We start from the raw sequence: 57,671 nt of genomic DNA, 5'->3' as shown, positions 1-57,671 counted from the left end.
GGCCTGATAAGCAACGCGCCATCAGGCACAATACAACGTCTTGCCGGATGACGGCGTAAACCGCCTTATCCGGCCTACAGATTGGCTTAAATATCGATATTCGCCGCTTTCAGGGCGTTTTCTTCGATAAATGCACGACGCGGTTCAACAGCATCACCCATCAGGGTGGTGAAAAGTTGGTCAGCCGCAATCGCATCCTTCACAGTAACGCGCAGCATACGGCGGCTTTCCGGATCCATGGTGGTTTCCCACAGCTGTTCCGGGTTCATCTCACCCAGACCTTTATAGCGCTGAATAGCGAGGCCGCGACGGGACTCTTTCACCAGCCAGTCCAGTGCCTGCTCGAAGCTGGCCACCGGCTGACGACGCTCGCCACGTTCGATAAACGCATCGTCTTCGATCAGGCCACGCAGTTTCTCACCCAGCGTGCAGATACGGCGATATTCGCCGCCGGTCACAAACTCGTGGTCCAGTGCGTAATCGGTATCCACGCCGTGCGTACGCACGCGAATAATCGGTTCGAACAGCCCTTGTTCAGTGTTTTCCTGAATGTCGAACTTCCACAGGCTACCGTGCTGTTCATTTTCATTCAGTTCCGTCACCAGCGCATTAACCCAACGGGTAACGGTCTGCTCGCTCGCCAAGTCGGCTTCTGTCAACGTTGGCTGATAAACCAACTCTTTCAGCAGCGTTTTCGGGAAGCGGCGTTCCATACGGCCGATCATTTTCTGCGTCGCATTGTACTCAGAAACCAGTTTTTCTAACGACTCACCGGAAAGGGCCGGCGCATTGGCGTTGGTATGCAGCGTTGCACCATCCAGAGCGATGGAGATCTGGTACTGATCCATCGCTTCATCGTCTTTAATATACTGTTCCTGCTTGCCTTTTTTCACTTTGTACAGCGGCGGCTGCGCAATGTAGACGTGACCGCGTTCCACGATTTCTGGCATCTGGCGATAGAAGAAGGTCAACAGCAGCGTACGGATATGCGAGCCGTCGACATCCGCATCGGTCATGATAATGATGCTGTGATAACGCAGTTTATCCGGGTTGTACTCGTCCCGGCCAATACCACAGCCCAGCGCGGTGATCAGCGTCGCCACTTCCTGGGAAGAGAGCATCTTGTCGAAACGCGCTTTCTCAACGTTGAGGATTTTACCCTTCAGCGGGAGGATCGCCTGATTCTTACGGTTACGGCCCTGCTTCGCAGAACCGCCCGCAGAGTCCCCTTCCACAAGGTACAGTTCAGACAGTGCCGGGTCACGTTCCTGACAGTCAGCCAGTTTGCCCGGCAGACCTGCTAAGTCCAGCGCGCCTTTACGACGGGTCATTTCACGGGCACGACGAGCCGCTTCACGCGCACGCGCAGCGTCAATAATTTTGCCGACAACGATTTTGGCGTCAGACGGGTTCTCAAGCAGGTATTCGCTCAGCAGTTCGTTCATCTGCTGTTCTACCGCCGATTTCACCTCTGAAGAAACCAGTTTGTCTTTGGTCTGAGAGGAGAATTTCGGATCCGGTACTTTTACCGATACGACGGCAATCAGGCCTTCACGGGCGTCGTCACCGGTGGCGCTAACTTTCGCTTTTTTGCTGTAACCTTCTTTGTCCATGTAGGCATTCAGAGTACGGGTCATCGCCGCACGGAAGCCTGCAAGGTGAGTACCGCCGTCACGCTGCGGAATATTGTTGGTAAAGCAGTAGATATTTTCCTGGAAGCCATCGTTCCACTGCAGCGCAACTTCAACGCCAATACCGTCTTTTTCGGTGGAGAAATAGAAGATATTTGGGTGGATCGGCGTTTTATTTTTGTTGAGATACTCAACAAATGCCTTAATACCACCTTCGTAATGGAAATGGTCTTCTTTGCCGTCGCGCTTGTCGCGCAGGCGGATGGATACGCCGGAGTTCAGGAAGGACAGCTCGCGCAGACGCTTCGCCAGAATGTCGTATTCGAACTCAACGACATTAGTGAAGGTTTCGTGGCTTGGCCAGAAACGAACCTGGGTACCCGTCAATTCTGTTTCACCGGTTACCGCCAGCGGTGCTTGTGGCACACCGTGCACGTAAGTTTGCTGATGCACTTTGCCTTCACGACGAATCACCAGCTCCAGTTTTTGCGACAGGGCGTTAACGACGGATACACCTACGCCGTGCAGACCACCAGACACTTTATAAGAGTTATCATCGAACTTACCGCCTGCATGCAGAACGGTCATGATAACTTCTGCCGCCGAAACGCCCTCTTCCGGGTGGATACCGGTTGGGATACCACGGCCATCATCGGTAACGGACACGGAGTTGTCAGCGTGAATCGTCACAACGATATCTTTACAGTGACCCGCGAGCGCTTCGTCGATAGCGTTATCTACCACCTCGAATACCATGTGGTGCAGACCGGTGCCGTCATCCGTGTCGCCGATATACATACCCGGGCGCTTACGCACCGCATCCAGCCCTTTCAGGACTTTGATACTGGAGGAGTCATAAGAATTCGACATCAACGTTTCTCGCTCATTTTATCTTGGGTTAATCCGTTATTTTACCCTTTTCCACGGTAAACATCTTCGAATTTTCATCGGACATGTCTATAACGTGTTCAGCGCTGATTGCGCTGACAAAGACCTGAGATTGCGTGGCTTTTAAGCGGCTGGCCAGCAGCCCGCGACGCGCATCATCCAGTTCAGAGGCAAAATCATCTATCAGGTACAGGCAGCGCCGTCCGCTTTCACGGGTCAGGAACTCCCCTTGCGCCAGTCGTAAGGCGCACATTAGCAGTTTTAACTGCCCACGCGACAACGTGTCTTCCACCGGCGCACCGTCGGCGCGAATGCGGAAATCCGCCTTGTGCGGGCCGTGCGCGGTGTAGGTCAACATGCGGTCGCGTTCAAAACTGCGTTCCAGCACCTCAGCATAATCTGTCTCCTTCTCCCAGCCACGCTGGAAAGAGAACGAGAGAGAGAATTCGGGAAGAAACTGCTGGCAGGTATCTGCCATATCCTGCGCGATACCCGCGCTGTACTCCGCGCGCCAGGTGCTGATTTGTTCCGCCAGCGGGATAAGTTCTCTATCCCACGGGCGCAGTTGCTCATAACGACTCACCTGGCGCAGTGCCGCATTGCGCTGCTTGAGCAGTCGCTTCAGGTTGCTCCAGGCGGTGAAAAATCCGGCTTCATTGTGAAAGCATCCCCAGTCAAGGAATGCTCTTCTGTATTTGGGGCCGCCGTTGAGTAAAGTAAACCCTTCAGGCGTTATCAGCTGCATCGGCATCAGGTGCGCCAGTTCTGCGACCTTATGCCCGTCAGTGCCATCAATGCGTACTTTACTGTCGCCCTGTTTGTCTTTCGTCAGACCAATCGAGGTCTCGCGTTCCTCACCCTGTAAACGCCCGTGGAGGACAAACGATTCCTGCTCGTGGCGAATCACACGGCCAATCTGCAAACTGCGAAACGCCCGGCCATGGCCGAGTGTATAGATGGCTTCCAGCACACTGGTTTTGCCGCTGCCGTTCGCGCCAACCAGGAAGTTAAAGCCGGGAGATAAAGCGAGATCCGCGTTTTCGATATTGCGGAAGTCTTTGATTAGTAGTCGGGATAGCGACATATCAACTCATAACCAGGGCGTTATCGTCGCAGTTAGTCTGGTTACGGCCAGCGCACAGCAACCGGAGCGTACTGAAGTACGTGAGGATTGCGAGCACTGCCCGGAGCCAGAATAACAAGTAAGATAGCCCGATATTCTTTACAAGCGCATAGGCATGACGACATAGGCTGCGGATTGTGACGCTGCATCTTCAATCTGTACGCTGGATACGGAATCGGTCAGCATAATGCGCACATTTTCGCACTTCAGCGCATTAAGTACGTCCAGCACGTAGCTGACGTTAAAACCGATTTCCAGTTCAGTGCCCGGATAGGTGACGTCGAGGATCTCTTCCGCCTCTTCCTGTTCCGGGTTGTTGGCCGTGATTTTGAGCTGATTTTCACTGACATACAGACGCACGCCGCGGAATTTCTCGTTAGAAAGAATTGCCGCTCGGGCAAACGCCTGTTTGAGAATATCGCAGCCCGCCTCCAGATGTTTGTCCGGGTTCTTCGGCAGTACACGACGGTAATCCGGGAAGCGGCCATCCACCAGTTTGGAGGTAAAGATGAAATCGCCCACGTGTGCGCGAATGTTATTGCTGCCGATCTGCACACGCAGCGGGTTGTCGCCACCGTCGAGCATACGCATCAATTCAATCACACCTTTACGCGGTACGATCACCGAATGGTTAGGCAGAGACTGACCAACCGGCATAGAACAAACAGCCAGACGGTGACCATCGGTCGCCACGGTACGCAGCTCTTCGCCTTCAGTTTCAAACAACATACCGTTTAAGTAATAACGCACGTCCTGATGCGCCATTGAGAACTGCGTGGCTTCAATCAGACGCTTCATCGTTGCCTGCGGCAAGGTGAATTCGACTTCGCTCTGCCAGTCATCCAGATTCGGAAAGTCAGCAGCAGGTAATGTGGACAGCGAGAAACGGCTGCGGCCAGAACGCACCAGCATACGGTCGCCTTCCAGTTGAACGGCAATTTCCGCACCTTCCGGCAACCCACGACAAATGTCGAAGAATTTACGCGCCGGAACGGTGGTTGCACCAGGCTCATGAGCCTGGATCAGCGCCACGCGTGCCACCATCTCCATTTCGAGATCGGTACCGGTCAGAGAAAGCGTTCCATCCGCAACCTGTAGCAACAGGTTTCCGAGGATCGGCAGTGTAGGACGACCACCCAGCGGGCCGCTGACCTGCTGAAGCGGTTTTAATAAATGTTCACGTTCAACGGTAAATTTCATAGCGTCACGAAGATAATGTTCTGATTAAATTGGAGAAATCTTCTTTAATATCATGGCTTTCTTCACGCAACTGCTCAATCTTGCGACAGGCATGAAGCACGGTAGTATGGTCACGCCCACCAAACGCATCGCCAATTTCCGGCAGACTGTGGTTAGTGAGCTCTTTTGCCAGCGCCATCGCCATCTGGCGCGGACGAGCTACCGAGCGAGATCGACGCTTAGAAAGCAGATCCGCAATTTTGATTTTGTAATACTCCGCCACCGTCTTTTGAATATTGTCGATGGTGACCAGTTTTTCCTGCAATGCCAGCAAATCGCGCAGCGCTTCACGCACGAAATCGATAGTAATCGCCCGGCCAGTAAAGTTAGCGTTGGCGATCACGCGGTTCAGTGCGCCTTCCAGTTCACGCACGTTAGAGCGTAGGCGCTTGGCAATAAAGAACGCCACCTCACCCGGCAGACGAATGTCGTTTTCATCTGCTTTTTTCATCAGGATCGCTACGCGCGTCTCCAGTTCAGGCGGTTCGATCGCGACGGTCAGCCCCCAGCCGAAGCGGGATTTCAGACGATCTTCAACGCCGTTGATCTCCTTCGGATAGCGATCCGATGTCAGGATGATCTGCTGATTACCTTCCAGCAGGGCATTAAAGGTGTGGAAAAATTCTTCCTGCGAACGTTCTTTATTGGCAAAGAATTGAATATCGTCAATCAGCAACGCATCAACGGAACGGTAATAGCGTTTAAACTCTTCGATCGCATTGTTTTGCAGGGCTTTAACCATGTCCTGCACAAAACGCTCGGAGTGCATATATACCACTTTTGCGTTCGGCTTACGCGCCATAATACCGTTACCTACAGCGTGCAGCAGGTGGGTTTTACCCAGACCTGTACCACCATAAAGGAATAACGGATTGTAGGCGCCGCCAGGATTGTCCGCCACCTGACGTGCCGCCGCGCGCGCCAGTTGGTTAGATTTACCTTCAACGAAGTTATCAAACGTATGTTTGACGTTGACGTTAGAGCGATAGGTAGGTTCTGCCGGGGCTGGTACGTTATCCCAGCCGGGACGCGCCGCCGGAGCGACTCGTTGCGGTTGCACTTGTTGAGCCACATGCGCAGGTGTAACGATGTTATTCACCGGCGTCTTCAGCGTTTGCGTGACAGGTTTAGTGCCAACCTCAAAACGCAGCTGTGGGGCATCTGCTCCGCAGAAACTATTCAGCAATCCATTAATATTATTGAGGTATTTATCCCTTACCCAATCGAGCACAAAACGGTTTGGCGCATACAAAGCCAGCGTGTTATCGCTCAGTTCCGCCTGCAACGGGCGTATCCACATACTGAATTCTGTGGCTGGTAACTCATCCTGCAATCGGGCAAGACACTGCTGCCAAAGCGAAAGTGACACGGCGGACTCCACTCGAACAAAAGTCGATAAATGACAAAGGCTGAAACATTCATGATTGTTGACGCACATCGACAAGACCCTATGCAAAGGGTGACGTGCGAATTGCTATCTGCAATTTTTACCCGATCAGGATCCAATGAAACGATCAGGACCGCGGATCATAGCGTAAACTGAGAAAGAGATCTTCTGTTTCTCACAGATTCTTCCCGATTTATCCACAGGATGATCCAGAATCGGCTAAGTGTAAACGATCCTGGAGAAGTGCTGCAGGTTTTCGCGCGCATATTGAAAAAATTAATGAGTAAAGATGCTTTACTGCTTAAACGATCTAATAAAGATCCCGAGCGATCCTTGCGCTTTATCCACCAGCCCGTATAATTCTTACCCCCAGCGAGTAACGGTCGCCTTACGGCGTCAACGCTGCCTGTTTTTTACACAAAACCACGTGAAAAAAAACGGGATATAAGGAAAGAGAATTGACTCCGGAGTGTACAATTATTACAATCCGGCCTCTTTAATCACCCACACTGTGGCGTAAGTCGTTCGAAATTCGTTCGGGTATACGCAAAAGTCAGTGAATTTATTCAAGTTTAGGTAGAAATCGCCATGAAACGCACTTTTCAACCGTCTGTACTGAAGCGCAACCGTTCTCACGGCTTCCGTGCTCGTATGGCAAATAAAAATGGTCGTCAGGTTCTGGCACGTCGTCGTGCTAAAGGCCGTTCTCGTCTGACCGTTTCTAAGTAATAAAAGCTAGCCCCTGAGTGGTTAAGCTCGCATTTCCCAGGGAGTTACGTTTGTTAACTCCCACTCATTTCACATTCGTCTTCCAGCAGCCACAACGGGCTGGCACGCCGCAAATCACCATCCTCGGCCGCCTGAATTCGCTGGGGCATCCCCGTATCGGTCTTACAGTCGCCAAGAAAAATGTTAAACGTGCGCATGAACGTAATCGGATTAAACGTCTGACGCGTGAAAGCTTTCGTTTACGTCAGCACGAGCTTCCAGCAATGGATTTCGTGGTGGTGGCGAAAAAAGGGGTTGCCGACCTCGATAACCGTGCTCTCTCGGAAGCGTTGGAAAAATTATGGCGTCGCCATTGTCGCCTGGCTCGCGGGTCCTGATAGCCCTCATTCGGGTCTATCAACGCCTTATCAGTCCGCTGCTTGGGCCGCATTGCCGTTTCACTCCAACCTGTTCGAGCTACGGAATTGAGGCATTGCGCAGGTTTGGAGTGATAAAAGGCAGTTGGTTGACGGTGAAACGCGTATTAAAATGCCACCCTTTACACCCTGGTGGTGACGATCCCGTCCCGCCCGGACCATTTGATACCAGAGAACACTAACGATGGATTCGCAACGCAATCTTTTAGTCATCGCTTTGCTGTTCGTGTCTTTCATGATCTGGCAAGCTTGGGAGCAGGATAAAAATCCGCAACCTCAGGCCCAACAGACCACGCAGACAACGACCACCGCAGCGGGTAGCGCCGCCGACCAGGGCGTACCGGCCAGTGGCCAGGGGAAACTGATTACGGTTAAAACTGACGTGCTTGATCTGACCATCAACACCCGTGGTGGTGATGTGGAACAGGCTTCACTGCCAGCGTACCCGAAAGAACTGGGTTCAACCGAACCGTTCCAGTTACTGGAAACCACGCCACAGTTCATCTACCAGGCACAAAGTGGCCTGACAGGTCGTGACGGCCCGGATAACCCGGCTAACGGCCCGCGTCCGCTGTACAACGTCGAAAAAGACGCCTTTGTACTGGCTGATGGTCAGAACGAACTGCAGATCCCGATGACCTATACTGACGCAGCGGGTAACACATTCACGAAGACGTTTGTCCTCAAACGTGGTGAATATGCTGTCAACGTTAACTACAGCGTGCAGAACGCCGGCGAGAAACCGCTGGAAGTCTCCACCTTTGGTCAGTTGAAGCAATCCATCAATCTGCCCTCTCATCGCGACACCGGTAGCAGCAACTTTGCACTGCATACCTTCCGTGGCGCAGCGTACTCCACGCCTGATGAGAAGTATGAGAAATACAAATTCGACACCATTGCTGATAACGAAAACCTGAACGTCAATGCTAAAGACGGCTGGGTTGCAATGCTGCAACAGTATTTCGCAACGGCATGGGTTCCGCGTAACGACGGCACCAATAATTTCTACACCGCTAACCTGGGTAATGGCATTGCCGCTATCGGTTATAAATCTCAGCCGGTACTGGTACAGCCAGGTCAGACTGGCGCGATGACCAGCACCCTATGGGTCGGCCCGGAAATTCAGGATAAAATGGCGGCCGTTGCACCGCACCTGGATCTGACCGTGGATTACGGCTGGTTGTGGTTTATCTCTCAGCCGCTGTTCAAACTGCTGAAATGGATCCATAGCTTCCTGGGTAACTGGGGCTTCTCCATCATCGTTATCACCTTTATCGTTCGTGGCATCATGTACCCGCTGACCAAAGCGCAGTACACCTCCATGGCGAAGATGCGTATGCTGCAGCCGAAGATTCAGGCAATGCGTGAGCGTCTGGGCGATGACAAACAGCGTCAGAGCCAGGAAATGATGGCCCTGTACAAAGCTGAGAAGGTTAACCCGCTGGGTGGCTGCTTCCCGCTGATCATCCAGATGCCAATCTTCCTGGCGTTGTACTACATGCTGATGGGCTCCATTGAACTGCGCCATGCGCCGTTCGCACTGTGGATCCATGACCTGTCTGCACAGGACCCGTACTACATCCTGCCGATCCTGATGGGCGTGACGATGTTCTTCATCCAGAAGATGTCTCCGACCACCGTGACCGACCCGATGCAGCAGAAGATCATGACCTTTATGCCGGTCATTTTCACCGTGTTCTTCCTGTGGTTCCCATCAGGTCTGGTGCTGTACTATATCGTCAGCAACCTGGTAACCATTATTCAGCAACAGCTGATTTACCGTGGTCTGGAGAAACGTGGCCTGCATAGCCGCGAGAAGAAAAACTCCTGATTCGGTGTAGGCCGGATTAGGCGAAACCGCCATCCGGCAAACGGAACATAAAGCAAAGGGCGGTCATTAGACCGCCTTTTTTATTGCATGACAAAGAGACATATCATGAGCCATAACGACACCATCGTCGCTCAGGCAACCCCACCGGGACGTGGTGGTGTGGGTATTCTGCGCATCTCCGGCCTGAAAGCCCGCGAGGTCGCCGAAACCGTACTGGGTAAACTGCCAAAACCGCGTTATGCCGACTACCTGCCATTTAAAGACGCGGATGGCAGCGTGCTGGATCAGGGGATTGCGCTGTGGTTCCCTGGCCCGAACTCCTTTACCGGTGAAGACGTCTTAGAGCTTCAGGGTCACGGCGGTCCGGTCATTCTCGATCTGCTGCTTAAACGTATTCTGACCATTCCCGGCCTGCGCATTGCCAGACCGGGTGAGTTCTCCGAGCGCGCATTTCTTAACGATAAGCTCGATTTAGCCCAGGCTGAAGCAATTGCCGATCTGATCGACGCCAGCTCTGAGCAGGCGGCACGCTCGGCGCTAAATTCCTTACAGGGTGCGTTTTCTGCACGAGTCAATCATCTTGTGGAAGCACTCACTCACCTGCGCATCTATGTGGAGGCTGCGATCGATTTTCCTGATGAGGAAATTGACTTCCTGTCTGACGGCAAGATTGAAGCCCAGCTCAATAGCGTAATAGCCGATCTTGATGCCGTGCGTGCCGAAGCACGTCAGGGCAGCCTGCTACGCGAAGGCATGAAAGTGGTGATTGCCGGGCGTCCTAACGCCGGTAAGTCAAGTCTGTTGAACGCCCTCGCTGGCCGTGAAGCAGCTATTGTCACCGATATCGCCGGCACCACCCGCGACGTGCTGCGTGAGCATATCCATATCGACGGTATGCCGTTGCACATCATCGATACCGCCGGTCTGCGCGACGCCAGTGACGAAGTTGAACGCATTGGTATTGAACGCGCCTGGCAGGAGATCGAACAGGCTGACCGCGTACTGTTTATGGTTGATGGCACCACCACCGACGCGGTTGACCCCGCAGACATCTGGCCAGACTTTATTGCGCGTTTACCTGCAAAACTGCCGATTACCGTCGTGCGTAACAAAGCGGATATCACGGGTGAAACGCTGGGTCTCAGCGAAGTAAATGGCCACTCACTGGTTCGCCTCTCCGCGCGTACCGGCGAAGGTGTTGACGTATTGCGCAACCATCTCAAACAGAGCATGGGCTTTGAAACCAATATGGAAGGCGGCTTCCTGGCGCGTCGTCGTCATCTGCAGGCACTGGCAGAAGCAGCGGAACATCTTCAGCAGGGTAAAGCGCAGCTATTAGGAGCATGGGCCGGAGAGTTGTTAGCAGAGGAGTTGCGCCTTGCACAGCAAAACCTCAGTGAGATAACTGGAGAATTTACTTCCGACGATCTGCTGGGGCGGATTTTCTCCAGCTTCTGTATTGGTAAATAACGATGTGTTACCCGGTGGCACGATGCTTACCGGGCCTACAGGCCCCGTAGGCCGGATACGGCAACAGTGATTTCCCATAAGGAAATCACTGTTGTCCAAATGGCAACTCGCACAGACATTCCTCTCCCCGTATTCTTAGCGCCACTTTCCTCATGAGGTCGCTATGACACGCTTTCTAATCTGCAGTTTTGCCCTGGTTCTCCTTTATCCCGCCGGGATTGATATGTATCTGGTGGGATTGCCCCGTATTGCTGCCGATTTACAAGCCAGCGAGGCTCAGTTGCATATCGCGTTCTCGGTCTACCTGGCGGGGATGGCGACGGCAATGTTGTTCGCCGGTAAAATTGCTGACCAGTCGGGTCGTAAACCGGTCGCCATTGTCGGTGCGGTGATCTTTATTATCGCCTCGGCCTTATGTTCATTCGCCGAGAGCGGTACGCCGTTCCTGGTCGGCCGTTTTGTTCAGGGCATCGGGGCAGGTTGCTGCTACGTGGTGGCCTTCGCCATCCTGCGCGATACACTCGACGATCGCCGCCGTGCGAAGGTGCTGTCGCTGCTAAACGGTATCACTTGTATCGTGCCGGTACTGGCTCCGGTGATGGGGCATCTGATTATGCTCAAATACCCCTGGCAGAGCCTGTTCTACACGATGATGGGTATGGGTGTGGTCGTTTGCCTGCTATCAGTGTTTATCCTGCGAGAATCGCGCCCAACGACGCTCCCGGCATCTGTGCAAAAGAACCAAACCACCGAATCACTGGTAAACCGCTTTTTCCTTAGCCGCCTGGCAATTACCACCCTCAGCGTGTCGGTCATCCTGACCTTTGTGAATACCTCTCCGGTGCTGCTGATGGAAGTGATGGGTTTTGACCGCGGTGAGTACGCCACGACAATGGCGATGACCGCGGGTGTCAGTATGGCGGTCTCCTTCTCAACGCCATTCGCACTGAGCATTTTTAAACCCCGCATCCTGATGCTGACTTCACAGGTATTGTTCCTGGCAGCGGGCATCGTGTTAACCCTTGCCAGTACGCACGCTGTAACGTTGTTCGGGTTAACCTTAATCTGCGCCGGATTCTCAGTCGGTTTCGGCGTTGCCATGAGCCAGGCGCTGGGGCCATTCTCGCTGCGCGCAGGCGTCGCCAGCTCGGCATTAGGCATTGCCCAGGTTTGCGGTTCATCGTTATGGATTTGGTTGGCCGCCATCCTCGGTCTCGATGCGCTGAATATGCTGATCGGGATTCTGATTGGCTGTAGCATAGTGAGTATCATGCTGATTATCACTGTTGCACCAAACCGGTCCACGCCAACTCATGAAGAAATCCCTCAGCAGTCTCGATCTTAATTTGCTGCTCTGCCTGCAGTTGTTGATGCAGGAACGCAGTGTCACTAAAACCGCCAAACGGATGAACGTCACGCCGTCGGCGGTCAGCAAATCGCTGTCGAAGCTGAGGGCCTGGTTTGACGATCCGTTGTTTGTTAACACCCCGCTGGGGCTAACACCAACGCCGCTGATGCTCAACATGGAACAGAGCCTGGCGGAGTGGATGCAGATGGGCAATCAATTGCTCGATAAGCCACACCATGAAGCACCACGTGGGCTGAAGTTTGATTTGGTGGCTGAAACGCCGCTGGTGATGATCATGTTTAACGCGCTCTCCCAACAGATCTACCAGCGTTATCCACAGGCAACGATCAAAGTGCGCAACTGGGATTACGATTCGCTGGATGCCATTATCCGTGGCGAGGTCGATATCGGCTTTACCGGGCGTGAAAGTCACCCGCGCTCACGAGAATTGCTGAGTCTGCTACCGTTATCGATCGACCACGAGGTCCTGTTTTCCGATCTCCCCTGCGTCTGGTTACGTGAAGACCATCCGGCATTGCAGGAAGAGTGGAATCTGGAAACATTCCTGCGCTATCCCCATATCAGCATTAGCTGGGAGCAGAGCGACACCTGGGCACTGGACGATGTGCTTCAGGAGATGGGGCGTGCGCGTAACATCGCATTGTGTCTCCCGGGCTTTGAGCAATCGCTGTTTATGGCCGCGCAGCCCGATCACGCATTAATAGCCACCGCCCCGGTCTATTGTCAGCGTTACAACCAACTCCACCAGCTTCCGCTCGTGGCACGTCCAATGCCTTTTGATGCTGCGCAACTGGAAAAAATGCGCGTACCGTTCACCCTCCTTTGGCATAAACGCAACAGCCACAATCCTAAGATCGTATGGCTGAAAGAGACGATCAAGGCACTCTATCGCGAGATGTCATGAAGATCCTTTGCTATATTGTTGTTTTATTGACCTCCCTGGCTGTGGAAATGTAAATGTCGCGTAATGTATCCCGATTCCGTTTACTTTTTGGGCAGTAAAGCCTGCCTATAAGCTGCGTAAATGTTACTCTGATAATAATCACGGACCATTAATCACGGAGCGAAAAATGGCGACACATTTTGCCAGAGGGATTCTTACGGAGGGACACCTGGTTTCAGTTCGTCTCCCTACTCCATGTCATTTTGAAGCAAGAAATCTACCCACTCACCGCCGAACACGCTTTCTGGCCTCCCGAAGCCTTCTCGCTGAACTGATGTTTATGCTTTACGGCACCAGCACATTGCCTGAGATTGTTACCGAGGCGAAAGGGAAACCCATTTTTCGCGATAAAAACCTGCCTGGTTTTTCGATTTCCTATGCCGGGAATATCGTCGGCGTCGCGATTACTACAGAGGGTTCATGCGGCCTGGATATGGAGCTTCAGCGAGCAACCCGCGGGTTCCATACCCCGAATGCTACAGAAACCTACCGCTTTTCCAGCAACGAAAATCTGTGGATCAATAACCAAAACGACCCCAATGAAGCACGTGCTCAACTCATTACGTTACGCCAGAGCGTTCTCAAGCTCACTGGCGACGTGTGCAATGACGATCCACGTGAACTCCAGCTATTACCGGGTGCGGGCCGTCTGAGATGTGCTCACGTTACGCAGATAGAAGCCATTTGCGATGCCGAAGATGTGCTGGTGTGGTCGGTCGCGGTCACGCCAACCATTGAAAAACTCAAGGTTTGGGAGTTTGATGGTAAACAGGACTGGAAAAGCTTGCCTGATATCCAGACCCGCGCGAATGAGCCAACGGGTCGCCTGATCCGGTTTTCACAATTATCCGCAGCAAAAAGCCATACGCTTAACTGATTTAACCTTCATGATGAAACAGGAGTAACCATGTCTGAAACATTGAATGTTGTTACGTTACTGGGGAGCCTGCGCAAGGGTTCGTTTAATGGAATGGTTGCCCGTACGCTGCCAAAAATTGCCCCCGCGGGGATGGAAGTGAATGCGTTACCGTCGATTGGGGATATTCCTCTGTACGATGCCGACCTTCAGCAGGAAGAGGGGTTTCCGGCAAGTGTAGAAGCGCTGGCGGAACAAATCAGGAAGGCTGATGGCGTCGTTATCGTCACGCCGGAATACAACTATTCTGTTCCTGGCGGGCTGAAAAACGCCATCGACTGGCTGTCTCGTCTGCCCGATCAACCATTATCAGGCAAACCGGTGCTAATCCAGACCAGCTCAATGGGCGCCATTGGCGGCGCTCGCTGTCAGTATCATCTGCGCCAAATTCTGGTATTCCTCGATGCGATGGTGATGAACAAGCCAGAGTTTATGGGCGGCGTTATTCAGAATAAAGTAGACCCGCAGACCGGTGAAGTGATCGACCAAAGCACGCTGGACCATCTGACTGGCCAACTGACCGCGTTCGGTGATTATATTCAGCGCGTAAAAGCGTAAAAGAAAAAGCCCAGCGATATGCTGGGCTTGTTTTGCTATGGTCGAATAGACAGCGATTAATGCGCGTCGATAAACACAATCTTCAACACAAACAGCAGCGCAACAACGATGACGCACGGGCTGAGATCGCGGAAACGGCCAGTACCAATTTTCATCACGCAGTAGGAAATAAAGCCCAGCGCGATGCCTTCAGTGATGGAGAAGCTAAACGGCATCATCACAGCGGTAATAAACGCCGGAACAGCTTCAGTCAGATCATCCCACTTCACGCGCGACAGGCTGGACGTCATCAATACGCCCACGTAAATCAGCGCACCCGCTGCGGCATAGCCCGGCACCATTCCCGCCAACGGTGACAGGAAGATAACCAGCAGGAACAGCAGACCGACAACCACGGCTGTCAGACCTGTACGTCCACCGACAGAAACCCCGGAAGAGGATTCAATATATGCGGTAACGGAAGAAGTGCCGATAAACGCACCGGTAACAGACGACACGCTATCGACAAACAGAGCCTGCTTCATGCGCGGGAACTTGCCCTTGGCATCTGCCAAACCCGCTTTATCTGTGACGCCAATCAACGTACCGGAGGAGTCAAACAGGTTCACCAGCATGAACGAGAAAATAACGCCCGCCAGACCAATGTTAAATGAACCCGCCAGGTCAACATGACCAATAACAGACGTGACGCTCGGCGGCGCAGAAACGATACCGCTGTAATGAACATCACCCAACATCCATCCTAACAGCGTGGTCACAATAATGGAGATCAGCACTGCCGCGTGAATGTTGCGTGATGCCAGAATCGCGATGATAAAGAATCCCAGAATCCCCAACAGCACGCTATGGGAAGTCAGGTTACCGATGGAAACCAGCGTGTCTTTGTTCGCAACAATAACACCGGCATTTTTCAGCCCCATCATGCCGATGAACAGGCCGATACCGCTGGTGATGCCCACGCGCAGACTGACCGGGATATTCGCAATCATCCAGTAGCGTACGCGGAAAATCGTCAGCAGCAGCAGACCAATTGCGCCCCAGAAGATCGCGCCCATACCAATCTGCCATGACAGCCCCATCGCACCGACCACCACGAAGGCAAAGAATGCGTTCAGCCCCATGGCAGGTGCCAGTGCAACCGGCAGGTTGGCAAACAGCCCCATCAGGATGCTACCAAATGCAGCAATAAGACAGGTGGTAACAAAGACGGCGCTGGTGTCCATGCCAGCTACGCCAAGAATTTGCGGGTTAACAAAAACGATATACACCATCGTCAGGAAGGTGGTTAAACCGGCGATCACTTCGGTCCGTGCCGTCGTGCCATGCTCGCGCAGTTTGAACACGCGTTCCAGCATCCCCTGGCCAGAAGCCTGGGTTGTGTGTTGTTGACTCATTATCAATTTCCGAACAAGGAGGGAAAATTCGTCGCTATCCTATACCAAAATGCGACAATAGGGTTGGGTTATGAGCAACTTTTTTCATTGATTTTGCTTATACGGCAACGATTGCGTCCCCCCAATATGCATTACGAAAACGTTAAACTTGTTAAAATGGAAATGACATGTCCCAGATAGAAGCCGTATTTTTTGACTGTGACGGTACCCTTGTCGACAGTGAAGTAATTTGTTCTCGCGCGTATGTCAGCATGTTCCAGGCGTTCGGCATTACGCTCGATCTTGAAGAGACGTTTAAACGCTTCAAGGGGGTAAAGCTCTACGAAATCATCGACATTATTAACGAAGAACACGGTGTCGAACTGGCAAAAGCCGAGTTAGAACCGGTTTACCGTGCTGAGGTCGCACGTCTGTTCGATACCGAGCTGGAAGTCATTGCTGGTGCGAACACACTGCTGGACAGCATGGCTGTGCCAATGTGCGTGGTGTCTAACGGTCCGGTCAGCAAAATGCAGCATTCATTGGGTAAGCTGGGCATGTTGCATCATTTTCCTGATTTACTGTTCAGCGGTTATGATATTCAGCGCTGGAAGCCTGACCCGGCACTGATGTTCCATGCGGCGAAAGCGATGAACGTCAACGTTGAGAATTGTATCCTGGTCGATGACTCCAGTGCGGGTGCCCAGGCGGGGATTGCTGCAGGAATGGAGGTTTTTTACTTCTGCGCCGATCCGCACAACAAACCGATCGATCATCCTAAAGTGACGACCTTTACCGATTTGGCACAGTTGCCGGAATTGTGGAAGGCGCGGGGTTGGGATATTACGCGGTAATTTTTTGTAGGCCCGGTAAGCATGCGCCACCGGGCGAATGGCGCAGAATGCCGGATGCGGCTTAACGCCTTATCCGGCCTACAATAGCGACGCCGGGGGATCCCGGCGAACGCAACAAGCCGCTTATTCCTTCGGATCTTTACCCGCCAGCAGCTTATCCAGCTCATCCCCGCCCACGTGACGGAAATCTTGCCCCTTCACGAAGTAGAAAATGTATTCGCAGATATTCTGACAACGGTCACCGATACGCTCGATAGAACGCGCGCAAAACAGCGCGGTCAGCACGCTTGGAATGGTGCGCGGGTCTTCCATCATGTAGGTCATCAACTGGCGCACAATGCCTTCATATTCCTGGTCGACTTTCTTATCTTCACGGTAGATACGTACCGCTTCATCCAGATCCATACGCGCAAAGGCATCCAACACGTCGTGCAGCATCTGCACGGTGTGACGGCCCAGCGACTCCAGACTGACCAACAGCGGTTGATGCTGCTGGGAGAATTTCTCCAGCGCAGTACGGCAGATTTTATCCGCGACGTCACCAATACGCTCCAGCTCAGCGATGGTTTTGATGATCGCCATCACCAGGCGCAGGTCGCTCGCTGTCGGCTGACGTTTGGCGATGATACGCACGCAGGCTTCATCAATCGCCACTTCCATCATGTTGACGTTTTTATCGCCCTCAATGACGCGCTTCGCCAGATCGCTGTCCTGATTGTGCATGGCGGTAATCGCATCAGAAAGCTGCTGCTCAACCATGCCGCCCATAGTCATCACCTGGGTACGAATGCTCTCCAGTTCAGCGTTGAACTGACCGGAAATATGTTTATTAAGGTTAAGGTTATCCATCATTTCTCCAGATGCCCGGGCATATCAACCGTAGCGGCCAGTAATGTAGTCTTCTGTTTGTTTCTTCGCGGGTTTGGTGAACAGATCGTCCGTGTTGCTGAACTCAATCAACTCGCCCAGGTACATAAACGCCGTATGGTCAGAACAACGCGCAGCCTGCTGCATGTTGTGGGTGACGATAACGACGGTGTAATCCTCTTTCAGCTCAGTGATCAGCTCTTCAATACGCCCGGTGGAGATCGGGTCAAGCGCTGAACACGGTTCATCAAGCAGAAGCACTTCCGGGCGAATGGCGATACCACGCGCAATGCACAAACGCTGCTGCTGACCACCGGAGAGAGAGTATCCGCTCTGGTGTAATTTATCTTTGGTTTCATTCCACAATGCGGCTTTGGTCAACGCCCACTGCACGCGCTCGTCCATATCGGCACGGGAAAGCTTCTCAAACAGACGCACGCCAAACGCGATGTTGTCGTAGATAGACATCGGAAACGGCGTTGGCTTCTGGAAAACCATGCCGACTTTGGCACGCAGCAGCGCGATATCCTGGGTATTGGTGAGAATATTGTCACCATCCAACAGGATTTCACCTTCCGCACGCTGCTCCGGGTACAGTTCAAACATTTTGTTGAAGGTACGCAGCAGCGTTGATTTACCACAGCCTGACGGCCCGATAAACGCCGTTACCTGGTTCTTCGCAATATCCAGGTTGATGTTCTTCAGGGCATGGAATTTGCCATAGTAGAAGTTCAAATCACGAACCTGAATCTTACCTGGGGCAGTATCAACCATACTCATTTCAATCTCTTCCTCATCCGGCGCCGCATCAGCCACGCCGTAAAAATTAACCGTGTTTCTTCTTCGCGAAAATCACACGCGCCAGAATGTTCAGCAGCAGTACGCACAGGGTAATAATCAGTACCCCAGCCCAGGCCAGTTGCTGCCATTCAGCAAATGGGCTCATCGCAAACTTAAAGATAGTGACCGGCAGGTTGGCGATTGGCTGCATCATGTCAGTGCTCCAGAATTGGTTGGAGAGCGACGTAAACAGCAGCGGAGCCGTTTCACCAGCAATACGGGCAATTGCCAGCAGAATACCGGTAATAATGCCCGACACAGACGCCTTCAGGGTGATCGCGGAAATCATCTTCCACTTTGGTGTACCCAACGCATAGGCGGCTTCTCGCAGACTATCCGGCACCAGTTTGAGCATGTTCTCAGTGGTACGAATAACGATAGGTACCTGCAGCAGCGCCAGCGCAATCACGCCCGCCCAGCCGGAGAAGTGTTCCATTTTTGCCACCACGATGGTGTAAACGAACAGACCGACCACAATCGATGGTGCAGACAACAGGATATCGTTGATAAAGCGGATGACTTCAGCCAGCCAGGACTTACGTCCGTATTCCGCCAGGTAGATGCCCGCCATAATACCGAGCGGTGTACCAAACACGGTCGCCCACAGAATTAACAGTCCGCTACCGGCAAGCGCGTTCGCCAGACCACCACCCGCGGTGTTCGGCGGCGGGGTCATTTCGGTGAACAGTGCCAGCGACATACCGTCAATGCCACGGGTAATCGTGGACATCAGGATCCAGATAAGCCAGAACAGACCAAATGCCATCGTCGCCATCGAGAGCGTCAGCGCGATGCGGTTCTTCAGACGTCGACGCGCCTGCATTTTACGGCGTGATTCTGCCAGTGCGGCGGTGTTTTGCATTTCCAGCGTAGCCATTAGCGTGCCCCCTCGTTTTTCGCAAGGCGCATGATCATGAACTTAGACGCTGCCAGTACGATGAAGGTGATCACAAACAGGATCAGACCCAGTTCCATCAGTGCCGCAACATGCAGACCCGATTCCGCTTCAGCAAATTCGTTTGCCAGCGCAGAGGTGATACTGTTGCCCGGCATATACAGCGATGCGCTGTCGAGTTGGTAGGTGTTACCGATGATAAAGGTCACCGCCATGGTTTCGCCCAACGCGCGGCCAAGCCCCAGCATTACGCCGCCAATGACACCGTTTTTAGTGAACGGCAGAACGATACGCCAGATAACTTCCCAGGTAGTACAGCCAATACCGTAAGCTGACTCTTTCATCAGTACCGGCGTTTGCTCGAACACATCACGCATAACCGCCGCAATGTACGGGATGATCATGATGGCGAGGATCACACCAGCAGCCAGAATACCGATACCAAATGCAGGGCCAGCAAACAGTGCGCCAACAAACGGAATGTTGGAAAGAATATTACCGACCGGCTCCTGGAAATACGTCGCAAACAACGGGGCAAAGATAAACAGGCCCCACATGCCGTAAACGATACTCGGGATCGCCGCCAGCAGCTCAATAGCGATACCCAGCGGGCGTCTAAGCCAGCCAGGTGCAAGTTCCGTCAGGAACAAAGCAATGCCGAAACTCACCGGAACGGCGATCAGCAGTGCGATAAGTGAGGTGACCAACGTACCGTAAATCGGTACCAGTGCGCCGTAGATATCATTTGGCGCATCCCAGTCTTTGGTCCAAAGGAATGAGAAGCCAAATTTCTGGATGCTTGGCCAGGAGGAGATGATCAGAGAGACAATAATGCCACCCAACATCAATAGCACAATCAGCGCAGCCAGTTTTACCAGCGCGCTGAATATCATGTCACCCTTTTTACCCGGTGGGTTAAAAGCAGGCTTGGTTGCAGCCATAAATCACTCTTCTGTTTGAGACGTCTTACGAATATGCCCGGTGGCGCTGGCGCTTACCGGGCCTACAGGATGAACCGTAGGGCGGGAAAGCACCAGCGCCACCCGCCATCTTCGTCAAAAATATCCTGTTAGTACAGCGCTTTACCGCTGCTGTCTTTCACGTTGGTCTTCCATGCAGCACGAATCTGCTCAACCACGCTGTCCGGCAAGCTGGCGTAATCCAGGTCATTAGCCTGTTTGCCGCCATTTTTATATGCCCAGTCAAAGAATTTCAGCACTTCAACGCCTTGCTCTGGTTTCTTCTGCTCTTTATGAACCAGGATGAAGGTGGTGGAAGTGATTGGCCACGCATTGTCACCTTTCTGGTTCGTCAGATCCTGAGCGAAGGTTTTGCTCCAGTCAGCACCTTTAGCCGCATTGGCAAAGTTTTCTTCTGTCGGGCTTACCGGTTTGCCATCAGCAGAAACCAGTTTGGTGTATGCCAGGTTGTTCTGCTTAGCATAAGCATACTCAACGTAGCCGATAGAGCCTGGCAGACGCTGTACGAACGCAGCGATACCGTCGTTACCTTTACCGCCCAGACCGGTCGGCCAGTTCACGGTAGAGCCTGCGCCAATTTTAGATTTCCACTCTTCGTTCACTTTCGCCAGGTAGCTGGTGAAGACGAAGGAGGTACCGGAACCATCTGCACGACGCACAACGGCAATGTTCTGAGAAGGCAGCTTCAGACCCGGGTTCAGTTTGGTGATGGCTTCATCATCCCACTTCTTAATTTTGCCGAGGTAGATATCGCCCAAGGTTTTACCGTCAAGCACCAGCTCACCGGACTTCAGGCCAGGGATATTCACCGCCAGCACCACACCGCCGATCACTGTCGGGAACTGGAACAGGCCTTCCTGAGCCAACTTCTCGTCAGATAACGGCGCATCTGATGCACCGAAATCAACGGTATTTGCGGTAATTTGTTTTACACCACCGGAGGAGCCGATACCCTGGTAGTTTACTTTGCTACCGGTCTCTTTCTGATAAGTATCAGCCCATTTGGCATACACTGGCGCAGGAAAAGTTGCACCAGCACCTGTCAGGCTCGCTGCAGCAAAGGCAGAGAACGCGCTCATAGATAAGGTCGCGGCGACAACAGTTGCGACAGTGGTACGCATAACTTTCATAATGTCTCCTGCAAGATTTTCGTAAATCATTGTTTAGTGGCTACGATGAGCAAAATAGGACAAACAGGTGACAGTTAAATGTACGAAATATGACAGTTTTATGACAACGAAATAGATGATTGTAACCACATGAAAAATATAGCCATTAATTCACAAGGCGTTCATTTTTTATCATGTTTTTTTTGAGGAAGGTCAGGTTCCGAAGGGGAAATATGACAACGGCTGTCATAAACAGCCGCTGATGGGTTAGTTAGTGAATTCAATAGTCAGTGTTGCCGTTGCGGTAAATATGCCCGGTTTTGGTCGGGAGCCCGTCAGGCTGGCAGGCGCCGCCGAAAAGGTCACTGAACCATTTTTATGTCCTAACAGTGTGGTTCGGTCCATATCTGTTGGCAGCGATCCACCGTTAACATCAATAGCCACATTGTTTTTGTTGTAGATCTTAATCCCCACGTCTTCATTGCTGGTTGCCATTATTGAACTATCGCTGCCCAGCTCAGTGGCATTGAATGAAACATCTACACCCTGCGTTCTGTCGTCGCCCATGCCGGTGCACTCGACATCCACCATTTTAGTGATTTTGCGCGTGGTAATAGCCTGCCCGGCCACCTGAGAAAAATCAGACGCCGGGATGGCATCAAAATCCACGGTAATATCTTGTCCACCGTTGATCGTACAGGACTGCGGAGCCACCAAACTTCCTTTAATTCTGACCTTCGCGATAATATCGCCCCGCGACGAGGTACTGGAAAGCCCGGCATATAGCACAGCAATATCTGTTGAAGGAATGACCACTACACCAGTAATAGAGTGCTTCAGATGGAAGGAGAGTCGGGCGTCGGTGCCTGTATCGAGAGTGACGCTTTTCGCATTTGTACTCATCCCTTCACAGGTGTGCGAAGTTGTCGCCGCAACCTGATTAGAGACATTCTCAAAAGGCACGCCGGTATAACCCGCATTTATGATATAAATTTTTGTACCCACATCCAGATAATCATTAAGGGAGTAAAAAGATAACCCATTAGTCGTTTGGCTATAGACCATGCCAGGTGCAGGATCGGCGGTATAGTAAATTTCGTGATACGTCCCATCACGATGCGCCACATCGCAGGTACACTGGATATTATAACTTTCACTGGAAGTCGCATCGGCCACATTCATCAACGTCGTTCCCGCTACATTTTTATCCGCGGAGACTTGTGTCAGTGGGAAAGTCAGACTAAGTATATGCGTACCGGATGTTGTTTCACACGTTCCCGCAACAGCCGCATAGCCAGTCGACGTTCCCATCAAAAATAACGCCACACAGTAGGCGTAATACCCTGTTTTCATCATGATATCCTTCTCACTGGCAGGTTACTGGAACCTGAATTAGTCCATTCATTCCCTGTTGATCAACCTGGTATGCCGCATGACAGCGTTTTGCGCCCCCTTCTCCCCAGACCAACTGGAAGTCCCCTTTTTCCGGCATCCCGGCAAGGTATAACTCACCATTATCACCAACAATTCCAGTGACTACACCGGAGTCCAGTTGAGCCGTAGCAATGGCACCAAAAGGAACCGCTTTTCCGCCAGCCAGGCGCGCATCAAATAAAATTCGATAACCAACATGCGTCGTAAATGCAGCCTTCACAACGGCACCACGCGTTGGCACGACGTTAACTACGGTGTTATCCAACTCAACGTTAGCCTGTGAAAAATAATCACTGTCGATAGCGACACGGTTTTCATCATATGGCGTTAATTGCGTCTTCACGGTGTAGCCTTGCCAGTCCGTCGCCACACCTGTCGTATTCTCAACCTTCAGACCCTCCGCACCGGGAGCCTGTACCAGTGCTACCGTTTCACCCAGTTCTTGCGACAATGTAATGCCATCACCGTGGAGCATCACGCCACCTTTAACACCGTAGCTAAAGCGTTCAGTCTCCTGACTCCAGGCATAAGCACCATTAACCGAGCCATAAGTACCGTCATAGGCCAGACTCATATTGCCGTTGTAGCTGGAACCACTGTTGTCATAAGACTGTTGCAGATTCCAGGAGAGGTTGCGCCCTTCAAGTAACGAGCCGCCAAGACCGACACTGTGGGTGCTGTTACCATGATTATCCTGATTCAGGGAGTAATCCACATAGCTGCCGTCCATCCATCCTGACAACGGAACAGAGACGGTGAACATATAAATCTGTTCTTTGCTGGCGTTGCTGTTGTTGGTGTTTGTTGAAGTGGAATAATGGTCAAGTGAATCGGAATAATTCCATGAGATGCTCCATGAGACACGATGCCAGGTATTGCTGTATCCCATTTGCACAAGACGTTCGACCTCATCCGTTTGCCAGTACTGCTGCCGGCTAAGGGTGATATATACATTGCCGCCTTGCTGACCAAAATTTTGCGTCCACGTCCCTTCTACACGGCTGCGGCGGTTACCATAAACCCAAAAATCGCTGGCATCGTTTTGTCGCGATGCCCATTCGTTAAGCGTGTAGTATCCCTTTGTGGAATAGCGATATCCCACCAGCCGAAAGTTAGTATCTGTTTCATCAAAACGCTTGGAATAGAGAAAGCGATACGATTGCCCAGTTTCGTCATCACCAGCCGCAAAATATGCGTGCGCATGGGTAACATCAAACGAGAGTGCCCCCAACGCCCCTAAATCCTTGCCTACGCCAAGCGCCAGCGCACGATAATCATTCGCCAGTTGTGCACCACCATAAATAGTCATTCCCCACGGCAGACCGTGCAGAATCTGCCCCTGAGCGACATTCGGTGTAAAATGGTCCTCCGCACGCAGTTCACCAACGCTGAAATCCACATCTGTTTGCCCTTCACGCTTTAAGATCGCCAGAGAGGCATACGGCTGTGTAAAGTGCTGCTCACTGCCATCTTCTTCTTTAACCGTAACATCCAGATCGCCGCCCGTATTCGCCGTACTCAGATCGGTAATCTCAAAAGCACCCTGTGGCACAGCGGACTGATAAATGACATATCCGCTTTGTCGGATAATGACGGTCGCATTGCTTTTTGCGATACCGCGAACCGTAGGAGCAAAGCCGTTCATACTATCTGGCAGCATATCCGCATCGGTATATAGACGAATGCCGCGAATCTGGGCGCTGTCGAAAATATCACTGGCCGTCCAGGCATCACCCAGCATTATCTGGCTACGCAGTGCCGCTATATCGCGCTGGATATATGACGAAACCGAATGATAGCTGGCCTGGCCATCCGTCGTGTTGAGCGTGCTGTAGTTGCGCAAACGCCAGGCACCCAGATTGAGACCGTTTTGCAGGTTCAGGTAGTAATAGTCATCATCCTGATAATCAGATCGTAGTGTTTTACTCCCGGAGAAATCATAGTTCACCATTAGCGCGTTAATCCCCTCATCCCAACGAGAAGGGGGAATGTAATCTCGCGCGGCAAGATCGAGATAAAGCTGTGGAATATTGATACGCAGCGCTAACTTCTCGCCATCCAGCACCCATTGCGAACCGGGGATTAACGGTTCAGGATCCCGACACTGTTTCTCATCGATTTGAGTGAGTGATTTCAGCGCATCTACTTTTACCCCAAAAGCTCTCAGCGCCTCCTTTACATCAACAAAACAGGGATGAAGTGTCGCGCCTGCCGCATCCTGAACAAAAGATATCGTACGGCTTTCAAATAACCGGTCGTTGATAAATACATCCACCTTATACTCGCCGGGCGGTAACGCATTCTGGCGATCGAACTGGCGAATATCCACATTCATGGGGTGATCGATTTCAAGCAAGGCGGGGTTAAAAACGGTATCTTGTGCCATAACGATCTGAGAAAACCCCAAAGCGGCACAGCCAAAAAAGATATCGACATAACGAAGATGACACATTGGCGTTATCCTTCGTTATAGCTGTTGCTTTAACGGCGCACTTATCGCCCCGTAATCATTGATAAATCTCCAGGTCAACGTGCTCCCCGCTGTTCCTGAAGGCATCACCAGCGTTAATGTTGTAAAGGGTGGGATCATATTGAGAGGCACATCTTTTCCATTCACAAGCACGTCCATGATATTGACGTGAATCGCTGTTGGGTTTTTGACGATTAGCTTATTACCCTGGCGGCTGAATAGAATCTCTTTAGCCGCTCGTTCCGGGATTAAGTTGACTGACGCAGGGCGCCAGAACAGTTTAATTCGAGCTTTAATAGCAATTTCCAGCGTGCTACCCCCCTGGCTTTTATCACCAGCAGTGGGTGGAATACTCTTCACGTTTAACCAAAAAACGGATTCGCGATCGCCCGGTAACTCTCCCGGTGATTTGATAATGCGTAAAACTTTTTCCTGTCCAGGTTCCAGTCGGGAAACGGGAGGAATAGCGATAAAAGGTGGTTTTGTTTTGTCTTTTTTATCAAAAGGATCAACCCAGACCTGAAGCAGGTAAGGCGTTTTAGTTTCTTTATTAAATACGGAGAGAGTAACATCTGACTTATCGCCAGGATAAATCAACCGTGTTCCACCAACTACAATACCGGCATTTACCTGCGAGAGAAAGGTAACAGTCAGCAACGCCAAAAGGATACGCCAAAACATCTTTTCATCCTTAAAAAAGAGCCCGAAATATTAATGATTCCATTACTAATCAATTAACAGATAACGTAATAACACCATCACCATATAACAGGCTCTACTGCCTGATAATAAATACGTTCAGGATTATTTATTTTTGATATTCAACGGTAAACTGAGAGTCGGCATTCGCGGTTCCTGCCGTCACAGCATCAGCAACCTGAATATAACGAGCAATAAACTTTAACTCCACCTCACCTGACTGAATATTTGACCAGGATGAATCATTAAACAGTTTAACCTGAGAGTTATCGTCACGGTTATAAATACGAATCCCGACGCCAGTAGCAACCAGTGGATCAGCGGCATCCCCAGTATAGTCGCCAGGCGTGACATCCGTTAACGGGTTGCCAATAGCCAGATTGCCATCACCAACCTCTGTACCATCAAAGCGAACAGCTGCTTTCGTGTAAGTCTCAGGACATTTTTCCAGCTTGATGCTAAATGATGCTGGTGCAGCGGTACTATCCACACCAGAAAATGAGGTTTTATTAACTTTACCTAGCTCAACAACCTGATCTTTTGTATCGGTAGTCACCTCACAGGTACTGTCAACGATCTCACCGAGAAAATGTACAGTCCCATCCGCAGCCATTACCTGACCCGTAAATATTAATGAGGAGAGCAGTAAAGCACGAACGGTCAATTTTCCTTCCATTATAAACTCCATTATATAAACTTTAATATTCTATCAATTTAATAAATAGGATTAATATTACTCCAGTTAAAACAGGGAGATCATACTGCGGGGAAAATAGAGTTCACAAGTACAAATAAGCTTATTTAATTTATATTAAATAAAGTACCGGAAGGAATAATTGAATAATCTGATATATTTCCAATAACATAGCGACATCACATTATATATAAAACAAATGATAACACACGTCGCCATTCAGAATAACATTAACAAAGCATTTTTTCAGAATAAATTTATTCACAACAGATTTTATAGCTTACTATTTTTAACAAATACAACTGACAAACAACAAGTACTATTTATTCCACCAAAAAATGAACATTTAATGCGACTGTTCTGTTTTTAAACAAAAAAAGGGAGTTACCATTACGGCAACTCCCTTTAAGGTTTACAACAAAAATTTATTCAACAGTAACCGATTTTGCCAGGTTACGCGGCTGATCCACGTCAGTACCTTTAATCAGCGCGACGTGATACGCAAGCAACTGCAGCGGAACGGTATAGAAGATCGGTGCAATCACCTCTTCCACATGCGGCATCTCGATGATGTGCATATTTTCATTACTGATAAATCCTGCATCCTGATCAGCGAAGACGTACAACTGGCCGCCACGGGCACGCACTTCTTCAATGTTGGATTTCAGTTTTTCCAGCAACTCATTGTTCGGTGCAACCACGATAACCGGCATATCAGCGTCAATCAGCGCCAGCGGACCATGCTTCAGTTCACCAGCGGCATACGCTTCTGCGTGAATATAAGAAATCTCTTTCAGCTTCAGGGCGCCTTCCAGCGCAATAGGGTACTGATCACCACGACCAAGGAACAGTGCATGGTGTTTGTCAGAGAAGTCTTCCGCCAGTGCAGCAATACGTTTGTCCTGTGACAGCATCTGCTCAATACGGCTCGGCAGCGCCTGCAACCCGTGAACAATCTCTTGTTCAATAGACGCATCCAGCCCTTTCAGACGAGACAGCTTCGCCACCAGCATCAACAGAACTGTCAGCTGGGTGGTAAATGCTTTCGTTGAGGCCACGCCGATTTCGGTCCCGGCATTTGTCATCATCGCCAGGTCAGATTCACGAACCAGAGAAGAGCCAGGAACGTTACAGATTGCCAGCGACCCCAGATAGCCCAGCTCTTTAGATAAGCGCAGACCCGCCAGGGTATCCGCCGTTTCACCGGACTGAGACAGGGTAATCATCAGACTGTTACGACGCACAGCGGATTTGCGATAACGGAACTCAGAAGCAATTTCCACATCACAGGGAATGCCAGCCAGCGACTCAAACCAGTAACGGGATACCATGCCTGAGTTATATGACGTACCGCAGGCAATAATCTGGATATGCTCAACCTGAGACAGCAACGCGTTGGCATTAGGACCAAGCTCACTTAAATCCACTTCGCCATGACTGATACGCCCGGTCAGCGTATTTTTAATCGCGTTCGGTTGCTCATAGATCTCTTTCTGCATGTAGTGGCGATAAATACCTTTTTCGCCCGCGTCATATTGCAGATTAGATTCAATATCCTGACGTTTTACTTCAGCGCCAGTCTTGTCAAAAATAGAGACTGAACGACGCGTTACCTCGGCGATATCACCTTCTTCCAGGAAGATAAAGCGACGGGTTACCGGCAGCAGCGCCAGCTGGTCGGAAGCGATAAAGTTTTCACCCATGCCCAGACCGATAACCAGCGGGCTACCAGAACGCGCCGCCAGCAGTGTTTCAGGATTACGGGTATCCATAATCACCGTACCGTATGCGCCGCGCAATTGCGGAATAGTACGCAGTACCGCTTCACGCAGTGTACCGCCCTGTTCCAGCTCCCAGTGCACCAGGTGAGCAATCACTTCGGTGTCCGTTTCAGATACGAAGGTGTAACCACGCGCTTTCAACATTTCACGCAGCGGTTCATGGTTTTCGATGATGCCGTTATGCACCACCACAATGTGCTCAGAAACATGCGGATGCGCGTTCGCTTCTGAAGGTTCGCCATGTGTTGCCCAGCGGGTGTGGGCGATACCCGTACCACCGTGTAACGGATGTTCTTCCGCTGCAGCAGTCAGCATCTGAACTTTACCCAGACGACGCAGACGGGTCATGTTACCTTCAGCATCAACAACAGCCAGGCCGGCTGAGTCATAACCACGATATTCCAGACGACGTAAACCTTCGAGAAGGATTTCAGCTACATCACGCTGCGCGATAGCGCCAACAATTCCACACATATTTTTTGATTCCGAATTTAGGCATTGTGCCTGTCGTTGTCGGTCAACCTGTTTCCCCTTCGTCTTTCACTCCGTAGCTACGTTGGTTACGCTTGCTACAGCACGAAAAACTTTGGGTAATCCCCGTATTCCGGGTGCCCCGAGCCTTGTAGAGAGTGGGGTTATTTTTATAGGTACTGCTTTTAGAGTGGAGGATTATGTTATCCCCTCATCTCCTGTCTGCCTGATAGCGTAAGCACTTATTAACCTACAAAACGTCGCCGCACGTAGGCCGGATAAGGCAAAACCGCCATCAGGCAAAAATTATTACTTCTTCTTCACCGGGCGCTGCCAGCCCTGTTTATGGACCTGAGGTACACGGCTTAATACGAGTTCGTTATCAGCAATATTACGCGTCACTGTGGTTCCGGCAGCGATCGTCGCGCCTTTACCCACGGTGACGGGAGCCACCAGCTGAGTATCAGAACCGACAAAAACATCATCGCCAATAATGGTTTTAAACTTATTAGCGCCATCGTAGTTACAGGTAATCGTACCCGCGCCGATATTCACGTTATCGCCAATTTCAGCGTCGCCGAGATACGTCAGATGACCCGCTTTAGAACCTTTACCCAGACGCGCTTTTTTCATTTCGACGAAGTTACCCACGTGCGCACCTTCCAGCAGCTCAGCGCCTGGGCGCAGACGCGCAAAAGGCCCGATTGTACAGGCCGCTTCCAGATGGGCATCTTCCACCACGCTGTACGGGCTAAGCTCACAGCCATCGCCAATTACGCTGTTTTTGATAATGCAGCCAGTACCAATCTTGACGCGATCGCCAAGGGTTACGTTGCCTTCAATGATAACGTTAGTATCAATTTCAACATCGCGCCCGTGAATAAGCGAACCGCGAAGATCAAAACGTGCTGGATCGCGCAGCATAACGCCTGCTAACAGCAGTTTCTCTGCTTGTTCGGACTGATAGACACGTTCAAGACGGGATAACTGAAGACGGTTATTCACCCCTTCGGTTTCGCTAATACGTGCCGGATGTACCGCAGCAATTTCGCGACCTTCCTGGTACGCCATCGCAATGATATCGGTGATGTAATATTCACCCTGCACGTTGTTGTTGGTCAGTTTAGACAACCAGCGCTTCATATCAGCGCCATTGGCAATCAGGATGCCGGTGTTAATTTCCTGGATCTGGCGTTGCTCGTCGGTCGCATCTTTGTGCTCAACGATGCCAGTAACTTTGCCGTTATCACGCGTAATGCGCCCATAGCCGGTTGGGTCGTCCAGTTTTACGGTTAATAAGCCAATACCACCCTGAGGTTTAGCATCGCGCAGGCGGCGTAACGTTTCGGTGGAGATTAACGGCACATCGCCATAAAGCATTAAAATGTCTTCGTCATCACCAAAGAACGGTGCAGCCTGCTGCATTGCATGACCGGTTCCCAACTGCTCTGCCTGCAGAACCCAGTTCAGATTGCCATCTTTCAACGTCTGCTGAAGCAAATCACCACCATGCCCGTAGACCAGGTGTACATGAGTTGCGCCTAATTCATTAGCGGCATCAATAACATGCTGCACCATCGCTTTTCCTGCGAGAGTGTGCAGCACTTTAGGAAGATCGGAATACATACGTGTACCTTTGCCTGCGGCAAGGATCACGACGCTCATAGCATTATTCAACATACACATCCTGACTGTCATTTGAGAACGAATTTATACCCTTTCACATTGAAAATACTACATTTTTTTCATCATGAAATGGGCCGAAGATAAAACGTTCAATAGGGGAAAATCCCTAACTATTAACTCACTATTTTCGACTATATCGGCGCCTTTTGTCTCCCAAAAACCAGGAGCATGCTCTTATTAAAGCCTTAGGTTAATGTTTTTGCTATTTTTTTGCCCCATGAATAAAGAATTGGGTAAGCAACGCACGATTTTTTTATATGATTCAGTGACAAGCAGAAAAATGGAGAAGGTAACAATTAGGGGGAGAGGAGGAGTGTACAAACAAGAGGGTAAGGAGCTAAATAAATGGCGCTTGCTCTCAACGATGTGAAGCCTCGCGCCACATAACAGACAGGTATGACTAAACGTCCATACTGCTGAAAAGGGCGATGATTTTGTTGAACAATTTCATGTTGGTATCCTGTTTTTATCTGAGTTAATTATGTGACATATATCACAAAAACAAGTCTACGCTTCATTTTTTAATCGATCAATAGTTATGTGATGCAGATCACATAAAATCAAAACACCTTTTCAGTTTCAAAATATCTAAAACACAGGCAAAAAAAAACCAGCCTGCTAGCAGACTGGTTTTCGTATTTTCAAGCCGGTGTTACATCGCTTTTTTGGTCAACTCGATAACGCGCAGTTTCGCGATCGCTTTGGCCAGTTCCGCAGATGCCTGAGCGTAATCCACGTCACCATGAGAGCTCTTAATATGCTCTTCAGCCTTGCGTTTCGCTTCCAGGGCTCTCGCTTCATCGAGATCCTGACCGCGAATCGCGGTATCAGCCAGTACGGTCACGTTGCCAGGCTGCACTTCAAGAATGCCGCCGGACAGATAGATAAACTCTTCATGACCGAACTGTTTAACGATGCGGATCATACCAGGCTTAATGGCGGTGAGCAGCGGTGCGTGACCCGGGAAAATACCCAGTTCACCTTCACTACCCGTTACCTGGATTTTTTCGACCAGACCAGAGAACATTTGTTGCTCTGCGCTGACGACGTCCAGGTGGTAAGTCATTGCCATATCACCCTCCGATTAAGGCGTTAAAGTTTTTTGGCTTTTTCTACGGCTTCGTCGATAGAACCAACCATGTAGAACGCCTGCTCTGGCAGGTGGTCGTATTCGCCTTCCATGATGCCTTTAAAGCCACGGATGGTGTCTTTCAGGGAAACGTATTTACCCGGAGAACCGGTGAATACTTCCGCAACGAAGAACGGCTGGGACAGGAAGCGCTGGATCTTACGCGCACGAGCTACCACCAGTTTATCTTCTTCAGACAGTTCATCCATACCCAGGATGGCGATGATGTCTTTCAGTTCCTGATAACGCTGCAGCAGGGACTGTACGCCACGCGCAGTGTCATAGTGTTCCTGACCAACAACCAGCGGATCCAGCTGACGGCTGGTGGAGTCCAGCGGATCAACTGCCGGGTAAATACCCAGAGAAGCGATCTGACGGCTCAGTACCACGGTTGCATCCAAGTGAGCAAAGGTGGTTGCTGGGGATGGGTCAGTCAAGTCATCCGCAGGTACGTATACCGCCTGAACGGAGGTGATAGAACCGGTTTTGGTAGAAGTGATACGTTCCTGCAGAACACCCATCTCTTCCGCCAGGGTCGGCTGGTAACCTACCGCTGATGGCATACGACCCAGCAGTGCGGATACTTCCGTACCGGCCAGGGTGTAACGATAGATGTTATCGACGAACAGCAGTACGTCACGACCTTCGTCACGGAATTTCTCAGCCATGGTCAGACCGGTCAGCGCAACGCGCAGACGGTTTCCCGGCGGCTCGTTCATCTGGCCATAAACCAGGGATACTTTATCCAGAACGTTGGAGTCGGTCATTTCGTGGTAGAAGTCGTTACCCTCACGAGTACGTTCACCCACACCCGCAAACACAGAGTAACCGGAGTGCTCGATCGCGATGTTACGGATCAGCTCCATCATGTTTACGGTTTTACCTACACCCGCACCACCGAACAGACCAACTTTACCGCCCTTAGCGAACGGACACATCAGGTCGATAACTTTGATGCCGGTTTCCAGCAGTTCCTGAGAGCTGGACAGCTCTTCATAGGAAGGTGCTGCGCGGTGGATAGCCCAACGCTCTTCTTCACCGATATCGCCTTTCATGTCGATCGGGTGACCCAGAACGTTCATGATACGACCCAGAGTTGCTTTACCTACCGGGACTTCGATCGGGTGTTCGAGGTCTTTAACTTCCAGACCACGACGCAGACCGTCGGAAGAACCCATGGCGATGGTACGTACGATACCGCCGCCGAGCTGCTGCTGAACTTCCAGCACCAGGCTCTCTTTACCATTCATAACCTCAAGAGCATCGTACACGCGCGGTACGGCATCCTGAGGGAATTCGACGTCAACCACGGCGCCGATTACCTGGACAATTTTTCCAGTAGCCATCTTGAATCCTCTACGAATTAACCTGGTTATACCGCGGATGCACCACCGACGATTTCGGTGAGTTCCTGAGTAATGCTGGCCTGACGAGCTTTGTTGTATACCAACTGCAGCTCTTTAATCAGGCTGCCGCCATTGTCGGTCGCGGCTTTCATCGCCACCATACGTGCGGCCTGCTCGCTGGCCAGGTTTTCTACCACGCCCTGATAAACCTGAGATTCAACGTAACGACGCAGCAGGGTATCCAGCAGCGGTTTCGGGTCTGGTTCATACAGGTAATCCCAGGCTTTTTGTTTTAACTCTTCATCTTCTGAAGCCGGTAAAGGCAGCAGCTGAGTGAGAGTCGGAACCTGAGACATGGTGTTAATAAATTTGTTGCTGACAACGTACAGTCTGTCCAGACGACCTTCATCGTAGGCCTGCAGCATCACTTTAACCGGGCCAATCAGTTCGGACAGGGAAGGGTTATCCCCCATACCGGTTACCTGAGCAACCACGTTACCGCCTACGGAATTAAAGAAAGACACGCCCTTAGAGCCGATCATTGCGATGTCGCACTGAACGCCTTTATCGGACCATGTTTTCATATCCGCCAGCAGCTTTTTAAATAGGTTAATGTTCAAGCCACCGCACAGACCACGGTCGGTCGACACCACCAGGTAGCCCACGCGCTTAACGTCGCGTTCTTCCAGGTAAGGGTGCTTATATTCCAGATTACCATTCGCAAGGTGACCAATCACTTTGCGCATGGTCTCTGCATAAGGACGGCTGGCCGCCATGCGATCCTGCGATTTACGCATTTTGGAAGCGGCGACCATCTCCATCGCTTTAGTGATCTTCTGCGTGTTCTGGACGCTTGCGATCTTACTACGTATCTCTTTTGCGCCGGCCATGAGCTTCTCCTCAATGCCTTGCGGTCCGCCCTAAGACAGACCGCCAGACGTTACCAGGACTGGGTTGCTTTGAAGGAATCGAGGATAGCTTTCAGCTTGCCTTCGATTTCATCGTTATAGCCACCGGACTGGTTAATCTCTTGCATCAGCGGAGCGTGATCACGGTCAACGTAAGCCAGCAGAGCCGCTTCGAAGCTACCGATTTTCGCCAGTTCCACATCTTCGAGGTAACCGCGTTCAGCCGCAAACAGCACCACACCCTGCTGTGCAACAGACATTGGGGCATACTGTTTCTGCTTCAGCAGTTCAGTTACTTTCTGACCGTGGCTCAGCTGCTTACGCGTAGCTTCGTCAAGGTCGGAAGCGAACTGAGAAAACGCTGCCAGTTCACGATACTGTGCCAGAGCGGTACGGATACCACCGGACAGTTTCTTGATGATCTTGGTCTGCGCTGCACCACCGACACGGGATACGGAAATACCCGGGTTAACTGCCGGACGAATACCGGAGTTGAACAGGTTGGTTTCCAGGAAGATCTGACCATCGGTAATGGAAATTACGTTGGTCGGAACGAACGCAGAAACGTCACCCGCCTGGGTTTCGATAATCGGCAGCGCGGTCAGGGAGCCGGTTTTACCTTTGACTTCACCATTGGTGAATTTCTCAACGTATTCCGCGTTAACGCGGGATGCGCGTTCCAGCAGACGGGAGTGGAGGTAAAATACGTCGCCTGGGAATGCTTCACGTCCTGGTGGACGACGGAGCAGCAGGGAAACCTGACGGTAAGCAACAGCCTGTTTGGACAGGTCATCATAAACGATCAGTGCATCTTCACCGCGGTCACGGAAGTATTCGCCCATTGCGCAACCGGCATAAGGTGCCAGGTATTGCAGTGCAGCAGATTCAGACGCGGTCGCCACAACAACGATGGTGTTGGACAGTGCGCCATGTTCTTCCAGTTTACGAACCACGTTAGAAATGGTGGACGCTTTCTGGCCGATAGCCACGTACACACATTTGATGCCGGAGTCACGCTGGTTGATGATGGCATCGATTGCCATCGCGGTTTTACCGGTCTGACGGTCACCGATGATCAACTCACGCTGGCCACGACCGATTGGGATCATGGCATCAACGGATTTATAACCGGTCTGTACCGGCTGATCTACGGACTGACGTTCGATTACGCCTGGTGCGATAACTTCGATTGGCGAGAAGCCATCGTTATCAACCGGACCTTTACCGTCAATTGGGGAACCCAGAGTGTTCACCACACGACCCAGCAGGCCACGGCCAACCGGAACTTCCAGAATACGACCCGTACACTTAACCTTCATGCCTTCGGCGAGGTCAGCGTATGGACCCATCACAACTGCACCTACGGAGTCGCGCTCCAGGTTCAGTGCGATAGCGTAACGGTTACCCGGCAGAGAGATCATTTCCCCCTGCATACAGTCAGCAAGACCGTGGATGCGGATAACACCGTCACTTACAGAAACAATAGTACCTTCGTTGTGAGCTTCACTCACAACACTGAACTGAGCAATGCGCTGCTTGATCAGTTCGCTGATTTCGGTGGAATTCAGTTGCATGCTCCAGTCCCCTTAAGACTGCAAGACGTCTGCAAGGCGCTCAAGACGGCCGCGTACGCTGCCATCAATGACCATATCACCCGCACGGATGATTACGCCTGCCATTACAGACTTATCGATTTTGCAATTCAGCTTAACTTTGCGTGACAGACGTTTTTCCATCGCTGCACTAATCTTCGTAAGCTGTTCATCACTCAGTGCATTGGCAGAAGTGACTTCTACCTCAGAGATAGCCTCACTGGCTGCACGCAGGTGAATAAACTGCTCAAGAACATCCGGGAGCGCATTAAGACGGTTATTTTCAGCCATTACCTTAATCAGGTTTTGACCGCTTTCGTCCAACTGCTCACCGCAGATTGCGATAAACGACTCAGCGAGCGTTTCCGGCGCCAGTGCGCCAGAGAGAAGCTCTGCCATTTGTTCGTTCTTCGTCACCTCAGCGGCAAACGTCAGCATATCCTGCCAACGGTCAACGCTTTGGTGCTCAACGGCAAAGTCAAAAGCTGCTTTGGCGTAGGGGCGAGCTACCGTAATAAATTCAGACATCAGCCCCTCCCTCCTTACAGTTCAGCGACAAGTTTGTCCACGATGTCGCTGTTAGCAGCTTCATCCACGGAACGTTCGATGATCTTCTCGGCGCCAGCAACAGCCAGGACAGCAACTTGCTTACGCAGCTCTTCGCGAGCACGTTTACGCTCGGCGTCAATTTCCGCCTGCGCTTGTGCCACGATTTTAGTACGTTCCTGCTCTGCTTCAGTTTTAGCTTCGTCCAGGATCTGAGCGCGGCGTTTGTTTGCCTGCTCGATAATTACCTGAGCTTCCGCCTTCGCTTTTTTCAGCTGGTCAGTCGCGCTGGCCTTTGCAAGGTCAAGATCCTTATGTGCTCGTTCAGCAGAAGCAAGACCGTCAGCAATTTCTTTTTGACGTTTTTCGATGGCTGCCATTAATGGCGGCCATACGTACTTCATGCAGAACAGAACGAACAGGACAAACGCGATGGCCTGGCCGAGGATTGTTGCGTTAAGATTCACAGCACAATGCCTCTATCTAGTTAACGTTCTGATATTGCTCTTAATTCAAGCAACGCTTACTACGCGACAGCGAACATCACGTACAGACCCAGACCTACAGCGATCATCGGGATAGCATCCACCAGACCCATAACGATAAAGAACTGAGTACGCAGCAGAGGAATCAGATCAGGTTGACGCGCTGCGCCTTCCAGGAATTTACCCCCGAGGATGCCGATACCGATCGCAGCACCGATTGCCGCCAGACCCATCATCACAGCGGCAGCCATGTACAGCAGATCCATATTCAGGTTTTCCATGACAGTCTCCAGTTTGTTTCAGTTAAAACGTAGTAGTGTTGGTAAATTAATGCTCTTCAGACGCCATCGACAGATAGACAATCGTCAGAACCATGAAGATGAAGGCTTGCAGCGTGATAATCAGTATGTGGAAAATGGCCCACGGCACATTCAGAATCCACTGTGACCACCACGGCAACAGACCAGCAATCAGAATGAAAATCAGCTCACCAGCGTACATGTTGCCGAACAGTCGCAGACCAAGAGAAACTGGTTTGGACAGCAGGCTTACCCCTTCAAGGATTAAGTTGACAGGAATGAACGCCCAGTGATTGAACGGCTGCAGCGTCAACTCTTTCGCGAAGCCGCCGATGCCTTTCATTTTGATGCTGTAGAACAGAATCAGGATAAACACGCCCAGCGCCATCGACAGGGTGATGTTTACGTCCGCAGACGGAACTACGCGCAGCGCCGGCAGGCCCAGTATATGCTCAGCAATATACGGCAGCAGGTCGATTGGCAGTAAATCCATCAGGTTCATCAGGAAGACCCAGACGAAGATCGTCAGGGCAAGCGGTGCGATAACCTTGCTTTTGCCATGGTACATGTCTTTGACACTGCCATGAACAAAGCCGATTACCAACTCAATCGCGGTCTGAAATTTCCCTGGTACGCCGCTGGTTGCCTTTTTGGCCACGCTACGGAACATAAGCAGGAACAACAGACCCAGCACCACCGAGAAGAACATGGAGTCAATATTGAGCGTCCAGAAGGTGGCTGGGGGGTTATGCGGATCTACCAGCGAGAAAGTACGCAGGTCCAACTGAAGGTTATTCAGATGGTGCCCTATGTATTCCTGCGGCGTCATATTTTCAGAAGCCATGATGCCTTTTACCCTTTGTTGTTAATTACAGCCGGTGCCAGTATCTGAACCACCAGCACCAAAACCCACGTAACGATCAGCGGTAAGAACACCGCCTTCAAAACCGCCAACGCCACCACAAGCAAAACCAGCATCGCTAACACCTTGAAGGCTTCGCCGAAAGCGAACGACCAGGCCACTCGGCCCTTTGCTGGTGTATGTGCCTGGTGACGCCAGGCAAATATCATAAACAACATATTAGGCAGTAACACTGCCAATCCCCCGCACAATGCGGAGATGCCCCAGAAAGGGTCTTTGAGGCTAAACAGCAATCCACTTGCTATTACCGCCAGAAGCTGTGTGAGCAGAAGCTTACGAGCAACGTTTCGACTCAAGAGCGACATAGACATCACGTTTTTACTCCTGCTCCCTTCGAGGTATGCCGCGTGTCGTATAAAACGTTCTTTATGGCTTAGAGTCAAGCATCAAAAAGCGGTCAAATTATACGGTGCGCCTTCGTGATTTCAAACAATAAGTAGCTAAAAAGTGAATAAATGTTTAAATATTTTTCTCCAGGCCACATTTATTACTTTTTGGCAAACTGTGAACGATCATGCAAAACTGCAAATACCGCGTAAACACTGGCGACAAAGCGTGCACCAGATCACATATTGAACATATTCACCTTCGCTCAATTAATTTACGTGGCAAATGATGCCTTTTCATCTTTTTGATATTTAAGCGTAAAAACCGTCACTATTTTAGAAATAGCCCCTAACAACAAAAAAACCGCTCATTGACATTTATAATAAATAATTAACACAAAACGGTGATTCTTAGGTTCTATTTTTAGCAGACTGATATTTTCACAGTTGACTTGTTTCGTTTTTAACAAAAAACGGTACGTTATAGTTATGATGCAAAACAGTAAGACAGAGGTGAAATGTAACACCACTTCCCCCCCCTATACCCCCCGGTATTTAACACCTGAAGGCCCGCTTTTTTTCTGTTTTTTTTGATAAATATTAAATTTTGTTTGGCTTAATAACCACCAAATGGCGCTCACCATCCAGTTGTGGAACCCGTAATTTTACAACTGATTCTACGCTGAACGCCGCAGGCAGTGTGGCGATCTCATCTTCCGGTAATTGCCCTTTTAAAGCATAAAAACGTCCATTTTGACCGGGTAAATGGTGGCACCAGCTCAGCATGTCGTTAAGAGACGCAAAAGCACGGCTTATCACACCATCAAAAGGTGGCTCAGAAGGGAATTCTTCTACCCTGCTTTGTACTGGAGTGATGTTGTCCAGTTTAAGCTCATGTTGTACCTGACGCAGAAAGCGTACGCGTTTTCCCAGACTATCCAGCAGAGTAAAATGCGCCTCAGGACGCACGATAGAAAGAGGAATTCCCGGTAAGCCCGGTCCCGTGCCGACATCAATAAAACGTTCGCCCTGCAGATGGGGTGCGACCACAATGCTGTCCAGAATATGGCGCACCAGCATTTCGTTGGGGTCCCGCACCGATGTCAGGTTGTACGCTTTATTCCATTTGTGCAGCATATCGACATACGCAATCAGCTGATTTTTCTGGTGATCGGTAAGAGAAATACCAGCATCAGCCAGCAGACGAGAGAGTTTGTTGAGCACGGTCGTTACCTGTTAATAATCAATTACCCGCTGCGCTATAGCTTATCGGGTCGACAAATTTGCAGGGCGGGCTAGCGTAGTGCCCCCGCCCAAATAGTGTGATTAAGCGCTACGGCGCAGCATACCTTGTTTTTTCAGCCAAACCAGCAGAATGGAGATGGCGGCAGGCGTGACACCAGAAATGCGCGATGCCTGGCCGATTGACACAGGTTTGTGATCGTTCAGCTTGGCAATAACTTCATTCGACAAACCGGAAACCTGACGATAATCCAGAGTCGCAGGCAGCAACGTGTTCTCATTGCGCTGTTGTCTTTCGATTTCATCCTGCTGACGGGCAATATAACCTTCGTACTTAACCTGAATCTCAACCTGTTCAGCCGCCTGAGGATCATCAAGCGCTGGTGCAAATGCGGACAATGATGTCAGCTGCGCATAGGTCATGTCCGGACGACGCAGCAGATCTTCACCACTGGCCTCGCGTGACAGAGGCGTTGCCAGGTGCGCGTTCACTTCCGCAGCAGATTCAGCAAGCGGGTTCACCCAGGTTGATTTCAAACGCTGACGTTCTTGTTCGATGCGTTCCAGTTTTTCATTGAAGCGCGCCCAGCGTTCATCCCCCACCAGACCCAGTTCACGACCAATTTCGGTCAGACGGAGATCGGCGTTATCTTCGCGCAGCATCAAACGGTATTCTGCGCGCGAAGTAAACATGCGGTACGGTTCTTTAGTGCCCAACGTACACAGGTCATCCACCAGCACACCAAGATAGGCCTGAGAACGCGCAGGAGCCCACCCCTCTTTGTCAGCGGACAGGCGTGCGGCGTTCAGACCCGCCAGCAAACCTTGCGCGGCGGCTTCTTCGTAACCGGTTGTACCGTTAATCTGACCGGCAAAGAACAGACCCTGAATGAATTTACTTTCCAGAGTTGGTTTCAGGTCGCGTGGATCGAAGAAATCATATTCAATAGCATAGCCAGGACGAACAATTTTGGCGTTTTCCATCCCCTGCATGGAGCGGACAATTTGCATCTGCACGTCAAACGGCAGGCTGGTGGAAATACCGTTCGGGTAAATTTCGTTAGACGTCAGTCCTTCCGGTTCAAGGAAGATCTGGTGCTGGTTACGATCGGCAAAGCGCATCACTTTGTCTTCGATCGACGGGCAGTAACGTGGGCCTATACCTTCGATCACGCCAGCATACATCGGGCTACGATCGAGGTTATTACGGATCACGTCATGGGTTTTCTCGTTAGTATGCGTGATGTAACACGGCATCTGGCGCGGATGTTGAGAAACATCGCCAAGGAACGAAAAGACCGGCATCGGGTTATCGCTGTTTTGCTGGCCAAGTACGCTGAAATCGATGGTACGCGCATCAATACGCGGCGGTGTACCTGTTTTCAAACGACTAACGCGCAGCGGAAGCTCACGCAGGCGACGTGACAGTGGAATAGACGGCGGATCGCCTGCACGGCCACCGCTGTAGTTGTCCAGACCAATGTGAATTTTTCCGTCGAGGAAGGTCCCTACGGTTAATACAACCGCTTTAGCACGGAACTTCAGACCCATCTGAGTCACCGCACCCACAACACGATCGTTTTCAACAATCAGATCTTCAACCGCTTGCTGGAAGATCATCAGATTCGGCTGGTTCTCCAACGCAGTACGTACCGCCTGACGATAGAGCACGCGATCCGCCTGAGCACGAGTGGCGCGAACTGCCGGGCCTTTGCTGGCGTTTAGTATCCTAAACTGGATGCCGGCATGGTCGATCGCGGTTGCCATCAGGCCGCCAAGCGCATCCACTTCTTTTACCAGGTGTCCCTTCCCAATGCCGCCAATCGCTGGGTTGCAGCTCATTTGCCCCAGAGTGTCGATATTGTGTGTCAAAAGCAGAGTCTGTTGACCCATTCGCGCCGCGGCCATTGCGGCCTCGGTGCCTGCATGACCCCCGCCAATGATGATGACGTCAAAAGGATCCTGATAAAACATGGTAATTGCCTCGCATAACGCGGTGTGAAAATGGATTGAAGCCCGGGCCGTGGATTCTACTCAACTTTAGTCGATGGAGAAAGACCTCGGATCCTGGGTATTAAAAAGAAGATCTTTTTATTTAGAGATCTGTTTTATTGTGATCTCTTATTAGGATCGCAACTATCTGTGGATAAGGGCGATCCTTTGAATAAGATCAACGGGTTGTTGAGGATCATTAGCTGTGAATGATCGGTGATCCTGGTCCGTATAAGCTGGGATCAGAATGAAGGGTTATACACAACTCAAAAACTGAACAACAGTTATTCTTTGGATAACTACCGGTTGATCCAAGCTTTTAACCAGAGTTATCCACATAAAAAAGTACGATCTTTACAAATCTCTGAGCAATGGATGCCAGGATCCCAACCAAATTTCAGCCGGATCTTCCGGAATCTCATGTTCCAGTACGTTGATCCTGAGCGTTTCACCGATCTGTTTCGCCCCGCAGGCCTTCAGTTCAGCTTCCAGCTTGTCAATCGCACCGCAGAACGTGTCATATTCACGGCTACCAATGCCGATGGCACCAAAGCGTACCTGCGAAAGATCCGGTTTCTGCTCGCGCAATGCGTCATATAAAGGTTGCAGGTTATCAGGAATGTCTCCCGCACCGTGCGTTGAGCTGATTACCAGCCAGACCCCTTGAGTTGGAACCTCGTCGAGCATCGGTCCATGCAGTATTTCGCTGGAAAAACCAGCGTCATCCAGCTGTTCAGCCAAATGTTCTGCTACATATTCCGCACTGCCAAGCGTGCTGCCGCTGATAAGAGTGATATCTGCCATTGATCGCTACCTCGATGAAGAGGCAGCATTGTACGCTGTGAGCGAGCTGGGATCTACCTGTGGAAAAATAGGGGATTAAAAAAAGCGATCAGGGCTTGATGGTACGCATGATCGGGTTCTGCAAGACGATCAAGGTTTCTGTGGATTGAATTTCATCAATTGTTTGGATCTTGTTGATAAGTACTTGTTGCAGAGCATCGATAGATTTACACATCACCTTAATAAAGATGCTGTAGTGTCCGGTGGTGTAATACGCCTCGGTCACTTCATCGAGACTTTCCAGTCTGGCTAATGCAGATGGATAATCCTTAGCACTTTTCAGGATAATGCCAATAAAGCAGCCGACGTCATAACCCAGTTGTTTTGGACTGACATCAATACGTGCGCCGGTAATGATCCCAGCCTGCTTCATCTTTTCAACGCGTACGTGGATGGTACCCGGGCTGACACCAAACTGTTTTGCCAGTTCGGCGTAGGCGGTACGGGCATTTTCCATCAGGGCATCAAGGATGCCGCGGTCCAGATTGTCGATCTGATAATTTTCCATAGGTTTTTCTTATGTAGATTGATGATTCACTCTATTTTAGCGTTAAATTTTAACGAATCAAAATCGAACTTGGCTTTTTGTTTGTTGATTATTGAATATTACCCTCATTCTGTTGCTTAATCATAGGCAACAGGACACAGGAGTAAACATAATGAAAACCGCTTACATTGCCAAACAACGTCAAATTAGCTTCGTGAAATCTCATTTTTCTCGTCAACTGGAGGAGCGTTTAGGTCTGATCGAAGTTCAGGCACCGATCCTCAGCCGCGTAGGAGATGGCACGCAGGATAACTTGTCTGGCTGTGAAAAAGCGGTGCAGGTGAAAGTGAAAGCATTACCAGACGCTCAGTTCGAAGTGGTTCATTCACTGGCGAAGTGGAAGCGTCAAACGCTGGGACAACACGACTTCAGCGCGGGCGAGGGGCTGTACACGCATATGAAAGCTCTGCGCCCGGATGAGGACCGTCTCTCTCCGCTTCACTCGGTCTATGTTGACCAGTGGGACTGGGAGCGCGTTATGGGTGACGGTGAGCGTCAATTCTCCACTCTGAAAAGCACAGTAGAGGCTATCTGGGCGGGAATTAAGGCAACTGAAGCTGCGGTAAGCAAAGAATTTGGTCTGGCACCGTTCCTGCCAGAGCAGATCCACTTTGTGCATAGCCAGGAGCTGTTATCTCGCTACCCGGATCTTGATGCTAAAGGTCGTGAACGTGCGATCGCAAAAGAGCTGGGCGCGGTGTTCCTGGTCGGGATCGGCGGCAAACTTAGTGACGGCCACCGTCATGACGTTCGTGCTCCGGATTATGATGACTGGAGTTCCGCTTCCGAGCTGGGCCATGCAGGTCTGAACGGTGATATCCTGGTGTGGAACCCTGTTCTGGAAGATGCGTTTGAACTGTCTTCGATGGGGATCCGCGTGGATGCCGATGCGCTGAAACACCAGCTTGCTCTGACCGGTGATGAAGACCGCCTGAGTCTGGAGTGGCACCAGGCACTGTTGCGTGGCGAAATGCCGCAGACCATTGGCGGCGGTATTGGGCAGTCACGCCTGACTATGCTGCTGCTGCAGTTGCCGCACATTGGCCAGGTTCAGTGCGGTGTGTGGCCTGCACAGGTCCGTGAAAGCGTCGCTTCTCTGCTGTAAAAAATTAACGCCGCCAGCGTCTGAGCAGGCGGCTTCGCATCCCGGTATCAAAGCGCCAGATATGATCGAAAATGCGCATGATGCCGGGTTTGCCGTGTGCTGACATCGCGACCGCATGAAAACGGTGCTGATGTACCCGCTGTAATTCCCCCACTTTGTTGACAACTTCATCGGGTAATCGCTGAGCGATAAAATCCGAAATCACCACCGCATCTGCATCGAACCATTCCCGACCTTGCATACGTTCAATAATGGCACGAAAGCAACTGGCAATATCCGTACCGCCGCGAAAACGCTGGCTTAAAAAACGGATTGCCTGCTCAATGCCTTCCGGACCGGATAGCTCATAGCGCACGACTTCTGTTGAAAATAGCATGATGAAACAGCGACGGTTATCGGCGAGTGCAACGCGCATGAGTGCTAGGCAAAAGGCTTTCGCACACTGTTCGTTAAATCCGCCCATCGATCCCGAGGTATCGACACAGACAATAAACGGTCCACGAGGCTGCTCGTCAAAATCCTGGTGTATAACCGGCCGCTCTGTGACTTTCTCGCACCAGGCTTCTCCATGCAGGCGGTATGTCAGGAGCTGCTTTTCCACCAGCCGCCGATAGAACTCATATTCCAGTTCGGTAATACCCAACGTGGCCAGTTCGGGGGGGAGTAAACGCAGGATATCATCGCTTTGTTGAATGCCATCCACCTGTTCCGGGACGGTGGCCGGTTCACGCACCAGCGTACGGAATGTTTCCATTGGCGCATCTTTACGCGGCACGGATTTCGCTTCTCTGGAGCGCCCCAACTGTTCGGCCAGCCGTTGAAGTTCGGGTTGTTGCGTTAGAAACTCACCGTATTTCACCATCAGCTGATAATCACCGCGCTTGATTTGACCTGCGCTCATGTCCCACAAACGACCCGCTGCGTTGTCATTTTCCGCCAGCACAGGTTCCAGTTGGCCACTGAGCGTCATCCGTTCCTGCACTTCACTGAGCAACTGTTCGCGTTCTTCTTCCAGTAGCTGCTGATTAAGCGTGGTGGTTTGCACCACCAGGCTCAGGCGCCAGCGCTGGAGAAATAGTGTATGCAGTGCGGGCGTAAACGTACTGTTGTCATCGACCAGTTGCTGCGCTTGCCCAGCCCATGGTGAGTGGAGTCGGTGCAGGAGCGCTAAGATTTGCGGTAGCTGGACGATAAACTGCGGAGTGGAGAGGAGCTGGCTTTGCTGATAGCACATTACCTCTTCTGTTAGCTCCGGCGGTACGTGGGTATCTTTGAGGCGGCTACGTAACGCTTCACGCCAGCGGGGAACATCGTCAGTAATCGCTTTTTTTAGCCGGGGAAATTTTTTGAAAAAGACCGCCATCTGCGGGGAAGCCAGCAGTGCGATGATCATCTCTTCGATCATCCCCTCTTCGCCGACCGCCAGCATGATATTCAGCGTATCAAGGGTCAGCATTGTTGTGCCTGTCGGATCTGTGTACCGACGTCCTGCAGGCTGGCTTCAATGCGGCCTAACCAGTCACTATGGATAAACAGACATTTTTGCTGTTCACTGAATTCGCTGTGCTGCTGGTGCCATTCGTTGTCGAGCGCTTCAAGCTGCTGTTTTATCTCACTGGGCATGCCTTCTTCTGATGCACCGGGTAACGCCAGTCGAGAACCTTGCAAGCTGACGTCGCGTACGACCAGGTGCTGAGCGCTGTCGACTTCCATGTTCAGCGTCTGGGCAAATCCGATACCGTTTAATTTTCCGCGGATCTCGCCGCCTTTAGTCAGCCACAGCTCCAGAGCGCCGCGTTCAAAGGCAATATGGATAACGTCCATATCGTGCAGCTTTAGGGGTTTTTGCAGTAGCAGTGTCAGTACGGAAGTGTTGGCTTCCGGAGGTAAATCATAATGAGGACGGCGGCTGAACATTCCGCCCTGACGAATCACCGTGAACGCTGTTTTATCACTTTGCTGCTGCTGTAGCTGGATGCGACGCTGCATTATTGCCCCAAGGCGAGTCAACATTGTCTGCTGCTGCCAGGCGTGCCCGGTCATCAATATTTCGATTTGTTGCTGCATCAGATTCAGGCTTTGCGCGTCATACCATAAGCAATCTTTCAGAAGAATAAGGTCGATAGGTGCAACGGCATCGCGCCCGCTAAAGAAGGCGCTGGCCTGGAGTAAGCGGATTGCTTTTTTCCAGCGACGGTCAGAGACGTAGGGGGCGTTCGGTAGCGCATCCAGTTGCTGGCGCAGGGTGAAAATCAATTCAAATACACGATCGGGAAGCGTGATTTTGCCAATGTCTTTTTGCCACTGGTAGTACTCTTCATCCGTCACTTGTAACGTTGTTGGAACAGGGTTGTCACTTTCATCCTGCTGGCTTAACAGCATAGATCGGAAGTTAGCCTTGTCCTGGACTTTATCCAGCCACAGGCGAATCAGCATACGGTCATACAATGCTTCCAGGCTGCTGTCCGCTTCAGGTAGTTCGTTGGAGGCCGCGACCAGCAGGCGCATCGGGATTTTCTCCTCGTGTGCACCGTTGCGGAAGTGGCGTTCGTTAATGGCGGTAAGCAGGGTGTTGAGAATGGCCGGGCCTGCTTTCCAGATTTCATCGAGAAAAACAATTTCGGCTTCCGGAAGGTAGCCTGCTGTTAAGCGCTCATAGCGACCTTCGTCTTTAAGCGCCTGAATGGATAGCGGGCCAAAGACCTCTTCAGGTGTCGAGAAGCGCGTCATCAGATATTCGAAAGCTCGGGCATTTTTAAAGGCAAACTTCAGTCGGCGAGCGATTAAGCTTTTCGCGATCCCTGGAGGGCCTAATAAGAAGACGCTCTCGCCGCTGAGTGCGGCCAGCAGACACAGGCGAATGGCGTGGCTACGTTCATAAAGTCCCTTTTCCAGCGCATTGCTCAGACGGGAAATTCTTTCCGCTAATAAATGTGGGTGAGCCATAATGAAGTGGCGTCCTTTCGCCAAATGTACCGCGTTAAACAGCGAGTATAGATGTTTAGCCCCTGGGCTGTAATAGACTGAAGGCGCGTTTATTTTTCTTTGAGCCAGATTAATCTGGTCTCATTTAGGGGTACGATTTTGCGATTAATCGTGCATACTGTGCGCCTTTTTGTGGGCCAAGGGACGACGCACACATTTCTAATATATACACCATATCAATCAAGCTGCACCAAGGCGGCAATGGAGTTATTCCCTGGGATGGGCGGAATAACGAATGCAGCCAACGCGGAGGTAGCTTGAACGATGATGTGTATAAACGAAAGACGAGTCTATGAGCACTGATAATAAGCAATCATTGTCTGCGATTACCCTCGCGGCCATTGGGGTTGTCTACGGTGATATTGGTACCAGCCCACTTTATACGCTTCGTGAATGTTTGTCCGGGCAGTTTGGTTTTGGCGTTGAACGTGATGCCGTGTTTGGTTTTCTCTCGCTGATTTTCTGGCTGCTGATCCTGGTTGTTTCCGTTAAATATCTGTCATTTGTTATGCGTGCTGATAACGCCGGGGAAGGCGGGATCCTGACGTTGATGTCGTTGGCCGGGCGTAATACGTCGGCGAGAACGACCTCGATGCTGGTGATTATGGGATTGATTGGCGGCAGCTTTTTCTATGGCGAGGTGGTGATTACGCCAGCGATTTCGGTGATGTCGGCGATTGAAGGTCTGGAGATTATTGCTCCACAGCTGGACACCTGGATAGTTCCTCTCTCTATTATCGTACTTACCCTGCTGTTTTTGATTCAAAAACACGGTACCGGCATGGTCGGTAAGCTGTTTGCGCCGATTATGCTGATATGGTTCCTCGTGCTTGCCGTGCTGGGTGTACGCAGCATTATTGCGAATCCGGAAGTGTTGCATGCCCTTAATCCGTATTGGGCTGTTCATTTCTTCCTGGAATTCAAAACGCTATCCTTTATTGCGCTGGGCGCGGTGGTGCTGTCGATTACCGGTGTTGAAGCGCTGTATGCTGATATGGGCCACTTTGGTAAGTTACCGATTCGCCTGGCATGGTTCTCCGTCGTATTGCCTTCGCTGGTGTTGAATTATTTTGGTCAGGGAGCGTTGTTGTTAAAGCATCCCGAAGCGATCAAAAACCCGTTCTTCCTGCTGGCACCGGACTGGGCACTGATTCCGCTGCTGATCCTTGCCGCTCTGGCAACGGTTATCGCCTCTCAGGCGGTTATCTCCGGCGTATTCTCACTGACGCGCCAGGCTGTGCGTCTGGGGTATTTATCGCCGATGCGGATTATCCATACTTCAGAAATGGAATCGGGTCAGATCTATATTCCTTTCGTAAACTGGATGCTTTATTTCGCCGTGGTTATCGTGATAGTGAGCTTTGAGCACTCCAGTAATCTGGCTGCTGCGTACGGTATTGCGGTAACGGGAACAATGGTGCTGACGTCCATCTTGTCGACGACTGTGGCGCGGCAAAACTGGCACTGGAATAAATACTTCGTCTTCCTGATTCTGGTCGCGTTCCTGTGCATCGATGTTCCGTTATTCTCTGCAAACCTCGATAAGCTCGTTTCAGGCGGCTGGTTGCCGCTCTCGCTGGGCCTGGTGATGTTCACTATTATGACGACCTGGAAAAGCGAACGCTTCCGTCTGCTGCGTCGCATGCATGAGCACGGCAACTCTCTGGAGGCGATGATTGCCTCGCTGGAGAAATCCCCACCGGTGCGTGTACCAGGAACGGCGGTGTATATGTCCCGTGCGTTGAACGTCATCCCGTTTGCGCTGCTGCATAATCTCAAACACAACAAAGTGTTGCATGAACGCGTTATTCTGCTGACGTTGCGCACTGAAGACGCACCCTATGTACACAATGTACGTAGAGTGCAGATTGAGCAACTGTCGCCTACCTTCTGGCGCGTGGTGGCCAGTTATGGCTGGCGTGAAACGCCAAACGTTGAGGAAGTGTTCCACCGCTGTGGTCTGGAAGGCTTAAGTTGCCGGATGATGGAAACCTCCTTCTTTATGTCGCATGAGTCGCTGATTGTTGGTAAACGGCCATGGTATCTGCGCCTGCGCGGTAAGCTGTATTTGCTGTTGCAGCGTAACGCGCTACGTGCGCCGGACCAGTTTGAAATTCCGCCTAACCGGGTTATTGAACTCGGTACTCAGGTCGAGATTTAATGTTGTTGACGCCCTCTTTCATCGTGAAAGGGGGCGTTTTGTTTGACCCCTCTCAGTTTTCTTTTCATCTCATGATAATCCTTGCGAAACGTTTCGATGGCGATCACATTTTCGTAACCTCGCGGTGGTTTTCTGTGCACCCTTCAGACTAAACTTATCGTCAGCGAAACGTTTCGCTAGTGGGGAAAGAAAATGAAGAAAGGCACGGTACTCAACTCTGAAATTTCATCGGTGATCTCCCGTCTGGGGCATACCGATACGCTGGTGGTATGTGATGCGGGTTTACCCATCCCGAATAGCACAACCCGTATCGATATGGCATTAACCCAGGGCGTACCTTCTTTTATGCAGGTATTGGATGTGGTCACGCGTGAAATGCAGGTCGAGGCAGCCATTCTCGCGACGGAAATTAAACAACATAATCCGCAACTCCACGAAACGTTGCTCAACCACATTGAGCAACTGCAACAACACCAGGGAAACACCATAGAAATTCGTTACACCACGCATGAGCATTTCAAAAAACAAACCGCTGACAGTCAGGCGGTAATTCGCAGCGGAGAGTGTTCTCCGTATGCGAATATTATTCTTTGTGCTGGCGTCACGTTCTGAGGCCATCATGAACGCATTACTGCAACTCAAAGGGATCGATAAAGCGTTCCCGGGCGTAAAAGCGCTATCTGGAGCCGCATTGAATGTCTATCCAGGTCGCGTAATGGCGCTGGTAGGCGAAAACGGCGCTGGCAAATCCACCATGATGAAAGTACTGACCGGTATCTATACCCGTGATGCCGGTTCTTTATTATGGTTGGGGAAAGAAACCACCTTCAACGGCCCAAAATCCTCCCAGGAAGCCGGGATTGGCATTATTCACCAGGAGCTGAACCTGATCCCTCAACTCACCATCGCTGAGAACATTTTTCTTGGCCGTGAGTTTGTAAATCGCTTTGGCAAAATAGACTGGAAGAAGATGTATGCCGAAGCCGATCTGCTGCTTGCCAAACTCAATCTGCGTTTTAAAAGCGACAGGCTGGTGGGTGAGTTGTCGATTGGCGATCAGCAGATGGTTGAAATTGCCAAAGTGTTGAGCTTTGAGTCGAAGGTCATCGTTATGGATGAACCGACCGACGCCCTTACCGATACCGAAACGGAATCCCTGTTCCGCGTGATCCGCGAACTTAAATCGCAGGGGCGTGGCATCGTCTATATCTCCCACCGTATGAAAGAGATCTTCGAGATTTGCGATGACGTGACCGTTTTCCGCGATGGACAGTTTATTGCCGAGCGTGAAGTGTCCTCGTTAACCGAAGATTCGCTCATTGAAATGATGGTGGGACGTAAGCTGGAAGATCAGTACCCGCGGCTGGATAAAGCGCCGGGTGAAGTACGCCTGAAAGTCGATAACCTGTGCGGCCCAGGGGTGAACAGTGTTTCATTCACGCTGCGCAAAGGTGAGATCCTTGGGGTATCGGGTCTGATGGGGGCCGGGCGAACCGAATTGATGAAAGTCCTGTATGGCGCACTGCCGCGTACCAGCGGTTACGTCACACTGGATGGCCATGAAGTTGTCACCCGTTCGCCGCAGGATGGCCTGGCTAACGGTATCGTCTATATTTCTGAAGACCGTAAACGCGATGGTTTAGTGCTGGGCATGTCGGTGAAAGAGAATATGTCATTGACCGCGTTGCGCTATTTCAGCCGTGCCGGCGGAAGCCTGAAGCATAAAGATGAGCAGCAGGCGGTAGGTGATTTTATTCGTCTGTTCAATGTGAAAACGCCATCGATGGAACAGGCTATCGGCCTGCTTTCTGGCGGTAACCAGCAGAAAGTGGCGATTGCACGCGGTTTGATGACCCGACCCAAAGTGCTGATCCTCGATGAGCCAACACGCGGCGTTGATGTTGGCGCCAAGAAAGAAATCTACCAGCTTATCAATCAGTTTAAAGCCGATGGGCTGAGCATCATTCTGGTCTCTTCTGAGATGCCAGAAGTATTGGGCATGAGCGATCGAATTATCGTTATGCATGAAGGGCATCTCGGCGGTGAGTTCACTCGCGAGCAGGCCACTCAGGAAGTATTAATGGCTGCCGCTGTGGGCAAGCTTAATCGCGTGAATCAGGAGTAAAAAAGATGACAACCCAGGCTGTTTCTGGTCGCCGTTATTTCACTAAAGCATGGCTTCTGGAGCAAAAGTCGCTCATCGCTCTGTTAGTGCTGATTGCGATTGTTTCCACCATGAGCCCGAACTTTTTTACTGTTAATAACCTGTTCAACATTCTCCAGCAAACGTCGGTAAACGCCATTATGGCCGTTGGCATGACGCTGGTCATCCTGACGTCGGGTATCGATCTGTCCGTCGGTTCCCTGCTGGCGCTCACTGGTGCGGTTGCGGCTTCCATTGTAGGAATTGAAGTCAACGCGCTGGTCGCCGTCGCGGCAGCATTGGCGCTGGGCGCTGCTGTTGGTGCGTTAACCGGGGTGATTGTCGCAAAAGGTCGCGTACAGGCATTTATCGCTACGCTGGTGATGATGCTGCTGCTGCGTGGTGTAACCATGGTCTACACCAACGGCAGTCCGGTAAATACCGGCTTTACCGACAATGCCGACCTGTTTGGCTGGTTTGGTATTGGTCGTCCGTTAGGCGTCCCGACGCCGGTGTGGATTATGGGTATTGTCTTCCTGGCGGCGTGGTACATGCTGCATCACACCCGTCTGGGCCGTTATATCTATGCGCTGGGTGGTAACGAAGCGGCAACGCGTCTGTCTGGTATCAGCGTCAGCAAAATCAAAATCATCGTCTATTCACTCTGTGGGCTGCTGGCTTCGCTGGCGGGCATCATTGAAGTGGCACGTCTTTCCTCTGCACAACCAACGGCGGGTACCGGCTACGAGCTGGATGCTATCGCTGCGGTCGTATTAGGTGGTACCAGCCTGGCGGGTGGCAAAGGACGAATTGTTGGGACGCTGATCGGCGCATTGATTCTTGGTTTCCTCAATAATGGTTTGAATTTGTTAGGTGTATCCTCCTATTACCAGATGATCGTCAAAGCGGTGGTGATTTTGCTGGCGGTACTGGTAGACAACAAAAAGCAGTAACAACGATTACAGGACATCTTAAATATGAACATGAAAAAACTGGCTACCCTGGTTTCTGCTGTTGCGCTGAGCGCCACCGTGAGCGCGAATGCGATGGCGAAAGATACCATTGCGCTGGTGGTCTCCACGCTTAATAACCCGTTCTTTGTCTCCCTGAAAGATGGTGCGCAAAAAGAGGCGGATAAGCTGGGCTATAACCTGGTTATTCTGGATTCACAGAATAACCCGGCGAAAGAACTGGCAAACGTTCAGGATTTAACGGTTCGCGGTACTAAAATACTGCTGATTAACCCGACGGACTCCGATGCCGTGGGTAATGCTGTGAAGATGGCTAACCAGGCGAAGATTCCGGTTATCACTCTCGACCGCGTAGCGTCTAAAGGTGAAGTGGTAAGCCATATTGCGTCTGATAACGTGCTGGGCGGCAAAATTGCGGGTGATTACATCGCGAAAAAAGCCGGTGAAGGCGCGAAAGTTATCGAACTGCAGGGTATTGCCGGAACGTCTGCGGCGCGTGAGCGTGGCGAAGGTTTCCAGCAGGCCGTTGCGGCACATAAATTTAACGTACTGGCCAGCCAGCCGGCAGACTTCGACCGTACGAAAGGCTTGAACGTTATGCAGAACCTGCTGACTGCACATCCTGATGTGCAGGCTGTATTTGCCCAGAACGATGAAATGGCGCTGGGTGCATTGCGCGCACTGCAAACTGCGGGTAAATCTGATGTGATGGTGGTTGGATTTGACGGCACACCTGATGGCGAAAAAGCAGTAAATGATGGCAAACTGGCTGCGACTATTGCTCAGTTGCCGGATCAGATTGGCGCGAAAGGCGTTGAGACTGCGGATAAAGTCCTGAAAGGCGAGAAGGTTCAGGCTAAATATCCGGTTGACCTGAAGCTGGTCATCAAGCAGTAATACCGATTCAGGCCGCTCGTGGCCTGATGGAGACATAAATACGCCATCGTTAGATCTGGTTCTGAAGATGAAAGCGTAAAAAGAAAAGCAGGGCACGCGCCACCCTAACCCGGTGGCGCACTTTGACTTGGAATACCTAACATGAAAACCGCAGGCAACCTCGTTGTTCTTGGCAGCATTAATGCCGATCACATCCTCAACCTTAACTCTTTCCCGACACCGGGTGAAACCGTAACCGGTAGCCAATATCAGGTGGCGTTTGGCGGTAAAGGCGCGAATCAGGCGGTTGCTGCAGGGCGTAGTGGCGCGAATATCGCGTTCATTGCCTGTACGGGGGATGACGATATTGGCGAAAGTGTTCGTAAACAGTTAGCCCGCGATAATATTGATATTGCCCCGATTAGCGTTATTTCGGGTGAATCGACCGGTGTGGCGCTGATTTTTGTGAATGCTGAAGGTGAGAACGTTATCGGTATTCATGCCGGCGCGAATGCTGCACTTTCTCCGGCGTTGGTCGAAGCACAGCGTGACCGTATTGCTCAGGCATCTGCGTTACTGATGCAATTAGAATCACCGATCGAAAGCGTGTTGGCTGCGGCAAAGATAGCGCAGCAAAACAAGACTACGGTTGCCCTGAATCCAGCCCCGGCACGTGAACTATCCGACGAGTTGCTGGCGCTGGTGGATATTATTACCCCAAATGAAACCGAAGCTGAGAAGCTGACGGGGATCCGGGTAGAAAACGATGAAGATGCAGCTAAAGCGGCGCAGGCGTTGCACGCGAAGGGTATTCACACTGTACTGATTACCTTAGGCAGTCGCGGTGTGTGGGCCAGCGTAAACGGTGAAGGTCGTCGTGTGCCTGGGTTTAAAGTGGATGCTGTTGATACTATCGCTGCCGGAGATACCTTTAACGGCGCGTTAATCACAGCGTTACTGGAAGAGACTCCGCTATCGGAAGCCATCCGTTTTGCACATGCTGCCGCGGCGATTGCAGTCACACGTAAAGGTGCACAGCCTTCCGTTCCATGGCGTGAAGAAATCGAAGCGTTTTTAAGTCAACAGAGGTAACGCTTGGCTACAATGAAGGACGTTGCCCGCCTGGCGGGTGTTTCCACGTCGACAGTTTCTCACGTCATTAATAAAGATCGCTTTGTCAGTGAGGCGATCACTGACAAAGTTGATGCGGCGATCAAAGCGCTTAACTATGCGCCTTCCGCGTTGGCGCGTAGTCTCAAACTGAATCAGACCCGCACTATTGGTATGTTAATCACAGCCAGTACTAATCCCTTTTATTCTGAGCTGGTTCGTGGTGTTGAACGTAGCTGCTTTGAGCGCGGCTACAGCCTGGTGTTGTGCAACACCGAAGGTGATGAGCAGCGTATGAACCGTAATCTGGAAACCTTGATGCAAAAGCGGGTAGACGGCTTGCTGCTGCTCTGCACGGAAACACATCAGCCTTCCAGAGAAATCATGCAGCGTTACCCGTCTATACCCACCGTTATGATGGACTGGTCGCCTTTTGATGGTGAAAGCGATCTGATTCAGGATAACTCCCTGTTGGGTGGGGATTTAGCCACCCAGCATCTTATCGAAAAAGGGTTTACGCGTATTGCCTGCATCACGGGCCCTCTGGATAAAACACCGGCGCGTCTGCGTCTGGAAGGGTATCGCGCGGCAATGAAGCGTGCAGGGCTGGCTATCCCGGACGGTTATGAGATCACCGGTGACTTCGAGTTTGGCGGTGGGTTTGAAGCTATGCAAACGCTGTTGTCGCATAAAGACCGCCCACAGGCTGTTTTTACCGGCAATGACGCGATGGCGGTTGGAGCATATCAGGCTTTATATCAGTCTGGATTGCGTATCCCGCAGGATATGGCGGTAGTCGGTTATGATGACATAGAACTGGCGCGCTATATGACGCCGCCGCTGACAACTATTCACCAACCGAAAGATGAGTTGGGCGAGCTGGCCATTGATGTGTTAATCCACCGTATGGCACAGCCCGCATTGCAGCAGCAGCGCTTGCAGCTTACTCCTGTTCTGATGGCGCGGGGGTCGGTTTAGGCTTATGCCGCTCTTTGATCAAATTGCGCCCATCTTTGGCTCTTAACAGCATAAACATCAACGCCGATACGACGGTGATCGCGCCCATAGTAATAAAGGTATAGTGGAACTGTTCGACCGTATTGGTTCCTTCCATACCTTCGTAGATACGCAGGACCGCGGCACTGATGGCAACCCCTAAACTAATAGACAGCTGCTGCGTAACGGCTAAAACGCTGTTACCGCTGCTGGCGTTCTCATCAGTCAAATCTGCCAGAGTAATGGTATTCATCGAGGTAAACTGGGTGGACATTGCCATACCTAAAATGAACAGTGGCAGGATTAGCATCCAGACCGGCATGGCTGGAGACTGCAAAGAGAACTGTGCAATCATCAGGCCGATAAACACTGTAATACCGACCAGTGTGGTCCGGTAGCCGAGTCGGCGCAGTACCTGCGTCACCATCGATTTTGCCAGAATTGATCCCAGTGCTGTCGGAGCCATCATGCAACCGGCAATGAGTGCCGGGTATCCAAAGCCTACCTGCAGCATCAGTGGCATTAAGAAAGGTACGCATCCCGTCCCCAGGCGAGTAGCAAGGTTTCCGGCGATGCCAACAGAAAAGGTTCGCGTTTTAAAAATAGGAAGCGCAATCAATGGGGTCGGATGGCGACGCGCATGACGGATGTAGGCGAGAAGTAACACAATGCTGGCGAGAATAATGCCAAGTGCGACCCAACTGGCAACAAGTTTCTCGCCAAACAATTCAACACCGCTGGAAAACAGCACCAGGCTTAGACCAAAGAGAAAGAAACCGGTCATATCGAAGCCGCGGCGTGGTGTGGTGAAGTTCGGCATATATTTGCGGGCGTAGAAGATACCGGCAATGCCGATGGGAATATTAATCAGGAAGATCCAGTGCCAACTGGCCCACGTTACCAGCACACCACCCAGTACCGGACCTAAAATCGGTCCAACAAGGCCGGGCATGGTCACGAAATTAAGCACGGGGAGTAGTTCGCTGCGCGGGTAAGCACGCAATAATGCCAGACGGGCAACTGGCATCATCATTGCGCCACCGATACCCTGTATCACGCGGAAAACCACCAGTTCACTTAATGAGCTGGAAAGTGCACAAGCTAACGACCCCAACGTAAACAGGCTAACGGCAATCATAAATACGCGCCGGGTCCCGAATCTGTCAGCCAACCATCCACTCACCGGGATCAGCATAGCGACTGTCAGGGTATAGCTGATAATGGCTGACTGCATGGCAAGCGGGGAGCGGTTAAGACTATGTGCTATTGCGGGTAAGGCCGTGTTGAGGATAGTGGCATCTAATGCCTGCATAAAAAAGGCCATGGCGGCTATCCATGGCAATCCAGCCATACTGCGCGATTTCTTTTCTGACATAGATTATTTATCCGGGAGCTCGTTCGGTGCTATCAGTAATGCCTGACAAGCGGCAAATGCGCGTTCGCCATCGCTATCTTCTATTGCATCGACAATGGCCTGGTGCAAATCCAGCTTGACCACATCGTTATAGGTAATCGACGTAAAGTAGGTCTGATAAACGGAATGGAACAATGATGCGAAGGATATCAGGAATGGATTCGCGCTCATTTCATAAATGTGCTCATGCCAGGCAATATCAACTTCAATCCAACGTTCGCGTCTGAAGTTTCTTTTCAGCTCGACCATCTCTTCCATTAATGTATTGAGATGGGCTTTCTGCTCTGCTGTACCAATCGTCGCAGCCAGTAAACAAGCTTGAGGTTCCAGGCTAATACGCATCACCAGAAAGTGCTTAATGACCTGTGGGAAATTATCTTCCGTCATCCACCAGGTGAGCAGCTCCTGATCGAGGAAGTTCCAGTTTGCCTGCGGCATAACGCGTGTACCAATACGTGGGCGCGGTAATACCATACCTTTAGCCGTTAATGTCTTAACTGCTTCCCTTACCGCAGTTCGGCTCACGCCAAACTGATCGCCCAGCTCAATTTCACCTGGCAGGATAGCGCCGGGTGCGTATTCACCTTTTAATATTCTCTGAGCCAGCTTTTCTGCCAGAACATAGGAAAGATTCTTTTGGGCAGCTATCTGTTGGGCATTTAAAGGCATGAATGTTCTTCCTTACGCTTTTTCTTATTCATTAGTATGCCATCAGGGAGTGTGATTGCGGCTGCAAAAACGGCAAATTGCTTATTTTATGGCATGTTAATGGTTGTTTTGGTGAAAAAATACGCATTCGGAAAGTTATTTTAAATTTCCCCTTGTCAGCCTGAAATAACTCCCTATAATGCGCCTCCACTGACACGGAACAACGGATCACAAGCCGCCGGGTCAGCGGGGTTCCACTGAGAACTTCGGCGAAGAAAGCGAAATTAAATGCTTGACTTCGTGGCGGGATGGCGTAATATGCACACCCCGCGCCGCTGAGAAAAAGCGAAGCGGCACTGCTCTTTAACAATTTATCAGACAATCTGTGTGGGCACTCGAAGATACGGATTCTTAACGTCGCAAGACGAAAAA

53 protein-coding genes are annotated in these 57,671 nt (G+C 51.1%); 19 read left to right on the top strand and 34 right to left on the bottom strand.

All coding sequences use genetic code 11. The annotated features are described in order from the left end of the window. Positions 1-86 precede the first annotated feature (86 nt). The 4 genes from gyrB to dnaA all read right to left on the bottom strand — a co-directional run bounded on the left by gyrB (position 87) and on the right by dnaA (position 6,250). Entirely contained in the window at positions 87-2,501 is a 2,415-nt protein-coding gene (gyrB, locus tag QMN38_RS15405; protein WP_271441437.1) for a DNA topoisomerase (ATP-hydrolyzing) subunit B, read from the bottom strand. Positions 2,502-2,529: 28 nt separating this feature from the next. Further along, positions 2,530-3,603: a DNA replication/repair protein RecF gene (recF, locus tag QMN38_RS15400; RefSeq protein WP_271441438.1), complete on the bottom strand. Its 1,074-nt coding sequence runs from the start codon at positions 3,601-3,603 to the stop codon at positions 2,530-2,532. 138 nt (positions 3,604-3,741) lie between these two features. Next, positions 3,742-4,842, bottom strand: a complete 1,101-nt coding sequence (gene dnaN, locus QMN38_RS15395; RefSeq protein WP_137382192.1) for a DNA polymerase III subunit beta — start codon at positions 4,840-4,842, stop codon at positions 3,742-3,744. A 4-nt stretch (positions 4,843-4,846) separates the two neighbouring features. Continuing rightward, positions 4,847-6,250 carry a chromosomal replication initiator protein DnaA gene (gene dnaA / locus QMN38_RS15390; RefSeq protein WP_271449746.1) on the bottom strand — a complete coding sequence of 468 codons (1,404 nt, stop codon included), beginning with the start codon at positions 6,248-6,250 and terminating at the stop codon, positions 4,847-4,849. 222 nt (positions 6,251-6,472) lie between these two features. On the opposite strand from dnaA, the gene QMN38_RS27205 reads away from it, so the two are divergent. The 10 genes from QMN38_RS27205 to QMN38_RS15345 all read left to right on the top strand — a co-directional run bounded on the left by QMN38_RS27205 (position 6,473) and on the right by QMN38_RS15345 (position 14,500). Continuing rightward, positions 6,473-6,628 (top strand): hypothetical protein, encoded by a 156-nt coding sequence (locus QMN38_RS27205; RefSeq protein WP_423244543.1) that lies wholly within the window; start codon positions 6,473-6,475, stop codon positions 6,626-6,628. A gap of 228 nt (positions 6,629-6,856) precedes the next feature. Beyond that, positions 6,857-6,997, top strand: coding sequence for a 50S ribosomal protein L34 (gene rpmH, locus QMN38_RS15385; RefSeq protein WP_003023858.1), 141 nt, complete (start codon positions 6,857-6,859; stop codon positions 6,995-6,997). A gap of 17 nt (positions 6,998-7,014) precedes the next feature. After that, positions 7,015-7,374: a ribonuclease P protein component gene (gene rnpA, locus QMN38_RS15380; protein WP_003844432.1), complete on the top strand. Its 360-nt coding sequence runs from the start codon at positions 7,015-7,017 to the stop codon at positions 7,372-7,374. Further along, on the top strand, positions 7,338-7,595 hold the full coding sequence (gene yidD / locus QMN38_RS15375) for a membrane protein insertion efficiency factor YidD (RefSeq protein ID WP_003023846.1): 258 nt from the start codon (positions 7,338-7,340) through the stop codon (positions 7,593-7,595). The genes rnpA and yidD overlap by 37 nt, the downstream gene beginning before the upstream one ends. Before the next feature lie 2 nt (positions 7,596-7,597). Then, positions 7,598-9,244 carry a membrane protein insertase YidC gene (yidC, locus tag QMN38_RS15370; RefSeq protein ID WP_048213774.1) on the top strand — a complete coding sequence of 549 codons (1,647 nt, stop codon included), beginning with the start codon at positions 7,598-7,600 and terminating at the stop codon, positions 9,242-9,244. Positions 9,245-9,349: 105 nt separating this feature from the next. Beyond that, the gene (gene mnmE / locus QMN38_RS15365) at positions 9,350-10,714 is read left to right on the top strand and encodes a tRNA uridine-5-carboxymethylaminomethyl(34) synthesis GTPase MnmE (RefSeq protein WP_271441439.1); all 1,365 of its coding nucleotides are present in this window, start codon (positions 9,350-9,352) and stop codon (positions 10,712-10,714) included. A gap of 163 nt (positions 10,715-10,877) precedes the next feature. Then, positions 10,878-12,059: an MFS transporter gene (locus QMN38_RS15360; protein WP_271441440.1), complete on the top strand. Its 1,182-nt coding sequence runs from the start codon at positions 10,878-10,880 to the stop codon at positions 12,057-12,059. Beyond that, entirely contained in the window at positions 12,028-12,987 is a 960-nt protein-coding gene (yidZ, locus tag QMN38_RS15355) for an HTH-type transcriptional regulator YidZ (RefSeq protein WP_101742130.1), read from the top strand. The genes QMN38_RS15360 and yidZ overlap by 32 nt, the downstream gene beginning before the upstream one ends. A gap of 166 nt (positions 12,988-13,153) precedes the next feature. Further along, positions 13,154-13,903, top strand: a complete 750-nt coding sequence (locus tag QMN38_RS15350) for a 4'-phosphopantetheinyl transferase family protein (protein ID WP_271449743.1) — start codon at positions 13,154-13,156, stop codon at positions 13,901-13,903. Positions 13,904-13,933: 30 nt separating this feature from the next. After that, positions 13,934-14,500, top strand: coding sequence for an NADPH-dependent FMN reductase (locus tag QMN38_RS15345; protein ID WP_003827046.1), 567 nt, complete (start codon positions 13,934-13,936; stop codon positions 14,498-14,500). A 56-nt stretch (positions 14,501-14,556) separates the two neighbouring features. Here the strand turns inward: QMN38_RS15345 and QMN38_RS15340 are convergent, their stop codons facing one another. Beyond that, positions 14,557-15,894, bottom strand: coding sequence for an NCS2 family permease (locus QMN38_RS15340; protein WP_202037341.1), 1,338 nt, complete (start codon positions 15,892-15,894; stop codon positions 14,557-14,559). 167 nt (positions 15,895-16,061) lie between these two features. Between QMN38_RS15340 and yieH the strand changes: the two genes are divergently transcribed. After that, on the top strand, positions 16,062-16,727 hold the full coding sequence (gene yieH / locus QMN38_RS15335; RefSeq protein ID WP_271441444.1) for a 6-phosphogluconate phosphatase: 666 nt from the start codon (positions 16,062-16,064) through the stop codon (positions 16,725-16,727). A 123-nt stretch (positions 16,728-16,850) separates the two neighbouring features. Here yieH and phoU read toward each other — a convergent pair whose 3' ends face one another. From phoU to asnC, 24 genes are all read right to left on the bottom strand, one after another. Continuing rightward, positions 16,851-17,576, bottom strand: a complete 726-nt coding sequence (gene phoU, locus QMN38_RS15330; protein WP_006687755.1) for a phosphate signaling complex protein PhoU — start codon at positions 17,574-17,576, stop codon at positions 16,851-16,853. Positions 17,577-17,600: 24 nt separating this feature from the next. After that, positions 17,601-18,374 carry a phosphate ABC transporter ATP-binding protein PstB gene (gene pstB, locus QMN38_RS15325; RefSeq protein ID WP_003023821.1) on the bottom strand — a complete coding sequence of 258 codons (774 nt, stop codon included), beginning with the start codon at positions 18,372-18,374 and terminating at the stop codon, positions 17,601-17,603. A 46-nt stretch (positions 18,375-18,420) separates the two neighbouring features. After that, a complete protein-coding gene (gene pstA, locus QMN38_RS15320; RefSeq protein ID WP_271441445.1) occupies positions 18,421-19,311 on the bottom strand; it encodes a phosphate ABC transporter permease PstA in 891 nt (296 codons plus the stop codon). Then, positions 19,311-20,270, bottom strand: a complete 960-nt coding sequence (pstC, locus tag QMN38_RS15315; protein ID WP_048213782.1) for a phosphate ABC transporter permease PstC — start codon at positions 20,268-20,270, stop codon at positions 19,311-19,313. Before pstC ends, pstA begins: the two co-directional genes overlap by 1 nt. 128 nt (positions 20,271-20,398) lie before the next feature. Continuing rightward, on the bottom strand, positions 20,399-21,439 hold the full coding sequence (gene pstS, locus QMN38_RS15310; protein ID WP_005121464.1) for a phosphate ABC transporter substrate-binding protein PstS: 1,041 nt from the start codon (positions 21,437-21,439) through the stop codon (positions 20,399-20,401). Positions 21,440-21,685: 246 nt separating this feature from the next. Then, complete coding sequence (locus tag QMN38_RS15305) at positions 21,686-22,774, bottom strand: fimbrial protein (RefSeq protein WP_323605299.1); 1,089 nt, start codon at positions 22,772-22,774, stop codon at positions 21,686-21,688. A 10-nt stretch (positions 22,775-22,784) separates the two neighbouring features. Further along, on the bottom strand, positions 22,785-25,304 hold the full coding sequence (locus QMN38_RS15300; RefSeq protein WP_271455480.1) for a fimbria/pilus outer membrane usher protein: 2,520 nt from the start codon (positions 25,302-25,304) through the stop codon (positions 22,785-22,787). Between the two features lie 15 nt (positions 25,305-25,319). Then, positions 25,320-26,003 carry a fimbrial chaperone gene (locus tag QMN38_RS15295; RefSeq protein WP_323605298.1) on the bottom strand — a complete coding sequence of 228 codons (684 nt, stop codon included), beginning with the start codon at positions 26,001-26,003 and terminating at the stop codon, positions 25,320-25,322. Between the two features lie 127 nt (positions 26,004-26,130). Then, complete coding sequence (locus QMN38_RS15290) at positions 26,131-26,697, bottom strand: chaperone-usher fimbrial major subunit (RefSeq protein WP_271455482.1); 567 nt, start codon at positions 26,695-26,697, stop codon at positions 26,131-26,133. A gap of 443 nt (positions 26,698-27,140) precedes the next feature. Then, positions 27,141-28,970 carry a glutamine--fructose-6-phosphate transaminase (isomerizing) gene (glmS, locus tag QMN38_RS15285; RefSeq protein ID WP_005121462.1) on the bottom strand — a complete coding sequence of 610 codons (1,830 nt, stop codon included), beginning with the start codon at positions 28,968-28,970 and terminating at the stop codon, positions 27,141-27,143. Positions 28,971-29,276: 306 nt separating this feature from the next. Continuing rightward, positions 29,277-30,647, bottom strand: a complete 1,371-nt coding sequence (glmU, locus tag QMN38_RS15280; RefSeq protein ID WP_271442714.1) for a bifunctional UDP-N-acetylglucosamine diphosphorylase/glucosamine-1-phosphate N-acetyltransferase GlmU — start codon at positions 30,645-30,647, stop codon at positions 29,277-29,279. A gap of 658 nt (positions 30,648-31,305) precedes the next feature. Further along, the gene (locus tag QMN38_RS15275) at positions 31,306-31,725 is read right to left on the bottom strand and encodes a F0F1 ATP synthase subunit epsilon (protein ID WP_005121460.1); all 420 of its coding nucleotides are present in this window, start codon (positions 31,723-31,725) and stop codon (positions 31,306-31,308) included. A gap of 20 nt (positions 31,726-31,745) precedes the next feature. Then, positions 31,746-33,128 carry a F0F1 ATP synthase subunit beta gene (atpD, locus tag QMN38_RS15270; protein ID WP_003023806.1) on the bottom strand — a complete coding sequence of 461 codons (1,383 nt, stop codon included), beginning with the start codon at positions 33,126-33,128 and terminating at the stop codon, positions 31,746-31,748. 26 nt (positions 33,129-33,154) lie between these two features. Continuing rightward, a complete protein-coding gene (gene atpG, locus QMN38_RS15265) occupies positions 33,155-34,018 on the bottom strand; it encodes a F0F1 ATP synthase subunit gamma (protein WP_005121458.1) in 864 nt (287 codons plus the stop codon). 50 nt (positions 34,019-34,068) lie between these two features. Next, a complete protein-coding gene (gene atpA / locus QMN38_RS15260; protein ID WP_003827026.1) occupies positions 34,069-35,610 on the bottom strand; it encodes a F0F1 ATP synthase subunit alpha in 1,542 nt (513 codons plus the stop codon). 12 nt (positions 35,611-35,622) lie between these two features. Next, a complete protein-coding gene (gene atpH / locus QMN38_RS15255; protein ID WP_005121457.1) occupies positions 35,623-36,156 on the bottom strand; it encodes a F0F1 ATP synthase subunit delta in 534 nt (177 codons plus the stop codon). Between the two features lie 14 nt (positions 36,157-36,170). Further along, the gene (gene atpF, locus QMN38_RS15250) at positions 36,171-36,641 is read right to left on the bottom strand and encodes a F0F1 ATP synthase subunit B (protein WP_040232304.1); all 471 of its coding nucleotides are present in this window, start codon (positions 36,639-36,641) and stop codon (positions 36,171-36,173) included. 59 nt (positions 36,642-36,700) lie between these two features. After that, entirely contained in the window at positions 36,701-36,940 is a 240-nt protein-coding gene (gene atpE, locus QMN38_RS15245) for a F0F1 ATP synthase subunit C (RefSeq protein WP_000429386.1), read from the bottom strand. A 46-nt stretch (positions 36,941-36,986) separates the two neighbouring features. Then, positions 36,987-37,802, bottom strand: coding sequence for a F0F1 ATP synthase subunit A (gene atpB, locus QMN38_RS15240; protein WP_005121454.1), 816 nt, complete (start codon positions 37,800-37,802; stop codon positions 36,987-36,989). Between the two features lie 8 nt (positions 37,803-37,810). Further along, the gene (gene atpI / locus QMN38_RS15235) at positions 37,811-38,191 is read right to left on the bottom strand and encodes a F0F1 ATP synthase subunit I (RefSeq protein WP_045449005.1); all 381 of its coding nucleotides are present in this window, start codon (positions 38,189-38,191) and stop codon (positions 37,811-37,813) included. Between the two features lie 615 nt (positions 38,192-38,806). Then, positions 38,807-39,430: a 16S rRNA (guanine(527)-N(7))-methyltransferase RsmG gene (gene rsmG / locus QMN38_RS15230; protein ID WP_048213788.1), complete on the bottom strand. Its 624-nt coding sequence runs from the start codon at positions 39,428-39,430 to the stop codon at positions 38,807-38,809. A gap of 102 nt (positions 39,431-39,532) precedes the next feature. Continuing rightward, positions 39,533-41,422 (bottom strand): tRNA uridine-5-carboxymethylaminomethyl(34) synthesis enzyme MnmG, encoded by a 1,890-nt coding sequence (gene mnmG / locus QMN38_RS15225; RefSeq protein ID WP_271442569.1) that lies wholly within the window; start codon positions 41,420-41,422, stop codon positions 39,533-39,535. A gap of 372 nt (positions 41,423-41,794) precedes the next feature. Continuing rightward, the gene (mioC, locus tag QMN38_RS15220) at positions 41,795-42,244 is read right to left on the bottom strand and encodes an FMN-binding protein MioC (protein ID WP_271442570.1); all 450 of its coding nucleotides are present in this window, start codon (positions 42,242-42,244) and stop codon (positions 41,795-41,797) included. An 88-nt stretch (positions 42,245-42,332) separates the two neighbouring features. After that, a complete protein-coding gene (gene asnC, locus QMN38_RS15215) occupies positions 42,333-42,791 on the bottom strand; it encodes a transcriptional regulator AsnC (protein ID WP_003023780.1) in 459 nt (152 codons plus the stop codon). Between the two features lie 151 nt (positions 42,792-42,942). Between asnC and asnA the strand changes: the two genes are divergently transcribed. Next, positions 42,943-43,935, top strand: coding sequence for an aspartate--ammonia ligase (gene asnA, locus QMN38_RS15210; RefSeq protein ID WP_005121446.1), 993 nt, complete (start codon positions 42,943-42,945; stop codon positions 43,933-43,935). A gap of 4 nt (positions 43,936-43,939) precedes the next feature. Here the strand turns inward: asnA and viaA are convergent, their stop codons facing one another. Both viaA and ravA read right to left on the bottom strand, forming a co-directional pair. Then, complete coding sequence (gene viaA, locus QMN38_RS15205; protein WP_323605297.1) at positions 43,940-45,391, bottom strand: ATPase RavA stimulator ViaA; 1,452 nt, start codon at positions 45,389-45,391, stop codon at positions 43,940-43,942. Then, positions 45,385-46,881 (bottom strand): ATPase RavA, encoded by a 1,497-nt coding sequence (gene ravA, locus QMN38_RS15200; RefSeq protein ID WP_271442571.1) that lies wholly within the window; start codon positions 46,879-46,881, stop codon positions 45,385-45,387. The genes viaA and ravA overlap by 7 nt, the downstream gene beginning before the upstream one ends. A gap of 331 nt (positions 46,882-47,212) precedes the next feature. Here ravA and kup point away from each other — a divergent pair, with 331 nt between their 5' ends. The 7 genes from kup (at position 47,213) to rbsR (ending at position 55,159) form a co-directional block, all read left to right on the top strand. Then, entirely contained in the window at positions 47,213-49,081 is a 1,869-nt protein-coding gene (gene kup / locus QMN38_RS15195) for a low affinity potassium transporter Kup (RefSeq protein ID WP_048213793.1), read from the top strand. A gap of 192 nt (positions 49,082-49,273) precedes the next feature. Then, positions 49,274-49,693 (top strand): D-ribose pyranase, encoded by a 420-nt coding sequence (gene rbsD / locus QMN38_RS15190; protein ID WP_271449740.1) that lies wholly within the window; start codon positions 49,274-49,276, stop codon positions 49,691-49,693. Between the two features lie 7 nt (positions 49,694-49,700). After that, positions 49,701-51,206, top strand: coding sequence for a ribose ABC transporter ATP-binding protein RbsA (gene rbsA / locus QMN38_RS15185; protein ID WP_271449739.1), 1,506 nt, complete (start codon positions 49,701-49,703; stop codon positions 51,204-51,206). Between the two features lie 5 nt (positions 51,207-51,211). Then, on the top strand, positions 51,212-52,177 hold the full coding sequence (gene rbsC / locus QMN38_RS15180) for a ribose ABC transporter permease (RefSeq protein WP_137381321.1): 966 nt from the start codon (positions 51,212-51,214) through the stop codon (positions 52,175-52,177). A 24-nt stretch (positions 52,178-52,201) separates the two neighbouring features. Then, a complete protein-coding gene (gene rbsB / locus QMN38_RS15175) occupies positions 52,202-53,092 on the top strand; it encodes a ribose ABC transporter substrate-binding protein RbsB (RefSeq protein WP_003023760.1) in 891 nt (296 codons plus the stop codon). A 141-nt stretch (positions 53,093-53,233) separates the two neighbouring features. After that, a complete protein-coding gene (gene rbsK, locus QMN38_RS15170; RefSeq protein WP_137381322.1) occupies positions 53,234-54,163 on the top strand; it encodes a ribokinase in 930 nt (309 codons plus the stop codon). A 3-nt stretch (positions 54,164-54,166) separates the two neighbouring features. Next, complete coding sequence (gene rbsR, locus QMN38_RS15165) at positions 54,167-55,159, top strand: ribose operon transcriptional repressor RbsR (protein ID WP_137381323.1); 993 nt, start codon at positions 54,167-54,169, stop codon at positions 55,157-55,159. On the opposite strand, the gene mdtD is transcribed toward rbsR, so the two are convergent. The 3 genes from mdtD to QMN38_RS15150 form a co-directional block, all read right to left on the bottom strand. Continuing rightward, positions 55,125-56,552 (bottom strand): multidrug transporter subunit MdtD, encoded by a 1,428-nt coding sequence (gene mdtD, locus QMN38_RS15160; protein ID WP_271442576.1) that lies wholly within the window; start codon positions 56,550-56,552, stop codon positions 55,125-55,127. The genes rbsR and mdtD overlap by 35 nt on opposite strands. 3 nt (positions 56,553-56,555) lie before the next feature. Continuing rightward, positions 56,556-57,260 carry a FadR/GntR family transcriptional regulator gene (locus QMN38_RS15155; protein WP_101742141.1) on the bottom strand — a complete coding sequence of 235 codons (705 nt, stop codon included), beginning with the start codon at positions 57,258-57,260 and terminating at the stop codon, positions 56,556-56,558. A gap of 31 nt (positions 57,261-57,291) precedes the next feature. Then, on the bottom strand, positions 57,292-57,671 hold a 380-nt coding region (locus tag QMN38_RS15150; RefSeq protein WP_323605296.1), incomplete at its 5' end, for a hypothetical protein.

Source organism: Citrobacter sp. R-1.5.2 (genome assembly GCF_035064245.1).
Classification (GTDB): Bacteria; Pseudomonadota; Gammaproteobacteria; order Enterobacterales; family Enterobacteriaceae; genus Citrobacter.
The sequence above is the reverse complement of the archived record's forward strand: the minus strand, read 5'-3'. Positions and strand labels throughout refer to the sequence as shown.

What these genes read in the sequence shown, in the direction of transcription:
- pstB (WP_003023821.1), bottom strand. Translation starts at nt 18,374, where the DNA reads ATGAGTATGGTTGATACTGCCCCAGGTAAGATTCAGGTTCGTGATTTG.
- atpA (WP_003827026.1), bottom strand. Translation starts at nt 35,610, where the DNA reads ATGCAACTGAATTCCACCGAAATCAGCGAACTGATCAAGCAGCGCATT.
- asnC (WP_003023780.1), bottom strand. Translation starts at nt 42,791, where the DNA reads ATGGAAAATTATCAGATCGACAATCTGGACCGCGGCATCCTTGATGCC.
- atpD (WP_003023806.1), bottom strand. Translation starts at nt 33,128, where the DNA reads ATGGCTACTGGAAAAATTGTCCAGGTAATCGGCGCCGTGGTTGACGTC.
- glmU (WP_271442714.1), bottom strand. Translation starts at nt 30,647, where the DNA reads ATGTTGAATAATGCTATGAGCGTCGTGATCCTTGCCGCAGGCAAAGGT.
- rbsC (WP_137381321.1), top strand. Translation starts at nt 51,212, where the DNA reads ATGACAACCCAGGCTGTTTCTGGTCGCCGTTATTTCACTAAAGCATGG.
- QMN38_RS15275 (WP_005121460.1), bottom strand. Translation starts at nt 31,725, where the DNA reads ATGGCAATGACTTACCACCTGGACGTCGTCAGCGCAGAGCAACAAATG.
- gyrB (WP_271441437.1), bottom strand. Translation starts at nt 2,501, where the DNA reads ATGTCGAATTCTTATGACTCCTCCAGTATCAAAGTCCTGAAAGGGCTG.
- QMN38_RS15290 (WP_271455482.1), bottom strand. Translation starts at nt 26,697, where the DNA reads ATGGAAGGAAAATTGACCGTTCGTGCTTTACTGCTCTCCTCATTAATA.
- mioC (WP_271442570.1), bottom strand. Translation starts at nt 42,244, where the DNA reads ATGGCAGATATCACTCTTATCAGCGGCAGCACGCTTGGCAGTGCGGAA.
- dnaN (WP_137382192.1), bottom strand. Translation starts at nt 4,842, where the DNA reads ATGAAATTTACCGTTGAACGTGAACATTTATTAAAACCGCTTCAGCAG.
- QMN38_RS15345 (WP_003827046.1), top strand. Translation starts at nt 13,934, where the DNA reads ATGTCTGAAACATTGAATGTTGTTACGTTACTGGGGAGCCTGCGCAAG.
- phoU (WP_006687755.1), bottom strand. Translation starts at nt 17,576, where the DNA reads ATGGATAACCTTAACCTTAATAAACATATTTCCGGTCAGTTCAACGCT.
- atpI (WP_045449005.1), bottom strand. Translation starts at nt 38,191, where the DNA reads ATGTCTATGTCGCTCTTGAGTCGAAACGTTGCTCGTAAGCTTCTGCTC.
- QMN38_RS15350 (WP_271449743.1), top strand. Translation starts at nt 13,154, where the DNA reads ATGGCGACACATTTTGCCAGAGGGATTCTTACGGAGGGACACCTGGTT.
- recF (WP_271441438.1), bottom strand. Translation starts at nt 3,603, where the DNA reads ATGTCGCTATCCCGACTACTAATCAAAGACTTCCGCAATATCGAAAAC.
- kup (WP_048213793.1), top strand. Translation starts at nt 47,213, where the DNA reads ATGAGCACTGATAATAAGCAATCATTGTCTGCGATTACCCTCGCGGCC.
- viaA (WP_323605297.1), bottom strand. Translation starts at nt 45,391, where the DNA reads ATGCTGACCCTTGATACGCTGAATATCATGCTGGCGGTCGGCGAAGAG.
- atpH (WP_005121457.1), bottom strand. Translation starts at nt 36,156, where the DNA reads ATGTCTGAATTTATTACGGTAGCTCGCCCCTACGCCAAAGCAGCTTTT.
- mnmE (WP_271441439.1), top strand. Translation starts at nt 9,350, where the DNA reads ATGAGCCATAACGACACCATCGTCGCTCAGGCAACCCCACCGGGACGT.
- asnA (WP_005121446.1), top strand. Translation starts at nt 42,943, where the DNA reads ATGAAAACCGCTTACATTGCCAAACAACGTCAAATTAGCTTCGTGAAA.
- mnmG (WP_271442569.1), bottom strand. Translation starts at nt 41,422, where the DNA reads ATGTTTTATCAGGATCCTTTTGACGTCATCATCATTGGCGGGGGTCAT.
- atpE (WP_000429386.1), bottom strand. Translation starts at nt 36,940, where the DNA reads ATGGAAAACCTGAATATGGATCTGCTGTACATGGCTGCCGCTGTGATG.
- pstS (WP_005121464.1), bottom strand. Translation starts at nt 21,439, where the DNA reads ATGAAAGTTATGCGTACCACTGTCGCAACTGTTGTCGCCGCGACCTTA.
- pstC (WP_048213782.1), bottom strand. Translation starts at nt 20,270, where the DNA reads ATGGCTGCAACCAAGCCTGCTTTTAACCCACCGGGTAAAAAGGGTGAC.
- rbsA (WP_271449739.1), top strand. Translation starts at nt 49,701, where the DNA reads ATGAACGCATTACTGCAACTCAAAGGGATCGATAAAGCGTTCCCGGGC.
- QMN38_RS15305 (WP_323605299.1), bottom strand. Translation starts at nt 22,774, where the DNA reads ATGATGAAAACAGGGTATTACGCCTACTGTGTGGCGTTATTTTTGATG.
- QMN38_RS15360 (WP_271441440.1), top strand. Translation starts at nt 10,878, where the DNA reads ATGACACGCTTTCTAATCTGCAGTTTTGCCCTGGTTCTCCTTTATCCC.
- rbsB (WP_003023760.1), top strand. Translation starts at nt 52,202, where the DNA reads ATGAACATGAAAAAACTGGCTACCCTGGTTTCTGCTGTTGCGCTGAGC.
- yidZ (WP_101742130.1), top strand. Translation starts at nt 12,028, where the DNA reads ATGAAGAAATCCCTCAGCAGTCTCGATCTTAATTTGCTGCTCTGCCTG.
- ravA (WP_271442571.1), bottom strand. Translation starts at nt 46,881, where the DNA reads ATGGCTCACCCACATTTATTAGCGGAAAGAATTTCCCGTCTGAGCAAT.
- pstA (WP_271441445.1), bottom strand. Translation starts at nt 19,311, where the DNA reads ATGGCTACGCTGGAAATGCAAAACACCGCCGCACTGGCAGAATCACGC.
- glmS (WP_005121462.1), bottom strand. Translation starts at nt 28,970, where the DNA reads ATGTGTGGAATTGTTGGCGCTATCGCGCAGCGTGATGTAGCTGAAATC.
- QMN38_RS27205 (WP_423244543.1), top strand. Translation starts at nt 6,473, where the DNA reads ATGATCCAGAATCGGCTAAGTGTAAACGATCCTGGAGAAGTGCTGCAG.
- yidD (WP_003023846.1), top strand. Translation starts at nt 7,338, where the DNA reads ATGGCGTCGCCATTGTCGCCTGGCTCGCGGGTCCTGATAGCCCTCATT.
- atpB (WP_005121454.1), bottom strand. Translation starts at nt 37,802, where the DNA reads ATGGCTTCTGAAAATATGACGCCGCAGGAATACATAGGGCACCATCTG.
- QMN38_RS15295 (WP_323605298.1), bottom strand. Translation starts at nt 26,003, where the DNA reads ATGTTTTGGCGTATCCTTTTGGCGTTGCTGACTGTTACCTTTCTCTCG.
- yidC (WP_048213774.1), top strand. Translation starts at nt 7,598, where the DNA reads ATGGATTCGCAACGCAATCTTTTAGTCATCGCTTTGCTGTTCGTGTCT.
- mdtD (WP_271442576.1), bottom strand. Translation starts at nt 56,552, where the DNA reads ATGTCAGAAAAGAAATCGCGCAGTATGGCTGGATTGCCATGGATAGCC.
- atpG (WP_005121458.1), bottom strand. Translation starts at nt 34,018, where the DNA reads ATGGCCGGCGCAAAAGAGATACGTAGTAAGATCGCAAGCGTCCAGAAC.
- rpmH (WP_003023858.1), top strand. Translation starts at nt 6,857, where the DNA reads ATGAAACGCACTTTTCAACCGTCTGTACTGAAGCGCAACCGTTCTCAC.
- rbsK (WP_137381322.1), top strand. Translation starts at nt 53,234, where the DNA reads ATGAAAACCGCAGGCAACCTCGTTGTTCTTGGCAGCATTAATGCCGAT.
- QMN38_RS15340 (WP_202037341.1), bottom strand. Translation starts at nt 15,894, where the DNA reads ATGAGTCAACAACACACAACCCAGGCTTCTGGCCAGGGGATGCTGGAA.
- yieH (WP_271441444.1), top strand. Translation starts at nt 16,062, where the DNA reads ATGTCCCAGATAGAAGCCGTATTTTTTGACTGTGACGGTACCCTTGTC.
- QMN38_RS15155 (WP_101742141.1), bottom strand. Translation starts at nt 57,260, where the DNA reads ATGCCTTTAAATGCCCAACAGATAGCTGCCCAAAAGAATCTTTCCTAT.
- rbsD (WP_271449740.1), top strand. Translation starts at nt 49,274, where the DNA reads ATGAAGAAAGGCACGGTACTCAACTCTGAAATTTCATCGGTGATCTCC.
- QMN38_RS15300 (WP_271455480.1), bottom strand. Translation starts at nt 25,304, where the DNA reads ATGTGTCATCTTCGTTATGTCGATATCTTTTTTGGCTGTGCCGCTTTG.